Genomic DNA, 48,210 nt, shown 5'->3' with positions numbered 1-48,210 from the left:
CAATTCTCTAATGGTATCTGTAATCTTTACAACAAGTCTGCAGCCAATACATTAAGAACAGCAATAGAAAAACTACCTACCCCATGAAATCAAATCTACTTTTTAACTCTAAAATGAGTCACTCAGGCGAAGTCAATCTTCGCCTTTTTTTATGCTACAGTGCCATCTAGTACTCATACTTTTCAGACATCAATATCTCACATGCTTGAATTTTGGTTTAACCCACAGATTACCGTCACAAAGAAAATTACCCTGCTAATGCTGATCGCGTTGGTCACTGCAGCGTTATATTTCTTAGAACCCTTAAAGCTCGATGCGATTTTAATGTTTCTGGCTGCAGGTCTTGTTTTTTTAATTTGTCGTTACTGCAAAATTCATTTTACCGCCCAACATCCAACAGGTTGGTTAGCACGACTATTGACTTGGATTCCACTGGCGTTGTTACTCGCACTCATTTTTCTGCAGATTCAACACGGTGAAATTTTACTATCGGGTGCACAAGGCATCGGCTTTACCGCTTTGGCCATTTGTTTGTTTTCACCGTTGTCTTTGCTGCATCATCATCAAGCTTCCGACACACAATAAAGTCACAACTTTAAAAACTCTGCTATTATTCTTTCTGATTTATTGAGCCTAGAATGGCCCAGCCCACAAAATATTCACTTTTGCTTGACCAGAGAACGCTATGCGCCAGTATTTAGACCTACTCCAACATATTCTTGACCATGGTGGCGATAAAGGCGACCGTACTGGAACTGGCACGCGTTCAGTGTTTGGGCATCAAATGCGATTTGACCTAGCGCAAGGCTTTCCCCTGCTCACCACCAAAAAAGTGCATTTCCGTTCTATCGTGATTGAACTGTTGTGGTTTTTAAAAGGCGATACTAACGTCAAATACCTACAAGAACATAAAGTCAGTATTTGGGATGAATGGTCTACCGCAGAACAAACCGCGCGCTTTGGTCGTCCTGAAGGTGAACTTGGCCCAGTGTACGGACATCAATGGCGTAATTTTGGTGCAACACAAAAAGCCGATGGTCTGTATGAGCAAGATGGTTTTGACCAAATTGCATGGTTAATCAATGAAATTAAAACCAATCCAAATTCACGTCGTTTAATCGTGTCAGGCTGGAACCCGAAAGAAGCAGGTCAAGTTGCTTTACCGCCTTGCCATACTTTATTCCAGTTTTTTGTGCACAACGGCAAACTCTCATGCCAGCTATATCAACGCAGTGCCGATGTGTTTTTAGGCGTGCCTTTTAATATTGCCAGCTATGCTTTACTAACCCACATGATCGCGCAAGTCTGTGATTTAGAAGTCGGAGATTTTGTCTGGACAGGTGGCGATACGCATTTATATGCCAACCACTTTGAACAGGCACAGTTACAGCTAAGCCGTGAACCACTGGCGTTATGTCAGTTAAAACTCAATCCTGAAATCAAAGATATTTTCGATTTTAAATTTGAAGATATTGAAATTGTAGGCTATGAGTCACATCCTGCAATTAAAGCACCTGTCGCTGTTTAATTGCCTGTTGCTAGATTTATCATCTCAACATTTAAATTGCCCCAACGTCCCCAAAAGATGCTTGGCAGACTAAGAAAATACGAGCCTAATTATGTCATTTCAAAATTTAGAAGTTGTACACGTAGTCGCTATGGATCAACAACGCTGCATTGGTCAGGGTAACCAATTGCCGTGGCATATTTCGGCAGACTTAAAACACTTCAAAGAAATCACCCAAGGTGGCGTGGTGATTATGGGACGCAAAACCTTGGAGTCGATGGGACGCACCCTGCCTAAACGTGTCAATTGGGTGATTACCCGCGACCCAAACTGGGCATTTGAAGGCACAAAAGTGGCGCATAGCATTGAAGATGCCTTGCAACAAGCCGTTGCCGATGTTCAAGCCTCAGAAAAACCAAACACTTTATTTATTATTGGTGGTGGTGAAATTTTTAGCCAAACTATGCCGATTGCTGACCGTTTGGAACTGACACATATTGAACTAGATGTTCAGGGAGATGCGCATTATCCTGCCATTCCTGCCGAGTTTAAAAAAGTGGCCTCAGAACAGCATGTCGATGAAAAATCAGGGATTGCCTTTGAGTTTGCCCGCTATCAAAAATAATGCTGACAGCCTTGGCAATATTTGATTATGATGACTTAAACGGAATTTAACTTTGCCTCAGGAATGGCGGATGCTGCATTTCATCTTCAGTTTAGGTGTCGTTCTTTCTTCTATTTGGCTCAGTATGGCCTTGTGGATTCATCAGCCTTTGGGTTGGTTAATGAGCCGTGTGCTGATTGGGACTTGGCTAGCCTTCACCCTCAGCATTTTGGGCATTTATATCACTCAGCATTTGCTCAGTCGCAATCAGGATATTTTGGTTTATCTTTTGGGTTTTACCTTGGGGCTGTTTTGGTATTTTGGGATGGATGCCAAGCAAGACCGTGACTGGAACCCTGAAGTAGCCCGTATGCTGCATTATGAACAAGTACAAGATCAGGTCACGCTGCACAATGTCCGCAATTTTGACTGGCATGCCGATGGTCGCTATACCGAACGTTGGGAAACCCGCCAATTTAACCTGAAACAGATTACGGGGGTGAATATCATCACCTCTTACTGGATGGGGCCAAAAATTGCGCATACCTTAGTCAGTTTTGACTTTGCCGATCAAGCGCCACTCACCTTTTCCATTGAAATTCGCAAAGAAAAACACGAAGAGTTTTCTGCGATTGGTGGCTTCTTTCGGCAATATGAACTCAGCCTTGTCGCTGCCGATGAAAAAGATATCATCTACACCCGCAGCAATATTCGGGGTGAGCAAGTTTATTTTTTCCCGATCCAGCTCAATCCACAAGAAGCACAAGCACTGTTTCAGGAATATCTGCATAAAGCCGATGCTTTAGCCGCCAAAGCGCGTTGGTATAATACGTTGACCAGTAATTGCACCACGCTGCTGTTTGACATGATTCAGGCAGTATCTCAAAAACGTTTCCCTGCCGACTATCGTCTGTTTGCTTCGGGTTATTTACCCAATTATTTATATGATTTGCATGCGCTGGATCATCGTTGGGATATGCAAACTTGGTATCAACGTGCCCACATTAACCCACGTGTGGAAAACTTAAAAGATATCCACAGCCAAGACTTTTCCGCGCTCATTCGACAAGGCGTGCAGCTCGATTCTTCAGCAAACATCAGCACGCCTTATTCGCATCCGACTTATCAGAACAAAGTGCTGCCCTGACCTATTTTGGTCATTTTGCGCAGATACAATCAATTCAGAGAAAAAACCACACCATATCTTGGAAAAAGTTGCAGCAAACATACAAATTCAACTAGAGCCACGGCGCATAATTTGTTTAGATAGCAACAATTTCAAAAAATTAGAGATCATTCCATGCTAAAAAAATACTTCGGGATCACCTTATTGGGTGCAATGATTGCTTTATCAGGATGTGAAACTATGCCAACTCAAACGAGTGCAAGCCAAATTAGCGCAATCAATCAAGCCAACTTAGTACAACGTATATGGACTGCTACGCAATTGGGCAACAGCATGTTAAAAACAGAAGCAAACCGCCAAAACTTGCCATATTTAAACTTTGATGCCGCCACACAAACAGTCACAGGTTCAGATAGTTGTAACCGACTCAGCGGTAGTTATGTCGCAGGACGTGACACCCTACAATTGGGGCAATTGGCAACCACGCGAATGGCTTGCTTAAATAACAACAACTTAGATCAGAAATTTCATGAAGCCCTAAATAAAGTGACGCATTATCAGGTCTATGGTAAAACCCTGAAATTGCTAGATCGCCATGGAAATTTACTGATTCAATTTGAAACACCAACGGCTGCACGTTAACGGCTAAGCCTAATAATAGACAGGCTTAAAATGGTTTATTCATAAAATATAAGGACAAAATCATGCAACAAGCATTGTTTGGTGGCGGATGTTTCTGGTGTGTCGAAGCCGTATTTTTACAACTGCAAGGCGTAGAAAAAGTCACCAGCGGTTATGCAGGTGGACATACCTTAAACCCAAGCTATGAAGATATTTGCCGTGGCGACAGCGGACATGCAGAAGTCATTTTGATTGATTTTGATGAGCAGCAGATCAGCTATTCACAATTACTTGAGGTGTTTTTTGCCACACACGACCCAACCACATTAAACCGTCAGGGCAATGATGTCGGCACACAATACCGCTCTGTGATTTATTATTTAGATGCTACACAGCAACAAGCTGCCGCCGAGATGATTGCAGCCTTACAAGCTGAAGGTGTGAATGTTGTGACTGAACTCAGTGCAGCACCTGAATTTTACCCTGCAGAAGACTATCATCAGAATTTCTTTGCCAAAAATCCAAATCAGGGCTACTGCAATTTTTCCATTCCACCGAAACTGAATAAATTACGCAGTAAATTTCAGCATTTACTGAAAGTATAACCATTGGATTTAAAAGCAAGTACAAAACGGTGATACTCATCTTTTGATGACATCACCGTTTACACCACTATTTATTTTACAAAAGTCGTCCAGACAAATGCCTGAGTACGTCCTTGTAAGGTCATCTTCAACTGATCGCCCGACTGTAATGCTGCCACCCCTGCAGGTGTACCAGTCATTACCACATCACCAGGTTCTAAACTAAATACTTGGCTAATATCTGCCAACAATGCCGCAATATCAAAAATCAATAAACTGGTATCACCTTGCTGACGTAATTCGTCATTAATGTCCAAACGATATTGCACGTTTTTCCAGTCCTGAATTTCCGATACATCTACCCAGTCTGCCAACACACAAGAGCCATCAAACGCTTTGGCTCGTTCCCACGGCTGTCCTTTTTTCTTGAGTTCATCCTGCAACTCACGCAAAGTTAAATCCAAGCCCAAAGTTACTGCACCTACAGCATCCAATACTTTGGCAGGATCTGTGTCTGCATTTAAAGGTTGGTCAATGCGTAAACTCAATTCACATTCATAGTGACAATTGCCCCAGACCTTATTCCACGTAATCCCATCACTTAAACTGCGTAAACTGCTTGGCGGTTTAATAAATAACACAGGACGATCAGGTACAGCATTACCTAATTCTTTGGCATGGTCTGCATAACTGCGACCGACACAGACAATTTTAGATGGACGTGTACTCATGATCATCCTCAAATAATTCGTAAATTGGGAAAATTAGAACTTACTTTTTAAAAGTATTTTCAAAAACCGTTTGTTCTGCAGGCTGATTAAATGCACGTTTCGGTACAATCACCACTGTACGATTTTTTAATTCCAGCATATAGGTCAGTTTACCTACAGCGAAATTTTGCACCTCGTTATAATGAAATACCTGTTTACGACCACTGGCATACAGCTCGGCATAGTCCTGAAATAAATCAATACCTTGCTCGCTTTTACCAAATTGGTATTTTACAAACTGGCGTTTAAACATCATTGGCAAAAACCAATAACGCATTAAAGTTTGCAAGATTAAAAAGAAAGCACCGAGCGCAACATAATAGCGACCTACCCCATCGAAGCCCAAATAAAAGCCCCAAGCAATAATCGCCACACTAATCAGCGGTGTAATAAAACGGGTAAATTGTTTTTTACCAAAAGTCGCAAGGGCAAAGCCGTCTTGAGATTCTTCTAAATTTAAAAAATAGCGCAAAGACAATGCTGGCTGCGTGTCAGACATAAGCTCATCATCAAGTCATTCAAATTGAGCTAAATCTTACACTAGATTGAGCACTTTCCTTATTTTTTTCGTGTTTATTCGCTCAAAGCCAGACGTAAAACAATGGTCATGCTTTTGACACAGAAATTTCATCATTTTTAGATAGTGTAGATGCAAAAAAACCGCATCAAAAGTGCGGTTTTTTATTTCAAGTTGGTGCGCTCAGAGAGATTCGAACTCCCGACCCCTTAGTTCGTAGCCAAGTGCTCTATCCAGCTGAGCTATGAGCGCGACGACTTGATGGGGTGCATTATACGTGTTTTTTTCTGGCTGTTAAGTATTAATTCATCATTTTGCAATCAAATGCACAGATATTGGACGATTCAAAAGAATTTTACCGTAAAACCATGAGTGCACTATTCTTTAACGAACCGAATGTTGTGTGAGTTTACTAAATTTCAGGCACAAAAAAACCGCATTTAAGCGGTTGATTGTTCAAGTTGGTGCGCTCAGAGAGATTCGAACTCCCGACCCCTTAGTTCGTAGCCAAGTGCTCTATCCAGCTGAGCTATGAGCGCATTACTTGTGTGCCAATTTAGGCGATACGTTACTGTTCGGTTTACTTATTGGTGCGCTCAGAGAGATTCGAACTCCCGACCCCTTAGTTCGTAGCCAAGTGCTCTATCCAGCTGAGCTATGAGCGCGACATAAGTAAAGCGTGGCGGTGAGAGAGGGATTCGAACCCTCGATACAGTTACCCGTATGCGTCCTTAGCAGGGACGTGGTTTCAGCCACTCACCCATCTCACCGTAACGTGCCGCCATAATACAAATTAAGTGCTAGCACTGCAAGCTTCGATACCACAATTTTTGCATATTTTTGCTCAATTAAATATTTTTTAAACAATTTTCAGGATTCATCGCCAGAATTGCGCCTGAACTTTTGGCAATCGCTGCACAAAAACCAGAAACATTGTAAAATAACGACAGAAAACACATTATTGCAATCATTTACGTGCAGTCTTTCCGTACATGACTTATGCTAAACCTATCTTCTGACATGAAGTTTATTCCATGATGAAAAATTGGGTCGATCCTGAAGCAAAAGCTGAAGCCGAACGCTACGAAAATCCTATTCCAAGCCGTACCTTAATCTTAGAAACCATTGAAACCTTGCAAGCGGCACAGTCACATGCAGACTTGGTAGAGCATTTTGCGATTGCCGATCAAAAAAGTATTGATGCCCTGAGCCATCGTTTAATTGCCATGGTACGTGATGGTCAGCTCATGAAAGATGGATTCAAGTTCCAGCTGGCTGCAGAACAACCGACTCATGACGCCACGGTTTACATCAACAGTAAAGGTTTAGGCACAGCCAATATTGCAGGTCATGAAGATATTTTATTGCCTGAACGCGAACTACGTTTGGTGTTTAATGGCGATCAAGTCAAAGTCCGCCAGACATCGGTAGATCGTAAAGGCAAGGCATGGGGCTTTATTACCGAAGTCACCCAACGTCGTGTCAAACAAATCATTGGTAAATTGTCAGAATACGATGGTGAATATTTTATTCAGCCTGCCCAGCCAAATAGCCATCAGCCCATTACCCTTGAAAAAGAATTGATTGAACATGCCCAAGTTAAATTGGGCGATTCTGTGCGCATTGCGATTGACGACTATCCAACCCGCGAAGAATTTGCCACAGGACATATTATTCAGTCGATGGCAGACAAAGCCGATACTGAAATTATTATTCCGCAAACCATTTTAGAATTTGGTCTGCCGTATGAGTTTCCTGAAGAGGTCATTCAAGAAGCCGAAAGCTTTCAAGAACCGACTGCCCAAGACCGTGAAGGACGTGTTGATTTACGCGATTTAGCCTTAGTGACCATTGATGGTGAAGATGCCCGCGACTTTGACGATGCGGTGTACGCAGAAAAACGTCCAGGCGGTGGCTACCGTGTCGTGGTCGCGATTGCCGATGTCAGCCATTATGTCCGCACAGGCAAACCATTGGATGATGAAGCACAGGAACGTGGGACTTCAGTCTATTTCCCGCATTTTGTATTACCGATGTTGCCTGAAGCTTTATCGAATGGTTTATGTTCACTCAATCCGCAGGTTGACCGTTTGTGTATGGTCTGCGATTTAAAACTGTCACGCGCAGGTCGGGTCACAGGTTTTGAGTTTTATCCTTCGGTCATGCATTCCAAAGCGCGTTTAACCTATACCCAAGTGGCACAATATTTTGAGGGTGACAGTGCGGCAATTCCTGAAGATCGGGAAATGCGCAAATCATTAAATACCCTGTTCCAACTGTATCAAGTGCTTAAAGGCTTACGTGCCGAACGTCATGCCATGGAATTTGAAACCATTGAAACCTACATGACCTTTGATGAGTTAGGTGGAATTAAAGAAATTTTGCCGCGCAGCCGTAACGATGCGCATAAACTGATTGAAGAATGTATGTTACTCGCCAACGTCGCAGCAGCAGAATATGCACTCAAACATGATGTGCCGATGCTGTACCGTGTGCATGAACCGCCAGAGTTTTCACGTATTCAAAAAGTCCGTGATTTTGTCAAATTACTTGGGCTACATTTTCCAGAACAACCCACTCAGGCCGACTATCAAGCGGTGATTGAAGCCACTAAAGATCGTATTGATGCACCAAGTATTCACGCGGTGTTATTACGCTCAATGATGCAAGCCTATTATGGCGCCAATAATTCAGGTCACTATGGTTTAGCTTACGATGCCTACACGCATTTCACTTCACCAATCCGTCGCTACCCTGACCTATTGTTGCATCGTGCCATTAAAGCGCATTTAAAACAAAAACCATCACCACTTTCGGGCGCAGCTTTAGATGATGCAGGCGAACATTATTCTGCAACTGAACGTCGTGCCGATGAAGCCTCACGCTCTGTCACCACATGGCTAAAATGCCACTATATGCAGCAGCATTTGGGTGAAGAATTTGTGGGCGTAATTTCTGCAGTAGCCGAATTTGGTTTATTTGTTACTCTCAAAGACCTTTATGTCGATGGCATGATTCATGTCAGCCAGTTGGGCGATGACTTCTTTGTATTTGACCAAGCCAGCCAAAGTCTAATTGGACAAGCACGTGGTCAAAGCTTTAGCTTGGGCGATGAAGTTAAAATTAAAGTCGCGGCTGTCAATTTAGAAGATCGCAAAATTGATTTTGAGCTCATGCAGCAACTCACCCATGCAGGTCGTGCTATTCGTATGCGCGCACCGCGCGTGGCAAAACCGTTCAGCCGTGAAGCCACTGAAGAAGTTTTTTCTGAGCGTCCAAGCAAGGCGACTTTAAGTGAAAACGGTGAGCAACCTGTGCCGAAGAAAAAGCCAAAAAGCAAACCGAGCTCTTACGGTAAAAAAACCTCAGCGAAGTCGGAAGCTAAACCGAAAGACAAAGCCAAAAAAAAGACCAAGGTGAAAAAGAAAAAAGCCAATGCCAAGTCTAAATTGGACTAGCATCAACTATTTTCAACTTCTTTCTAACAACTTCAAAAAGAGCTACGGCTCTTTTTGTTTTTGGGGATCGCGTCAAACAGCCGTATTGTGCTGAATTTATCACCTTGATTAGCTAAATCTGCCCTTATGCCTTGATTTCAGCCCTCAAAAGCCCTACATCTATAAATCATGAAAGAAATTTAGATGGCACTCAAAAAATGAAATTACAGCAAGCAACTTTACCTGTTCCACAGTTTGATCAAATTACACTGGCAGATTTAAAAGAAAAAATTGAGCATGCTATTCAGCAGGGAAAAAGCTTTTTAAATAAGCTGACTGCAGTACCTGAAAGTATTACAGCACAATTAAATGTTTTAGAACAGATTGATCAGCTCGAAAATAATATGAGCGAAGCATGGGGCGTGCTGTCACATTTAAATGCGGTCATGAATAATACTGAAACCCGCGAAGTGTATCAGGCGTTATTACCCAGTTTAAGTGACTACTATACTCAGCTTGGTCAGCACACAGTGTTATATCAAACTTATCAACATATTCACGATGCCAACACCTTTAAAGATTTGCCTGCTGCACAACAAAGCGCAATTCAACTGGCCTTGCGTGACTTTAAACTGTCAGGCGTGGCCTTAGAAGGCGAAGCCAAAAAACGCTATGCTGAAATTTCAGCGCGTTTATCGCAACTGTCATCAGACTTTTCCAATCATGTTTTGGATGCTACTCAAGCCTATTACAAAGTATTATCAGAAGATCAGCTCAAAGGCTTACCGCCTAGCAGCGTTGAATTGCTCAAACAATATGGTCAGCAACGCGAGCTAGAACAACCTGTGGCAACACTGGATATTCCTGCCTATTTAGCCATTATGACCTATGCCGATGATCGTGCTTTGCGCGAAACCTTGTATCAGGCATACACTACTCGCGCGTCCGATCAATCAGCCCAGTCTGAATTTGACAACACCCCGATCATGGAAGAAATCTTGCGTTTACGTCAAGAAATGGCGCAATTGCTCGGTTTTAACAACTATGCAGAATTATCCCTTGCCAGCAAAATGGCACCAAGTGTCGAGGCGGTCGATCAATTCCTGCGTGAACTGGCAGAACATGCGCGAGCACCTGCAGAACAAGAAATTGCCGAACTCAAAGCCATTGCTGCCCAAGATGGGATTGATACCTTACAACCGTGGGATACAGGCTACTATTCTGAAAAATTAAAATTACAGCAATTTAACCTTTCACAAGAAATGTTAAAACCATATTTCCCTGCACCGAAAGTGGTTGAAGGTCTATTTAGCATCGTCAAGCGTTTATACGATGTCGATATTATTGAGCGCGCTGCCCCTGTTTGGCATCCTGATGCACGTTATTTTGAACTTGAAGATCAAGGTCAAGTGATTGGTGGTTTTTACTTTGATCTATATGCCCGTACAGGCAAACGCGGCGGCGCATGGATGAGTGGTTTCCGTTCACGCATGCAATTGGCACAAGGTTTACAAAAACCAATTTGCTATATGGTGTGTAACTTTACCCCACCTGTTGCAGACCAACCCGCGCTTTTAACGCATGATGAAGTCATCACCCTATTCCATGAATTTGGACATGGCTTACATCACATGCTAACTGAAGTAGATAATATTGCTGTGGCAGGTACACATGGTGTCGCTTGGGATGCGGTGGAATTACCAAGCCAATTCATGGAATTTTGGACTTGGGATCAAGATAGTTTAGATATGCTGAGTGCGCATATTGAAACCCAAGACACCCTGCCAGAACACCTGCTTAAAGCACTGTTAGATGCACGTTTCTTCCAGTCGGGAATGCAGAGCCTGCGCCAAATTGAATTTGCCCTGTTCGATTTAAGTATTCATCGCAGCAACCCTGCTTTAAATGCGGAACAGATTCAAGCCATGCTAGATGATATTCGTCAAAACTATGCCGTTGCGCCAACTACAGCTTACAACCGCTTCCAGCACAGCTTCAGCCATATTTTCGCAGGCGGCTATGCTGCAGGATATTATTCATACAAATGGGCAGAGGTTTTGGCCAGCGATGCCTTTGATCGCTTTGAAAATGAAGGGCTATTTAACACCGAAACTGGCAAGCAGTTTAGACAGTTTATTCTAGCAGTTGGCGGAAAAGATTCAGCGCTTGACGCATTTATCAATTTCCGCGGACGCGAGCCAAAAATAGACGCACTATTACGTCATCAAGGTTGGACGAACATAGTCAAAAACGCTTAAACTAAGAACTTTAGATGAAGTTAGGGGAGTCGTGATGACCATTAAACGTCGTTTCATTGCAGGCGCAAAATGTCCAAAATGTCAGGCGATGGATCGGGTTGTCATGCTCACCGCTGGCGAAGCTGAATGGATCGAATGTATCGAGTGTGATTATACGGAAAACCGTCCGACACATATTGATGAACCTGAAATCCCAGAGGTTTCAGATGAAATTGGGGTGATCCAGTTTAAGCCGCGTCAGTCAAAGTAAAACAATAAGGTTCAACAACGCATGACTGAAGATCAACGACATAACCCTAAGCTCTTATGGGCCATTACGGGCGGGTTAATTATTGTCATTATTGCCGTATTTATCTTTCAATGGATGGGCGATAGCAACAATACTGCGCCTATAGAAACTGCCCCAACTACGGCGTCTGTAGCGAAAGCTGTACCTGCTGAAGCAACGCCATTGCAAGAAGATGAAGCAGCACCAAAACAGTTGGTCACAGAAGATTTACTCAAAGCACCTATATCTGAGAATGCAGCGCTTGCCAAAGAAGAAGTGGCTAAATTAGATGACATTCAAAATCAGCTGAATGATCAACGTGCCTTATTAAAACAGCAACATAGCGATGCCGATGAGCTGATTAAACTGAAAGAAGAACAAATCAAAATACTGGAAGCCCAACTGGCACAGTAAGCCTCCTCTGCTTCACATCAGTCATTTTAAAATACGATAAAGGGTCAGTGTTGTAGCCAATTTAAGCTAGAATAGCCTGAGGTTATTCTGGCTTTATTTGTATGACATCTTCTGGTTCTGCTCAACAAAATTTGCTCAAAGCAATTATGCTGCTAACCTGTTCTGCCTTTCTGTTTTCGCTCATGGGGGTGTGCGTTCGTTACGCCTCAGAAACGGTTGATAATGCCACGGTGGTATTTTTCCGTAATTTTATTGGTTTGTTTATTTTTATCCCTCTCATTTTCAATAAAGGCTTGGGCTTTTTTAAAACCGAAAAATTATGGATGCACACTTGGCGTTCGGTGGTCGGATTAACCGCCATGTATGGCTTTTTCTACGCAATTGCCAATCTGAAACTATCCAATGCAATGGTCTTCACCTATTCATCGCCTATTTTTATTCCCCTAATTGCATGGCTATTCCTTAAAGAAAAAATCACCAAACCAATGTTATGGGCTGCGTTCATTGGTTTATTTGGCGTGTTATTTGTCGCCAAACCCGATGCGGGTATGTTTAATAGTATGTCCGCGATTGGACTCAGTGCCAGTTTTTTAGCAGCGATGGCTTTTGTCACAGTACGCGCCCTGACTCAAACAGAACCGCCTGAACGCATTGTGTTTTATTTTTGCATGATTGGTACACTCATTTCTGTTGTACCGATGTTTTGGTCATGGCGCCCCTACAACTTAAAAGAGTTGAGTTTTTTAATTGGCGCAGGATTACTGGCCAATATCAGTCAGATCTTTATGTCCAATGCCTACCGCCTTGCCCCTGCAGGGCAAATTGGCCCTGTAAATTACATTGCGATTATTTTTGCAGGGATTTGGGGCTTTAGCTTTTGGCATGAAACGCCAGACTTATTTAGTTTGATTGGCTTTGCCCTCATTTTGCTTGCCATTATTTTATGCAGTCCACTGTTACAAAAACACCTGAATCATCACTCCCCGCATTCATAATGCTGCTTTGTATTCCCTGCATATCAACCTATTAAAAAAACACCCCATAGCGAACTACAGGGTGCTGTTAAATAATAAGATGACAGTGATTAAGTATCCATGTGCTTATTCATACCAGCCGAATAGCTTAAACGCATACGGTGCATAAGCAATAATCAACATCGCAGGAAGCATCACAATCATAGGCAAAATCCAACGCTCATAACGATAATAGAACGATTTATGACGAACTTCTGCATCGGCTGCAGCGACTTCTTCATCACCAATCGACTGCCTTGCCAATAAGTGATTCAGCGCTACAGGTGGCGTCACATAGCCTAGTTCAAAACCAATTAAGGTAATCATCCAGAAATGCACAGGATGAATCCCATATTGATAAGCCACAGGTGCAACCGTTGCAGAAATTAGAATCACCGCACCAAATGGATCCATAATCATGCCCACAAAAATCATCAGGGCAACAATCAGGCTAATCACAATAAAGATGCTGCTAATGTCTGTTGGAAACGCTTCCATAATTTCAATGCGTTCTAAATAGCCGCCCACACTGACTGAAAGCGCCATCAAAATCACCAATGCCCCAATATGTCCCACCGTTTCACTGGTAGATAAATGCAGTGCTTTGAAAAAACCATATTGACGCAATGGTGAATCAGGTGCGGTCAATAATGAACGCTCAGATGAAGCTGTTGTCTGTTGTGCTGTAGGCTTATGATCAAAACTCTGATCCCACTGCCCCATGGCTGGAATAGGTGCAGGTTCATGGCGCAATTTATCAAATAGCACCATCATCAATAAAATAACCGGCATCATGACAGGAGCAGTAAATTCATTCATATTGGTGTCTAAAGCATATTTATAGAACAGCCAAATCAACACAAAAATAAGGATATAGGGCATTATAGGGCCAATAGCACGTAGGGACAATGGCGCAGCTATTCTTGGTGCAGCAATGCGGAATTTATTTTCAGCAAAGAACAATGAAATCACTAAAAACAGGGTTGAAGTCAAAAGAAACACATACAAACCATAGTGATATAGCATGTCCGTTGTGACTTCTTTATTCAGCGATGCCACCACAACAATCAATAGGCAAGGGCGAAGCACCACCCCCATTGAACCCGACATGGCAGTTGCCGCTAATGCAAACTGACGTCGTCCACCCGCATTCCAAACTTCTTTATAAATGATCGCACCTGCAGCAATGACAAAAATCCCCGATGCACCGGTATAAGCCGTTGGTAATGCAGCAGCAATCAGAATCAGCCAGGTTAAGGTTTCAGGTGCCAAATTCCACGGACGCAGAATATTCAGGAACAAATCCACAATTCGGGTTTGTTTGAGCAACATCCCCGCCCAAATAAACAATGCCAAGTTCAGGAAAATACTGGAGAATTCGACCAGTTGCCCCAAGTAAATCCCTTGCCCCATTGGATAATCCATCAGGATGGTAAAGGAGAAACCTGTACTAATTGCCATATAGGCATACAAAGGCACACTCAGGAAAGCAAGACCTAAACTACCGCCTTCACGGGTTGGTGCAGGTGGCTTAATAAGCTGGAATAAACTAATTAAAGTCAGAGTTGCAAACAGAATCATCCACATCCAGTAAATGATTTGCGTTTCACCACTCATCGGTACGCCTGAATTGAGTACTGAACGATATTGACTGATACTTGACGAGGTTAAGAAACCATTCGCCACCACCATTAAGGTCGAATACACCTTGAAGTCAATTTTGGTCGCAGGGCCACGTAAACCAATGTGATGGGTCTTTAAAGTGGCACTAATTGCAGCAAAGACCACCATCAACACCAATAAAATGGCACGGTTTTCAGTACCAAATTTAAAAATGCCAAAGAAAGAGGTTTCAATGGTTCGATACATTTTCAAGCTTGGATGAGCTTGAATATGCTGAATCGCCTGATCATGAAATTGAAATTTTTCTTCACAAATTTGTTTGGCTGCCAAAATTGAAGCACGGACATCTGACTCAGAGGCGGTGCCAAAAATATCGGCAAACTCATCAGCAGCATTGGCTTGCATTTGGGCATGTACTTGCGCATCGACATCGGGGTTGCGTTCACAGTCAGGTGCAGTGGGTTCGGCACGTAAAAATGAATATTGCATACCTGTTGCAGGGTCACCATATAGGCGTTCACCCATGCGCAACAACTGACCATGTACCATTTCACCTGTACCAATAATGAGGGTCAGTAACAACAAGATCAAAATAACGAATGTAGAAATCCATTCTGTCCATATATGTCTGAGCAAAGCCAAGCCAGACCTGCGTTGTCCGTTATTGTGCATATATTTTCCTGTTTTTATTCTGCGCAGAAACCGAGACTCTCGAATTTCTGTCTATCCTTATTCAACGGAATGTCCATCTTCCATTGAGCATTTTTGTATTCAGTTTAAATGTGCATGAGCGTCGTTATTTTTAAAATGACAATATAGATTTTCTTTTAAGTAAAAATGGTCAATTGTGAGATTTTTTGTGAGCCCTTTTTGCCATCATTTTGATGTAATTTTAATGCGGATCAATGCAATAGGCCCAAATAATATAAGCCAGTGCAAAAATTACTCCCCAAATCACCCCCAATAAATGTGCCTCAACTAATACAGGACTGCCGATTAATTCTGCTGTACCCAAACTGCCCACTGTATTTTCCCAAATCAGTTTAGATAAAATAAGCAGCAAGACCAATGTGGCAAAGCCACGTTCTTTTTTATAAAGCAAATGCACACATGCCACCGCCACATAAGCACCATGCAACACCCCAGAAAGTCCTGCATAGGCATTAATATCGGCAAGGAAGTAATAGAAACTCAGACTAATCGCTGGCGGTAGTACCAACAAAAGCGCCACAAAGTGCCATACTTTGGCATGCGGAAAAATAAAAGGTAAACAGGCAAACGCGATCATATTGAGTAAATAATGAATCCAGCCCACATGCACCCAATGCCCTGTCCATAAGCGCCAAAATTCATCCAATAAATGTGTAGACCAATAAATAAAATGCTCTGCAAAAATCTGCAAACATGCCGAAACCGACATACATGCCGCAATAAACACAATTTTTCGACTGAGAAATTGAGATGAATATTGCATAGGCGCTTGCATCCTCCAAATTATTCTTGTTATGTGCTTCGGCAAACGGATTGCCCAATCCTAAAACTTCTTGTCTATATTGAATTGGGCAATCTTGATATTTTTACAATTGAGCTGCCGTATCCTCATTAAATAAATCATCTAATTCAGATGAATCATCTTGTTCATCCCAGAAACGTTGCTGATCACCAGTACGCACACCTGTATGTTCAGTCCAGTAACGGTCTGAAATTCCTTGTACCATGCTTCCTGCCATGGCATCAATCAATTTAAATTGTGGATTTACAGGTTTTTCGTCACTGCGTGCATTAGAAAAGGCTTTGAGTGCATCGCGGATTTTGGCATCTTCACCACTGGCTTGGGCAGCAACCGCATATAAAGCGTGTGATAAACGCACGCCTTTATTTTCACCAATTTGCATCGACTGCTTTAAGGTTTGATACGGATCAGGTTTGCCATCTCCCGCACCTGGAAGCAAAGTCCAAATTACGGCACGTGTTGCCTCTGGTGCACCCCAGAATTTTTCATTATTTAAACAGGTCATGCCACGTTCAACAATCGCAGCAATGTCTTTAGGCACATGCACTGCCCCGCCTGAATTAATATCATTGGTCATGGCTTGCAAGCCGCTCAACATCCCCAACATATACACGGTTTGGTCAATATCACTGTTCATTTTTGGACAACCTTCGCCCAAAGGTTTCCGATATTTCTTTTCCCAACGATGCTGAAACAGTTGATAGCCTGTGTATTGACGCTGTGCAGCCAAAGCCGCCCAACGCTTTTGTTGAATCCGCGCATCTTGCGCTTCGCCTACTTGCCCTGCTTTTGCTGCACGTAAATAACGCAATTCAGCATCCAAAGCTTTTTCTTCGGCACAAATGCCCGCCGCCGAGTACATCAGTACCGCAACACGGGTTGGGTCTGCGCCCATATCTTTAGTCGCCATAATGGCAGGGGTTAAGGAATTACCAGAATTACACACCATTTCAGCATCTTCCATCGCTAAAATTGGTGGCACAATATGTTTTTCAGTAAATCCAAGTGCGACATTGGCACCTGTTTTGATCACTTGTGAACAACCTGATAATAATAAACTTGTGATTGCAAATACGGCCACACCCTGGCCTATTTTTTGGACTTGCGACATTTTCCTGTCCTCTATAATTGTGTTTATGTCCATTGCAACAAACATAGCAGAAGCAATATCTGAATAAAAGCGTCTACTTGCTGCTTCAGATGGATAACTTTGCCATGTTTTAAAGTGACTAAAATTGACTGAAATCTGTCATCCGACAAAATTTAGGCAAAAAAAAGTAGCATTGCGACGGTTCAGCACATGCTACTTATTAACTGATGCCCAATTCGGGCTTATCTTAAAAAATCTTTCGACTAAATTTAAATCTGCACATTTCAGGAATCTGATTTGTATTGATCTACACTTGTCTGGAATGAATATAACTAAAAATAGGGATATGTGTAATCTTTTATGCCAATATAAAATGACTGATCAGGACACGAAAAATAGATGATAATTTTATCTTTATGATACTTATAGTTTTTTATTATTATAAAAATATACAGCTGTCTGTAAATTAGAGCATTTTCGCCAATATTTTTAGAGCCTTCCATTCCGCCTTGGAAACCTGATCACACCAAATCACCAGAGGTTTAAAGGCTTGCTGAAATTCCATGACGATATAAATTTGATGATCTATCACTTGACGCAGTTGCACATGCTGAATTTCAGTTTGGCGAGCTGTGCTTTTAATCTGTTGTGATACTACACGAGGCGCGAGATAGGAAATTGACCATTCACGGTCATCTAATTGATCTAAACCAACAATTCGGTTTGCACGAACAAATTTAAAATATGTCCAGCCCATAATGACAATACATACAACGCTAAGCCATGGCTTTAACACTTGTAGTAAAAGCCAAACGATGAGTAGAGCGATCATCAGCTGAAACACTATTGCGATGACACTAGGTTTCAGCTGAAACTGCTGCTTAGCCATGCACATAATGCTTTAGTTTACGGATAAAATCTTTCAACTCAGGACGTGGTGGCTCAGACACTTCCATAAACCAATCCAATAAATCTGGGTCTTCCTGCTCAACCAAATCGGCAAACATTTGTTTTTCTTCCGCACTGGCAGTCAAATAATGATTTTTCACATACGGGTCAAAATAGACATCAATTTCCTTTAAACCACGACGGGCACGGTAAATCACTTTGCGTTCTTCTAAGCTGATGTCATCACTCATGCGGTTTCCCCATTAAAATTAAACTCAGGCTAGTTTAACCGACCCCTTTTAAAGTTTCGATGACTTTTATGCAGCATTGACCAAAAGCATCATCTTTCATTTGCAATTGAAACTTTTGCACCTTGTTGCCCCCTATAAATTCTTCTAAGGTGAATTCAAAATAACAACATCAGGAAGATAAAACCATGCAATCTGCCGCAATTCGCCCCATTGCCAATATGTTACCGCGCACCTTATTCAGCGCTGAACACGATAGTTTTCGTGATTTGGTACGAAAATTCTATTTGCAGGAAGTCATCCCCCATACTGAAAAATTTGAAGCGCAGCAGCATGTAGATCGTGAGCTATGGCGTAAAGCAGGTGCTTTGGGTTTGCTGTGTAGCACCATGCCTGAAGAATATGCAGGTTCAGGGGTAGACCGCTTATACAGCATGATTTTGATTGAAGAACAAGCCTATGCAGGTGACAGTGCTACCGGTTTTTCACTGCATTCAGATATTGTCGCCAATTACATTAATAACTTTGGCACAACTGAACAAAAACAACACTGGTTACCCCGCATGGCCACAGGCGAAGTCATCACCGCGATTGCCATGACCGAACCCGGTACAGGTTCAGACTTACAAGCTGTGCGTACCTCTGCGGTATTGGATGGCGATGAATACGTGATTAATGGTTCTAAAATTTTTATTACCAACGGCTATTTGTGCGACATGGCGATTGTGGTATGTAAAACAGCGAACACAGACAAAGGTTCAGCCAATCTGTCTTTAATATTGGTAGAAGCAGACCGTGCGGGATTTAGCAAAGGCAAACCACTGAATAAAATTGGTATGAAAGGTCAGGACACTTGCGAATTATTTTTTGATAATGTCCGCGTGCCTCGCAGCAATTTATTGGGTGCAGAAGGCATGGGCTTTATCATGCTGATGAAAGAACTGGCTTGGGAACGCTTAATTGTCGCGATTATTTGCCAAGCAGGTGCAGAAGCTGCTTTTGCACATACACTGCAATATACTCAGCAACGTCAAGCCTTTGGCAAAAGTATTCATAGCTTTCAAAATACGCGCTTTAAACTGGCAGAATTACGCACCGAAATTGATTTCTGTCGTGCTTTTTTAGATCAATGTATGCAGTTACAACTTCAAGATCAGCTCAGTATTGAAGCTGCAGCGGCCGCCAAATATAAAATTTCAGAGATGTACTCCAAAGTGGTGGATGAATGTCTACAACTGCATGGTGGTTATGGCTATATGCTTGAGTATCCAATTGCACGTGCTTACTTAGACAATCGGGCCAATCGTATTTATGCAGGCACCAATGAAATTATGAAAGAGCTGATTTCACGTTCTTTATAAAATTTCCACCTCAACATAAAAATGGCGCAAGCAATTTTAAATTTCTTGTGCCATATTATTTTTGCACCCAACGATTTAAGACACTAATTTAGGTTTACGCTGCTGTGCAGGCACAGCTTGTTTGAATTTTAAAATACCATCTTCAAAACTTGCTTGTTTTAAAGTTTTGCGATCTTCTAAGTAATTGTTGGTCACTCGCCATGGCGCATGTTTGCCTTGCTTTGGCATCACATTAGCAGCACGCGCGATATAGCCCGAACTCAAACTGCCCATCACCGTATCTTCCAATAACTCTGTTTGGTCACCTTGAGGAATTACCTCGTCATAACCTTGTCGATCCATATAATTGAGCAAACGACAAATATAATCCGCAGCCACATCCACTTTAAGCGTCCAAGAGGCATTAATATAGCCAATAATCATCGCCATATTCGGCACATCGCTGATCATCACACCTTGATATAGCATGTGCTTCGAAGTGTCTAAAGGCACACCATCAATTGTGGCTTGAATACCACCTAGAATCTGAATATTCAAACCTGTCGCAGACACAATAATATCGGCATCCAAATGTTTACCCGATTTTAATTGCACACCTGTTTCAGTAAAACTTGCAATTTGATTGGTTTCAATCGAGGCATGCCCTTCGCGTAAAATCTTAAATAAATCACCATCAGGCACAACACATAAACGCTGATCCCACGGATTATAATGTGGCGTGAAATGCTTCATATCTACCTTACCCTTGAGCTGCATTTGGATAGATTTCAGCAACAAAGTCCGCAGTAATTTCGGCTGTTTTTGTGCTAAAGCATAAATGGCGCGTTGCATGCCAATATTACGTGCGCGCGTGATTTTGTAAGCAACATCTTCAGGCAAAACTTTACGCATTTGCTGATAAACAAAATCCATTGCAGGCACTGAAGCAATATAAGTCGGCGAGCGCTGCAACATCGTTACATGCGCTGCACCGCCTTTAGACATCGCAGGTACCAAAGTTATTGCAGTTGCACCACTGCCAATAATGAGAACTTTTTTACCACGATAATCAAAATTCTCAGGCCAATGTTGCGGATGAATAAAAGTGCCTTTAAACGCTGCTTGATTTGGAAACTCAGGTTGAAAGCCCTGATCATAATTATAATAACCAGTACAACCGAGCACAAAATTAGCCACCCAAGTTTCAATCTGCTGGGCTGCATTTTCAATTTTTAACGTCCATTTACGTGCTTGGCTGTCATAGTTAGCAGATAACACACGATGCTGAAAATGAATTTTACTATTTAATGATTTTTCTTGAATAACTTCAGCCAAATAACCTTTGATTGATGCGCCATCCGCCAGTACATTGGTTTTTTTCCAAGGTTTAAAATTATAGCCAAAAGTGGACATATCTGAATCTGAACGAATACCAGGATATTGAAATAAGTCCCACGTTCCTCCAAAACTTTGGCGACGCTCAATAATCTCAAAAGAACGTTGCGAGCAATGTTGCTTGAGGTGTGCAGCCAAACCAATACCTGAAATACCTGCCCCAATAATTAAAATATCAACCTGCTTATCCATGTTTTATTGTCCAGCTTGAATGATGATTTTATTAAAACACATATTTGACAATACACAATGTCAAGTTTAAAAAAAGAAGCTTAAATTCTTATCATTTCGGGACAATTTTAAATTATAAGCATGCTTGAAAAATTTACAGGCATAAAAAAAGACCGGTAAAACCGGTCTTTTTCGAACAACGTGCGTTATTCTTGGCGAAATTATTTAACTTCGCGATCTACTAGCTCAACGTAAGCCATCGGTGCAGCATCACCCGCACGGAAGCCCGCTTTAAGAACACGTAGATAACCGCCGTTACGTTCTTTGTAACGAGGGCCAAGAACGGTAAATAATTTACCAACAGTTGCTGCTGAACGAGTACGAGCAAACGCCAAACGACGGTTTGCTACTGTATCGTTTTTAGCTAAAGTGATTAAAGGCTCAGCAACACGACGTAATTCTTTTGCCTTAGGAACAGTCGTTTTGATTAACTCGTGTTCGAACAAAGAATTAGCCAAGTTTTGGAACATCGCTTTGCGATGGCTGCTTGTACGGCCTAATTTCACACCACTATTACGATGACGCATGGTGATAGTCCTACTTAATTAACGGCTACGATAGGCGAAACGATCGTCCATACGGAGACTAGCCGGTGGCCAGTTCTCTAAACGCATGCCGAGCTGTAAGCCTTTTGAAGCCAGAACATCTTTGATCTCTGTAAGCGATTTTTTACCCAAGTTAGGCGTTTTAAGTAGCTCAACTTCAGTGCGCTGTACAAGATCACCAATGTAGTAAATATTTTCTGCTTTCAAACAGTTAGCAGAACGAACAGTAAGCTCTAGATCATCTACTGGACGAAGCAAGATTGGATCAACTTCTTCACGAGGCTCTTGAGCAACAGGAGCTTGATCTTTCTGAAGATCAACAAAAATTGCAATTTGTTGTTGCAAGATTGTTGCCGCTTTGCGGATTGCTTCTTCTGGATCAACTGTACCATTGGTTTCAAGATCAATGACCAACTTGTCAAGGTCAGTACGTTGTTCTACACGCGCATTTTCTACGATGTAAGACACACGTTTGATTGGGCTATAAGAAGCATCTAACTGCAAACGACCTACAGGGCGAGTTTCGCCTTCTGGGAAACGTGAGTCAGATGTTTCATAACCACGGCCTTGAGCAACTTTCAGGCGCATTTTTAAATTGCCTGTAGCACTTAACGTGCCGATCAAGTGTTCAGGGTTAACCACTTCAACATTATGTGGTAAACGAAGGTCTGCAGCAGTTACATCGCCTGGACCTTGTTTTTCCAATGTCAAATAAGCTTCATTTTGATCGAACAGCTTAATAGACAATCCTTTCAGGTTCAGCAAGAGCTCGACGATGTCCTGCTGCAAGCCTTCCAAAGTACTGTACTCGTGCTCGACACCTTCAATTTCAACTTCTACCACAGCTGCGCCAGGTAAAGAAGAAAGAAGGATGCGACGTAAAGCATTACCAAGAGTATGACCAAAGCCACGCTCTAATGGTTCTAGAATAACTTTTGCCGAGGTCCCGCTTGCCGCTTCGACCTTGATCGCTTGCGGAGTAAGAAACTCATTTGCAGTACGCGTCATTATTGCTACCTCAAGGATTATTTAGAATACAATTCTACAATCAAGCTTTCGTTGATTTCAGCAGGTAAATCAGAACGATCTGGTGCAGCTTTAAACGTACCTTCTAATTTAGAATGGTCAACTTCCATCCAAGAAGGGATACCACGTTGAGCAGCCAATTCAATTGCGTTTTTAATACGTAATTGTTGTTTAGCACCTTCGTGAACTGCAATTACATCACCAGCTTTAACTTGGATAGACGCAATGTTAACACGACGACCATTTAAAGTAATGCTACGGTGAGATACAAGCTGACGAGCTTCTGCACGTGTAGAACCAAAACCCATGCGATAAACAACGTTATCAAGACGGCTTTCGAGCAATTTCAACAAGTTTTCACCTGTTGCGCCTTTCACACGAGCAGCTTCTTTATAGTAGTTACTAAATTGACGCTCTAAAACACCGTACATACGACGTACTTTTTGTTTTTCACGTAATTGTAGTGAGTACTCAGATTGCTTACCACCACGAGCCCCGCCATGTTGGCCAGGTGCTTTAGCGTGTTTTTTAGTTTTGACGTCAAAAGGTTTAACGCCAGATTTAAGTTGCAGGTCTGTCCCTTCGCGGCGAGAGAGTTTGCATTTTGGACCAATATAACGAGCCATGAATGTTTCTCCTTACACGCGACGTTTTTTAGGTGGACGGCAACCGTTGTGAGGGATTGGAGTCACATCGGTAATGCTGTTAATTTTATAACCCACTGCACCTAATGCACGAACCGCAGACTCACGACCTGGACCAGGACCTTTAACAAGGACGTCCAAGTTTTTCAAACCGTAATCTAAAGCAGCTTTACCAGCAACTTCAGCAGCTACCTGAGCAGCGAACGGAGTTGATTTACGTGATCCACGGAAGCCTTGTCCACCTGAGGTAGCCCAAGCCAGTGCATTACCTTGACGATCGGTAATGGTCACAATGGTGTTATTAAAAGAAGCGTGAATGTGTGCAACACCTTCAGAGACGGTACGAGTGACCTTCTTGCGTGTGCGAGTATCTTTAGCCATCTTTTAGCTTCCAGAAATCTTATTTCTTAATCGGTTTGCGCGGACCTTTACGGGTACGTGCGTTAGTTTTGGTGCGTTGACCACGGACAGGCAAGCTGCGACGATGACGAAGACCGCGGTAGCAGCCTAAATCCATTAAACGTTTAATGTTCATGGAAATTTCGCGACGTAAGTCACCTTCGGTCGGAACCTTAGCAACTTCTGCACGAATCGCATCAAGCTGAGCGTCATCTAGTTCACGGATCTTTGTTGTTGGAGCGATGCCCGCAGCAGCCAAGATAGTCTTAGCAGTGTGGCGACCAATACCAAAGATATAAGTGAGAGAGATAACAGCGTGCTTGTTATCCGGAATGTTTACACCGGCAATACGAGCCATTCAATTTTCTCCAAAAAGGCAGTTAAGACAATCAACCGCCCCACAAAAATCTTGAGGGGCGGATAATAACCTAATTAGCCTACTGAAATCAACAGGTCTTAATCAAATTAACCTTGACGCTGCTTATGACGAGGTTCTGCGCTGCAAATTACGCGGATAACCCCATTACGACGGATAACTTTACAGCTACCACAAATTTTCTTTACAGAAGCTTGTACTTTCATGATGAAACCTCTAAGTGCGCTTATCCCTTAGGATGAGCAGTCGTTTTTCTCATTAACGTTTGATTATCGTACTGGTGCGAGGTGAGATGTGCTTGAAGCTGAGCCATAAAGTCCATCACGACCACCACAACAATCAGCAATGAGGTACCACCCAAATAGAATGGAATACCAAAAGAGCTCTGTAATACCATTGGCATTAAACAAATCACTGTGATGTAAATCGCGCCAATAAAGGTCAAACGACTGAGAATATGATCTAAGTAACGAGCAGTTTGCTCACCTGGGCGAATACCAGGCACATAAGCTCCGCTGCGTTTCAAGTTCTCTGAAACCTCTTTAGGGCTGAAAACCAGCGCAGTGTAGAAGTAACAGAAAAAGATAATTAACGCACCAAAGAGCACCAAATACAACGGTTGTCCAGGCGACAATACCAATGCCAAGTCTTGAAGACTACGCTTGATTAATCCTGCATTAGGATCTGCACTGCCTACCCACTGACCTAAGCTCGCAGGGAACAAAAGCAATGAACTGGCAAAAATTGCAGGAATAACACCTGCCATATTAATTTTTAATGGCAAATGCGTTTGCTGTGCAGTAAATATACGACGACCTTGTTGTTTTTGAGCATAGTTTACTGGAATACGACGCTGCGCTTTCTCAATAAACACAATTGCTGCAAGTACACCCAATGATAAAAGGCCAAAAATTGCCAAGCCAATCAGACTAGACTGACCACTATCAATAGATGAGAAAGACTGCATAATTAAATTAGGCAAGCCTGCAACAATACCTGCGAAAATGATCATGGAAATACCATTACCCACTCCGCGTTCGGTAATTTGTTCACCCAACCACATTAGGAACATAGTTCCTGCTACCAAAGAGGTAACAGCTGGAACGTAAAAAGCCAGACCTGAAGTAAGGGTAATCCCTTGACTAATCAGACCTGCACACATACCAATTGCTTGCACAAGTGCAAGAAAAAGTGTTCCTTGGCGCGTATATTGATTAATTTTACGCTTGCCTTGTTCGCCTTCTTTTTTCAAAGCTTCCAGCGAAGGAACCACGGTTGACATTAACTGCACAATAATCGATGCAGAAATGTATGGCATGATCCCTAAAGCAAGAATCGACATCCGCTCTAATGCACCACCCGAAAACATGTTAAACAAACCAAGGATTGTACCTTGGTTTGCATTAAACAAATGTTCAAGTGCAGCATTATTAATGCCTGGTACTGGAATATGCGCTCCTAGTCGAAACACCAACAACGCACCAATGAGAAACATCATTCGGCGTATAATTTCACGATATTTCACATGAAATGGTTGGCCTTTCATCATATGAACATGACCTGAAGAACTAGGAGTCATAGACACTGGGGATTACTCCTCGACTTTACCGCCAGCAGCTTCAACAGCAGCTTTAGCGCCTTTAGTCACAGCAACACCTTGAACAGTGAATGCGCGAGTAATTTCACCAGAAAGTACGATACGAGCACGAATCATATCTTTACGTACAACGTTCGCTGCTTTTAAAGTTTCTAGGCTAACGATGTCGCCTTCAACTTTAGCAAGCTCAGATAAACGTACTTCAGCAGTTTTCAAAGCGATTTGGCTAGTGAAACCGAATTTAGGTAAACGACGATATAACGCAGTTTGACCACCTTCGAATCCAGGACGTGTACCACCGCTCTTACGTGAGTTTTGACCTTTGATACCACGACCACCAGTCTTACCAACGCCAGAACCGATACCACGGCCTAGACGACGGGCTTCACGCTTAGCACCTTCTGCAGGTGCAAGTTCATTTAAACGCAGAGTCATGGCTTATTCCTCTACACTAACCATATAGTAGACTTGGTTGATCATACCACGGTTAGAAGGCGTATCTTGCACTTCTACAGTATGACCAATACGACGCAGACCTAAACCTTTAAGGCTAAGCTTGTGATTTTTCAAGCGGTGCGATGCAGATTTAGTCTGGGTAACTTTAATCGTTTTCATGATTGATTACCCTTGAATTTGTTCTACTGAAAGACCACGTTTCGCAGCAACCTTTTCAGGAGTTGTCATGTCACGCAAACCGTTAAAAGTTGCGTTCACTACGTTTGCAGCGTTAGTAGAACCACGGCATTTAGTCAATACGTTACGTACACCTGCAGCTTCTAAAACTGCACGCATAGAACCACCCGCAATTACACCAGTACCTTCAGATGCTGGTTGCATGTAAACACGGCTTGCACCATGACGCGCATGAATCGGGTGTTGTAAAGTACCATCTGCCAATTCGATAGTGATCATGTTACGACGTGCAGCTTCAAGTGCTTTAGAAATAGCAGCTGGAACTTCACGTGCTTTACCACGACCAAAACCCACGCGACCATTACCATCACCCACAACAGTTAATGCTGTGAAAGAGAAGATACGACCACCTTTAACAACTTTGGCTACGCGATCAACGGCAACCAGCTTTTCAACAAGACCTTCGTTTTGTTCAACTTTAGCCATGATTAGAACTCCAAGCCGTTTTCACGAGCAGCATCAGCCAAGGCTTTGATACGACCATGATATTTAAAACCAGAACGGTCAAACGCAACTTTAGTTACGCCAGCTGCTTTCGCGCGTTCTGCAATTAAAGCACCTACTTTTTGAGCTGCTTCAACGTTACCAGTTGTACCAGCACGTAAAGTAGCATCTAAAGTTGAAGCTTGCGCTAAAACTTTGCCACCATCTGCTGAAATAACTTGAGCATAGATGTGACGCGGCGTGCGGTTTACACACAAACGAGTCGCACCCAATGCACGGATGTGCAAGCGTGTGCTTTTCGCACGACGCAAACGGGATTGTTTCTTTTCGTTCATAAGAACCTCGCGCCTTATTTCTTCTTAGCTTCTTTACGAAGAACAACTTCATCCGAATAACGAACACCTTTACCTTTATATGGCTCTGGTGGACGGTATCCACGGATATCCGCAGCAACTTGACCTAAAGCTGCTTTATCAGCAGATTTAAGGATAATTTCAGTTGCAGTTGGAGTTTCTGCAGTCACACCTTCAGGAAGGGTGTAATCGATTGGGTGTGAAAAACCAAGGTTAAGGTTAACAACGTTACCTTTTACCGCAGCTTTATAACCAACACCAATCAATTGCAACTTACGTTCGAAGCCTTCGCTCACACCTTTTACAAGGTTGTTAAGCACAGCGCGAGCAGTACCAGCTTGCATCCAAGCGTCTTTCGACTCAGCTTTAGGAGCAATAGCTAAAATACCGTCTTCCTGTTTTAGCTCGACCAGCGCATGCAGGTTGAAAGACAATGTACCTTTGCTGCCTTTCACTTCGACCTGCCGGCCGTTCTGAGTAACTGTAACACCGTTAGGTACAGTTACTGGGGCTTTAGCCACACGAGACATGAGGAATCACCTATTATTAAGAAACAAAAGCAATAACTTCACCACCGATACCTGCAGCACGTGCAGCGCGATCAGTCATGATGCCTTTGCTTGTAGAAACGATTGCAATACCTAAACCTTGCTTAACGCTTGGAAGTGCATCTTTACCGCGATACTGACGTAGACCTGGACGGCTTACGCGTTTCACAGTTTCGATAACTGGTTTGCCTTCATAGTATTTTAAAGTAATCGTTAATGTAGGTTTGCCTTCGTTGTCAGCCACTTCTACATTTGCGATATAACCTTCTTGTTGAAGTACGTTTGCAATAGCAACCTTCAACTTAGAATTAGGCATAGAAACAGTTTGTTTCTTTGCCATTTGAGCGTTACGAACACGCGTTAGCATGTCGGCAACGGTATCTTGCATACTCATTTATAGTGCTCCTTACCAGCTTGCCTTAACAACGCCCGGTACATCACCTTGCATTACTGTGTCACGTAATTTGTTACGGCTTAAACCGAACTTACGGAAGTAACCATGAGGACGACCAGTTAAACCACAACGGTTACGAAGACGTACTGGAGACGCATTACGTGGTAATGCTTGTAATTTCATCATCGCTTCGAAACGCTCTTCGTCGCTTGCATTTACGTTTGCAATCGTTGCTTTTAATTCAGCACGTTTTGCAGCGTATTTAGCAACAGTAGCTTCGCGTTTCAATTCGCGATTAATCATACCTTTCTTAGCCATATCGACCTCTTATTTGAACGGGAAGCCGAATGCACGCATAAGCGCACGGCCTTCGTCATCGGTGCGAGCAGTCGTAGTAATGGTGATGTCCATACCACGAATTTGATCAATCTTATCGAAATCGATTTCAGGGAACATGATTTGTTCCTTGAGACCCATAGAGTAGTTACCACGACCATCAAATGATTTCGAAGAGAAACCACGGAAGTCACGGATACGAGGGATCGCGATAGAGATCAAACGGTCTAAGAATTCGTACATACGTTCGCCGCGTAAAGTAACTTTACAACCAATCGGCCAACCATCACGGATTTTAAAACCAGCGATTGATTTACGAGCTAATGTTAAAACTGGTTTTTGACCAGCAATAGCTTGCATATCAGAAAGAGCGCCATCTAACAATTTCTTGTCAGCAGCTGCAGCACCAACACCCATGTTGATGGTAATTTTAGTGATGCGAGGGATCTCCATCACATTCTTAACGCCCAATTGTTCTTGTAATTGAGCCTTAAGTTCGTCGTTGTAACGTGTTTTAAGTCTGGCCATTGCCTATTTCAACCTATTACTTCGCCACCGCCACTGATTCACCATTCGATTTATAAACGCGAGTTTTCACGCCATCAATCGTTTGGTAACCAACACGGTCAGCCTTTTGGGTTGTAGCATTAAAAATTGCCACGTTTGAGATATGAAGCGAAGCTTCCTGCGTTACGATACCGCCTTCAGCGCCCGTAGCACGGTTTGGCTTCTGGTGCTTCTTAACCAAGTTAAGACCTTCGACCTTAACACGGTCATTAGAAACTGACAGAACAGTACCCTGTTTGCCTTTTTCTTTACCTGCGATCACAATTACTTGATCGCCTTTTTTAATCTTAGCCATGATTGCCTCTTATAGAACTTCAGGAGCCAATGAAATGATTTTCATGAACTGTTCAGTACGAAGTTCACGAGTCACTGGTCCGAAAATACGAGTTGCAATCGGTGCTTTGTTGTTATTCAAAATAACAGCAGCGTTATCATCAAAACGGATCACAGAACCGTCTGGACGACGAATACCGAACTTTGTACGTACAACAACAGCATTCATCACGTCACCTTTTTTAACACGTGCGCGTGGAATAGCTTCTTTTACAGTAACTTTAATAATGTCGCCAACAGAAGCATAACGACGATGTGAACCACCTAGTACTTTAATACATTGTACGCGGCGAGCACCACTGTTGTCAGCTACGTCAAGCATCGTTTCGGTTTGAATCATTGCCCTACTCCAAAACCGAGCATCACCGGTCACAATTTCGAAAGGCTCAAAGAGTACTCGAAATTGACCGATGATGCAACAAGAACGTTAATTACTCAGCAGCAGCTTCAACAACTTCAACTAAAGTCCATGACTTAGTTTTAGACATTGGGCGGCTTTCTTTGATGGTTACAACATCACCAATCTTGGCGGTATTGTTCTCATCATGAGCGTGTAATTTGGTTGAACGGCGAATCAATTTGCCATACAACGGGTGTTGAACTTGGCGTTCAATAAGGACAACAATAGATTTTTCCATTTTGTCGCTTACAACTTTGCCAGTTAACGTGCGGACTGTATTTTGACTCATTGCCCGTTCCCCTGTTTTTCGGTAAGGAGGGTCTTGATGCGTGCAATAGTTTTACGAGTAAGCGCAACTTCATGCGATTTACCCAATTGACCAGTTGCTTTCGCCATACGAAGACGGAATTGGTTAAGCTGTTGCTCATCAAGCAAAGCTGTCAACTCTTCTACCGACTTTTCACGTAGATCTTTAGTTTTCATTACATTACCGTCCGAGTCACGATAGTGGTTTTAAACGGAAGTTTAGCAGCAGCAAGCGTAAATGCTTCACGCGCCAATTCTTCGTTCACACCATCAATTTCGTACAAGACTTTACCTGGTTTGATTTGACAAACCCAATATTCCACAGAACCTTTACCTTTACCCATACGCACTTCAAGAGGCTTAGAAGTAATTGGTTTGTCTGGGAATACACGGATAAAGATCTTACCACCACGCTTAATACGACGGCTGATTGTACGACGTGCCGCTTCAATTTGACGCGCAGTCATTTGACCACGTTCAACTGATTTAAGAGCGATAGTACCGAAAGATACTGAGCTACCACGGTGCGCTAAGCCAGTGTTACGGCCTTTTTGCACCTTACGGAATTTAGTACGTTTAGGTTGCAACATGGATTATTCTCCTTTTTCAGCAGAACGATCATTGCGACGACCACGACGCTCTTGACCTTCACCACGACCGCGACCGCGTTTAGCTGGACGTTCTTCAGCAGGTGCTGGGTTCATGACTTGCTTCATGCCACCCAAGATTTCACCACGGAATACCCAAACTTTAACACCAATCGTACCGTAAGTAGTTTCAGCACGCATAGTTGCATAGTCGATGTCCGCACGAAGTGTATGCAAAGGTACACGACCTTCACGATACCATTCAGTACGTGCAATCTCTGCACCACCTAAACGACCAGAAACTTCAACTTTGATACCTTTAGCACCAGCACGCATAGAGTTCTGTACCGCACGCTTCATAGCACGACGGAACATTACACGCTTTTCTAATTGAGAAGCGATTGCTTCAGCAACTAAACGTGCATCTAAGTCTGGACGGTCAATTTCGTTGATGCTTACTTGCGCAGGAACACCCATAATAGATGTTAATTCGCGTTGTAATTTCTCAATGTCTTCGCCTTTTTTACCGATTACGATACCAGGACGCGCAGTGCTAATTGTTACTTTAGCAGCACCCGTTGGACGTTCGATAAGAATATTGCTTACCATTGCGTTCTTAAGTTTTTTAGTTAAAAACTCACGAACTTGAAGGTCTTTAAGCAAGTATTCAGCGTATTGTTTCGGATTCGCATACCAGTTAGCGTTATGACGTTTCACAACACCTAGGCGGATACCGATTGGATGAACCTTCTGACCCATATCAAACCCCTACCTTAACGGTGATGTGACAAGTACGCTTAGTAATACGATCTGCACGGCCTTTAGCACGTGGCATAATACGTTTAAGGCTCATGCCTTCGTCAACGTAAATCGTAGATACTTTAAGGTCGTCTACATCTAAACTGTTATTGTGTTCAGCATTTGCAATTGCAGATTCCAATGCTTTCTTAACTAAAACAGCAGCTTTTTTGTTGCTGAAGTTTAAAATGTTAAGTGCATGCGCAACAGATTTGCCGCGGATAAGATCTGCAACCAAACGTGCTTTTTGTGCCGAGATAGCGGCACCGCGTAATTTAGCAGTTACTTCCATCATAGCACCTATTAACGTTTAGACTTCTTGTCAACACCGTGACCACGATAGGTACGAGTTGGCGCGAATTCACCGAGTTTATGACCAACCATGTGTTCAGAGATAATCACTGGAACATGGTTACGACCATTGTGAACAGAAATTGTTAAACCAACAAAATCTGGGAGGATCATCGAACGACGCGACCAAGTTTTGATCGGCTTACGGTTATTAGCCGCGATTGCCGCTTCAACCTTAGCGAACAAGTGCGCATCGACGAATGGGCCTTTTTTCAGAGAACGAGGCATTGTCAGATTCCTTTACTTGTTACTTAACGCGACGGTCGCGAATAATCATCTTAGTCGTACGCTTGTTGGTACGTGTCTTGTACCCTTTAGCTTTTTGACCCCATGGGCTCACAGGTTGGATACCTTTAGTACGCCCTTCACCACCACCGTGCGGGTGATCAACCGGGTTCATTGCCATACCACGAACGGTAGGACGAACACCACGCCAGCGCGAAGCACCTGCTTTACCAAGTGAACGAAGGTTGCTTTCTGAGTTAGATACTTCACCTAACACAGCGCGACACTCAACGTGCACTTTACGCATTTCGCCTGAACGTAGACGAACGATAGCGTATGAACCGTCACGACCCAACAATTGAACCGAAGTACCAGCAGAACGCGCTAATTGAGCACCTTTACCGATTTTAAGTTCGATGTTGTGAAGAGTAGCACCGATTGGCATATTACGAAGTGGTAAGCAGTTACCTGGACGAATTGGAGCATCGTTACCAGATTGAACTTGATCACCAGCACGTAAACCTTTAGGCGCAATAATATAACGACGTTCACCGTCAGCATACTTCAACAATGCGATGTGTGCAGTACGGTTTGGATCGTATTCAATACGCTCTACAACAGCAGGAATGCCATCTTTGTTACGTTTGAAGTCTACGATACGGTAGTGTTGCTTATGACCACCACCAACGTGACGTGTAGTAATGTGACCGTTGTTGTTACGACCACCAGTACGTTTTTTAGCTTCTACCAACGGCGCATAAGGCGCACCTTTGTGAAGATGGTCGTGAACGACTTTCTCTACAAAGCGACGTCCTGGAGACGTTGGCTTACATTTTTGAATCGGCATAAATTTCGTCCTTATTCCGCTGCGCTTTCAGCGGTATCGCCCAAGTCAGCCATTTCAACATCTTGGCCAGCTTTCAGGGTGACGTATGCTTTTTTAACATCAGAACGGCGTCCCAATGTACGACCAAAGCGCTTAGTCTTACCTTTAGTGATAGTCGTGTTAACTTTAACAACTTCCACACCAAATAATTGCTCAACTGCTTTTTTGATTTCAAGTTTGTTTGCATTTAATGCAACTTTGAATACTTGAACACCAGCAGTTTCGCCTAAAACTTGTGCTTTTTCTGAAAATACAGGTCCTTGTAGGACTTGATATAAACGTTCGTTGTTCATCCGAGTTCTACCTCAATTTTCTTAGCAGCAGCAACAGACATTACAACTTTGTCGAACGCGATCAAGCTAACAGGATCGATTGCAGTAGCATCAACCACATCAACGTGTGGAAGGTTACGCGCTGCAAGATATAGATTCTCATCTACAGCTTCAGTTACGATCAATGCGCGAGTTGCATTCAAGTCGTTAAGTTTTGCAAGCAACTCTTTAGTTTTAGGAGCTTCAACAGCAAACTCTTCAACCAATACAAGACGATCTTGGCGAACAAGTTCAGCTAAGATACATTGCATTGCACCGCGGTACATTTTGCGGTTAACTTTTTGAGACCAATCTTGTGGACGAGCAGCAAAAGTTTTACCACCACCAACCCAGATTGGGCTACGAATAGAACCAGCACGAGCGCGGCCAGTACCTTTTTGACGGAATGGTTTTTTACCACCGCCAGCAACGTCTGCACGTGATTTCTGAGCTTTAGAGCCTTGACGACCACCAGCTAAGTAAGCCGTAACAACTTGGTGTACAAGTGCTTCATTGAATTCACGACCGAACGCAACTTCAGATAACTCAACAGCAGAGCCGGAAACAGTATTTAAATTCACGTTATTTCCCCTCAAGCCTTGATCGTAGGACGTACAGTTACGTCACCACCAGTCGCACCAGGAATCGCACCTTTAACAACAAGAACTGAACGCTCTGTGTCGATAGATACAATTTCAAGACCCTGTACAGTTACGCGTTCAGCACCTAAATGGCCAGCCATTTTTTTGCCTTTGAATACGCGACCAGGAGTCTGGTTTTGACCTGTAGAACCTAGAACACGGTGAGAAACAGAGTTACCGTGAGTAGCGTCTTGAGTACGGAAGTTCCAACGCTTAACACCACCCTGGAAACCCTTACCTTTAGACTGACCAGTTACGTCAACGATCTGACCTACTGTGAACAAATCTACACCGATAGTTCCGCCAACTTCACGACCTTCAAGATCAGCTTCTGTAGCACGGAATTCTTGAACTAAACGACCAGCAGCAACACCCGCTTTAGCGAAGTGACCTTTCTGAGCGTTAGTTACGCGAGATTCGCGACGTTCACCAGTAGTAACCTGAATTGCTTGATAACCATCTGTTTCAAGCGTTTTGATTTGAGTGATGCGGTTAGGATCAACCTCAATCACTGTAACAGGTACAGAAACACCAGCATCTGTAAAGATACGGGTCATACCGCACTTGCGACCGACTAAACCAATAGCCATGTGCATAAACCTCTAAAAAAGCGGCCTAATTAACTTAGAGTGTTAATTAACCGAAAGCCTTAACCCAATGCAATCTGAACATCAACACCAGCTGCTAGATCTAATTTCATCAACGCATCAACAGTTTTATCTGTAGGTTGAACGATGTCGATCAAACGCTTGTAAGTACGGATTTCATACTGGTCGCGCGCATCTTTGTTTACGTGTGGTGATGTTAAAACGTTGAAGCGTTCGATGCGAGTTGGCATCGGGATTGGACCACAAACTTGTGCGCCAGTACGCTTAGCGGTTTCTACGATTTCTTGAGCAGATTGATCGATCAGACGATGATCAAAAGACTTCAAACGGATACGAATTCTCTGGTTAGACATACCAGTTAACTCCAAGCCAAATATATAAAGAATCACCCTTGACGCATCTCACCCCACTAATTTAAGGCAAGTGTCAAAGGCAGTGAATTATCACTAAGGTCATGATCGATGCCACGACTGTCACGATGTTAACTACTTTCTTCGCAGTTAACCCCCTTGCATAAAGGGTCGCCCATTATAACGATTGTTTAATGCATAAGCAAATCTCTTTTTGGCTTTATTGCTTTATTTTTCACGCTCTGCCGATTTCTCTTTTTAAAATATACGATTAGCACTTTATATATGAGTTAAGCAGCATTCCTATCCAATTATTGAGTGTAAATGTAGGTAATCTGCTTTTTGACCATTTCCTCTACCTTGACAGCGCAAATCATCCTCACCATGACTAACTTTCATTTCTGTGTTAGCAGCACAATCCATGACTTTATTCCCTAAGTTTGCTTTGTACTAAAACATAATCTATTGCACGATTCATTAATTGGTTGCCTGCCTGAAATTGTGCTGCAGACATCTGTTTTAATTCATGCGCGGGTTGTACATACATGCCTGAAAATGCAGGTTTCATTTCAGCATTGTCCAAAAACAACTGCAAAGCCCGTGGGGTAATTTCTGGATGGAACTGAAATCCTAGTACGTTTTTCCCAATTTGATACAGTTGATTGGTGCAAGCGGCATTACTGGCAAGTCTTACCGCGCCCTTAGGTAATTCAAAAGTTTCGCCATGCCACTGCATCACTGAGATTTGATCAGGCATTTGGAAACAGCTTTCTGGTATATTTTCGACTTTATAGACAGGATGCCAACCGCGCTCCTGTTCAGGATTAGGACTCACTGCTGCACCCAACGCATTGGCAATCATCTGCCCACCTAAACACAAACCGATTGCAGGTTTACCCATCGCCAAATAACGCCTAATCCAGCGTTTTTCTGTTTTTAACCATGGATAATGTACTTCATCATTTACACTCATGGCACCGCCCATCACAATTAACAGGTCAATCTCTTCAACTTTGGGCAGAGCTTCAATTTCAATATTTTGCTCAGGCGGTAAAGCAAAAAATTCGGTTGCAGTGATATGCGCCCCCATCTGCTTTAAATAGTCATAGCAACTTCCAAAACCTTCACCTGCACTATGCTGAAAATAATGCACGCTTAGTGGTGCTTTCATCTGGATCATCCTTTGTATTTTCTATACTTCAGCTTCTGCAAAAATAGCGCCAAGTTCAAGGCATGTCTTGTAGTGCAGCTTTTTATAGCCTAAAGCCAGTATTTCTCTTAAGCTAAACTCAATATTTGCTTATTTTCTGAGTGAACCTGTGAAGAATAATGCTCAAACTGCTTTAATTCATGCACCAAGACGTGCCCCACAATATATTCAAACGGTACAGCCTCCCCTATTTCGTGCATCGACCATTATCTTTGAAAACACAGATGCACTGTTTAATCGACACTGGACTGATGCTTATGATTATAGCTATGGCACACATGGCACACCGACTACATTCACACTCGCTGATCAGATTGCGCAATTAGAAGGTGGTGAATACTGCTTACTCGCACCAAGCGGACTATCAGCAATTAATTTGGTGAATTCCTGCTTTTTAAGTCAAGGCGATGAAGTTTGGGTGGCTGACAATATTTACGGCCCAAACATGGAGCATTTACGCAATTTAGAGCAGCGTTACGGCATCACCGTTCAAGTCTACAATCCAATTGATGTCGATAGCTTTCAACCTTCTGCCCAAGCCAAACTGATTTGGCTAGAAGCGGCAGGTTCGGTCACACTAGAGTTTCCAAACCTAACTGCATTAGTCAAAAAAGCCAAATCACATCACATGCTCACAGCCTTAGATAATACTTGGGGTGCAGGACTTGCGTTTAATGCTTTCGATTTTGGTGATGAACATTTAAGTGTCGATATAAGCGTCCATGCCCTGACCAAATACCCAAGTGGTGGTGGTGACATTTTAATGGGGTCTGTCGTGACCCGTGATCAACACTTACATCATCAACTGTTTCGTATGCATGCCATTCAAGGTATTTGCGTATCGGGGGATGATGTCGCGCAAGTACAACGCAGTTTGGCTTCGATGCAACTACGTTATGAGCACCAAGCAAAAAGCACAATTGAATTACTCAACTGGCTGAAACTACAACCACAATTTGCTCAGGTGTTGCACCCTGCCGATGCCACATCTGCGGGGCATGCGTATTGGAAAGAAATTTGCCGCGATGGACACAGCGCAGGTTTGGTCAGTGTGATTTTTAAGCCTGAATATGATTTAGCCTCTGTACGCCAATTCTGTGATGCACTATCTTTATTTAAACTCGGCTTTAGCTGGGGCGGCCCCGTAAGTTTAGTGATGCTTTACGTTCTCAAGTCCATGCGTACCCTAGAGCACTCTCACTTGGCTGAAGGATTATTGGTGCGTTTTTGTATTGGGCTAGAACATCCTGCAGATTTAATTCAAGATATTCAAAATGCCTTACAACGCTTCAGCGACTAATGCAGCACAGATCATCATTTTAACAATAGCTATATAAATCAGGATAAAAATATGAGTACAGCAATCGTTATTGGTAAAAAAACTGCCGACGTTCAACAAGACGTGGTTTTACATTCACAGTTTGCCAACCGCCACGGTTTAATTGCAGGTGCAACAGGTACAGGTAAAACCGTCACCTTAAAAGTCTTGGCAGAAAGCTTTTCACGAATTGGTGTATCCGTATTTTTAGCCGATGCCAAAGGCGATGTTTCAAGTCTAGCCAAAGCAGGCAGCAGCAGCCCAAAGTTTGATGCACGTATTCAGAGCTTAGGTATCGAAAGCATTCCGTTTGCAGCATCTCCTGTGGTGTTTTGGGATTTATTTGCCGAACAAGGTCATCCGATTCGTACCACCATTTCTGAAATTGGCCCGTTATTATTGGCGCAAATGCTGAACCTGAATGACACCCAAGAGGGCGTGTTGTCTGCGGTATTCCGTATTGCCGATGATCAGGGTTTATTACTGATTGATTTTAAAGATTTAAAAGCCATGCTGACCTATGTCAGCGAACACGCCAGTGAATTTAAAGCTGAGTATGGCAATCTTTCTCCAGCCAGTTTGGGTGCGATTCAGCGCAATTTACTGGCTTTAGCTGATCAGGGCGGTGATAAATTCTTTGGTGAGCCGAGTTTGGATATTTTGGATTTTATTCAAACTGACAGTCAGGGACGCGGCAATATTAATGTTTTGGCTGCAGACAAACTCATGAACACGCCAAAACTGTACGCCACCTTTTTATTATGGATGTTATCAGAACTGTTTGAACAATTGCCTGAAGTGGGCGATATGGACAAGCCAAAACTGGTGTTCTTTTTTGATGAAGCACACTTGTTATTTGACAATGCCAGCAGCACGCTACAAGAAAAAATTGAACAAGTGGTACGCTTAATTCGCTCTAAAGGCGTGGGGATTTATTTTGTGACCCAAAACCCGCTGGACTTGCCTGAAAGCGTATTGGGACAATTGGGTAACCGTGTTCAGCATGCCTTACGTGCTTTTACACCCAAAGACCAAAAAGCAGTAAAAACTGCCGCAGATACATTCCGTGCCAACCCAGACTTTAAAGTTGAACAAGCCATTACCGAACTTGCGGTAGGTGAAGCCTTAATTAGTTGCTTAGATGAACAAGGCACACCGCAAATTGCAGAACGCGCTTGGGTAATGCCGCCCTACTCATCGTTTAGCCCAATTAGCACAGAAGAACGTCAAGCCTGTATCAGCCAGAGTGTTATTGCAGGTGTGTATGAGCAGCAATTAGATCGTGAAAGTGCTTATGAAATGCTGCAACAAAAAGTTGAACAACGTCAGCAACTAGCCGCAGCAGCAGAACAAGCTAAAATTGAAGCCAAAGAAGCTGAAGCTCGCGCCAAGCAAGAGGCAAAAGAAGCCGAAGCACTCGCCAAACAACAAGCGCGCGAGCAAGAACGTCTAGCCCGCGAACAGCAAAAAGAAGCAGAACGCGCTGCCAAACAGCGTGAAAAACTGACTCAAGATATTGTGGGTACCTTTGCCAAAAGCGCAGCACGCAGCTTAGGCGGTTCTACTGGGCAGAAAATTGTACGAGGTTTGTTAGGGTCATTATTTGGTAAGAAATAGCATGTTATAAACGATGAGGTTTGTATAGATTTCATTCATGGATGCACCATCCAAAACCTAAATGAACACTTACAAACCTCTCGCTGTCACATCTACAAACCCCATAAAAACTTTAAAAATAATGGGATATTTTTATAATCCATATTTTTTTTAAGGTTTCACAAAAAAATGTTTGCAATCCTTATTTATAAGATGTATTTTGAATACATCTTATAAATAACAGCCATGAGAGATCGAACATGACTCCACAGCAAATTGACCTTGTAAAAGCAACTGTTCCTGTACTCCGTGAAAATGGTGTCGCACTGACTGGTTATTTCTATAACCGCATGTTGGGGAATAATCCTGATCTAAAAGAAACCTTTAACATGGGTCACCAACGTAGTGGTGCGCAGGCTCAAGCGCTTGCAGGTGCTGTATTGGCTTATGCTGAAAACATTGAAGATCCTTCTGTGCTTGCGCCTGTGATTGAATTGATTGCCCACAAACACGTGAGCTTAAACATTCAAGCACCTGACTATAATATTGTGGGCGAAAACCTACTTCACTCTATTAGCGAAGTATTAAATATTTCAATGGAAGATCCTCTAATTGATGCATGGGCAGCTGCTTATGGTCAGTTAGCAGAAGTGTTTATTAATGCTGAACGTGCAATCTACGAACAACACGAACAAACTAAAGGCAGCTGGTTAGGCTGGCGTAATTTCAAAATTGCCAAGAAAGTTGTAGAAAGTGACGAAATCACTTCAATCTACTTCGAGCCAGTAGATGGTGGCGATTTACCAAAATACGAAGCAGGTCAATATATTTCAGTACGCGTATTTGTACCTGAACTTGGCTTGAAGCAACCACGTCAATACACGCTATCGACTAGCCCACAACAAGATTACTTACGTATTTCTGTAAAACGTGAGCCAGGCAATGGTGCAGATAAAGTTGCAGGTTGGGTATCGAACGTATTGCACCAATTACCAGAAGGTTCTGAAGTTGAAGTATCTGCACCAACAGGTAACTTCTTCCTCATCGACAGCAACAAACGCAATGTCTTCATTAGTGGCGGCGTTGGCTTAACACCAATGATTGCAATGTTGAATCAATTGGTGACTTTAGATGTGCCACAACCTGTGACATTTATTCACGCATGTCGTAGCAAACAAGTACATGCCATGAAACAGCATCTCCAAGACTTAACTGCAAAATGTCCACGTATTCATACGTTGACTGCGTATGAGTTCCCGAACGAAGGTGATGTACTGGGTCAAGATTACGATGTTGCAGGTCGTTTAGACCTCAGCACTGTAGATGCAGCGCTGTTACCAGCCGATGCAGATTACTACTTATGTGGTCCAATGCCATTCATGGCAGAACAGCGTAAAGCTTTACTTGCGCGTGGCATCAAAGATGAGCAAATCCATAGCGAAGCGTTTGGTACAGGTGGTGTTCGCCACTAATCTAAAGCATTAAAAGCTAATAGGTAAGGCTAGTCTAGTTATGCTAGACTAGCCTTAATTTATTTGTATTTAAAAAAAACATCTGTGCGATCATGCAATTAAATAAATTCACCGACTATGCGCTGCGTATTTTAATGTATATCTCGCGTCCTCGAGATGTACCCTATACCATTGCGGAAATTGCACAGGATTTGCATGTTTCCCAGAACCATCTGGTAAAAATCGTTCACTTTATGGGTAAGCAAGGATGGCTAATTACCACTCGTGGTAAAGGTGGCGGGATTCGTTTGCATCCTGAAGCATTGCCTTTGCGTTTAGGTCATGTGGTGAGAATCCTGCAAGGTGAAAATCAAATTGTAGAGTGTAATACCCCGCCCTGCGTGCTGCGTGCGCAATGTGGACTAAAAGGCATTCTCAATCAGGCAATGGAACAGTTTTATCAAAGCTTAGATCAATACAGCTTGGGTGAAGTGCTACAGCCTGTACCCAATTTACAGTTCAGTACACAATCTCCAATCCCGCTGATTCATCTTTAAAGTAACTTAAACGGTCAAAGCAATATCATCCTAGATGTTGCTTTTTTCGGGCATTCAGGGCGCAAAGGTCGCTTGCCTGTATGACTTGCTTTATAATGCCTGTTTGTAGACCATGAATTGAAGTTAAGTTATGCACCATAGCAGAGGAAAATCGAAAAACAGTAAGGCAGCAGCACAGCCACGGCAGAAAATTAGCTACGAGAAAAAAGTAGACCCTGCCATTACTGAATACTCTGTTCGCGCCTTAAACTGGCTGCGTAAAGCCGAGTTTTTAATGAGTGCGCCTAAACTGAATTTATGTGTAGAAGATACTGGCTACGAAGTGGCTTTTGCAGGACGCTCCAACGCAGGTAAGTCCAGTGCAATTAATGCTTTAACCAATCAAAAACAATTGGCACGTGCTTCTAAAAAACCGGGTCGTACTCAAATGATCAACTTCTTTAGTTTGGGCAACCCCGAACAGCGTTTGGTCGATTTACCCGGTTATGGTTATGCAGCCGTACCTGAAGCCATGAAAATTGTGTGGCAAAAAGAACTCGAAAATTATTTGATTCATCGTAAAAGTTTACAAGGCTTGGTGTTACTGATGGATATTCGCCATCCCTTACAGCACTTTGATGTGATGATGCTGGAATGGGCGTATTCGCGTAAATTGTTCGTGCATGTATTGCTCACCAAATCGGACAAACTCAACCGCGGCCCTGCCAATAAAGTATTGCTTGAAGTCAAACAGCAGTTGAAAAAGATGAAACTAGATTTCTCGATTCAATTGTTTTCATCACTCAATAAGCAAGGTTTGGAAGAACTTGCGAGTGTGATGGGCGGACGCTTGAACTTTACCTTAGAACAAGCGCATCAATTTGATTTAGACAGCATTCCAGAAGCGACTGGCGATGATGTTGATGTTGATGTTGATGTTGATGTTGATGTTGATGTTGATGTTGATCAGCCTGAATTTTTAGAAACTGACGATTTAACCGCATCTGATACCGAAACCAAATAGTCCGTTAAATTACTGACTATTGGTCTATAACATAAAGTCCTATTCGCTCAATCTCGAATAGGACTTTTTATTTGTATGTCCACTTTCAGTTTTACGCCGTAATCACAATCTCCCTCTCCACCAAAGTTGCACTTTACAACGCAGCCAGAAATGCCCTACTGTCAAGATCATAACAATTAAACGCTTAAACAATTACATAAGATAAGGAGATCAAACATGCAGGCACACATTTCAGTGATTACCTTAGCGGTAGAAGATTTACAACGTGCACTCGATTTTTACCGCGACGGCTTAGGACTTGTAACTGAAGGCATTATTGGACAGGAATTTGAACAAGGTGCGGTGGTCTTTTTTGAACTGCAAGCAGGCTTAAAACTGGCTTTATGGTCTAAACAAAGTTTACAACAAGATACAGGCTTAACAGGTACAGCCAGCAGTGCTGCACAAATCACTTTAGGACATAATGTACATAGCCCACTCGAGGTCGATCAGGTATTGAAACAAGCAAAAAATGCAGGTGCGAAAATTTTAAAACCTGCACAGAGCACCTTTTACGGCGGTTATGCAGGTTATTTTCAGGACTTAGATGGTCATATTTGGGAAGTGGCCTACAGCCCATGTTGGGATTAATCTGCTTTGGCTCATGTCTTTACATAGCACAATAAAACAGGATGATGCTGAAAACTTGATTCGATTTTAAACCCATTATCAGGAATGCAGTGCAGGGTCATCACGAGTATGCCGATCGACCACCACACTAATCATCATATCGCCCTGCACATTGACCACAGTACGCACAGTATCCAACAAACGGTCGATCGGCAATAAAATCGCAATCGCTTCTGCAGGCAAGCCCACCGATTGTAATACCATAATCATCGTCACCATACCTGCGCTTGGAATACCAGGCGCGCCCAAAGAAGCGATCATGGCTGTGGCACAGACAATTAATTGCTGTCCTAAACTTAAATCCAGCCCCATTAAATTGGCAACAAACAAAGCCGCTGCAGCTTCATACAATGCCGTTCCATCCATATTCAGTTGTGTACCTAACGGGATCACAAAGCCTGCAGTTTGCGGACGCACACCTAAATTTTCCTGCGCACATTTCATCGAAAGTGGCATAGTGGCAGAACTGGAACTGGTGGCAAAAGCCGTAATTAAGGCAGCACGTGTGCCTTTAAAAAAGGTGATCGGATCCATTTTGCCAAATATCCACAACAGCAAAGGCAAGACCACCACACCATGAAAAATCGTGGTGCCCGTGACCACTGCAGCAAACTCTGCCAAACGACTCAGGACTGAAATATCTTCGGTTGCAACCAACTTAGCCAATAAAGCAAAAATCCCCAAAGGTGCCAGTTTCATTACCCAGCCAATCATCAACATCATAATTTCAAAAAATTGCTGACTGAGTTTACGTACCGTTTTAAAGTGCTCCCCGCCTTTGACCAGCGCCACACCCACCAATAAGGCAAATATCACCACTGCCAAAACATTACCCTCGGCAAAAGCTTTAAACGGATTGATTAAGGTGTTTTGAATGAAATTGGTAAAAAACGAAGACGGCGTAAGCGTGTCTGGGCTTTGATGCTGCGCCATAGCATCTTGAAACATCACAATATCTACGCCTTTACCCACTGCAAATAAATGCGCACACGCCAAACCTAAAATTAAAGCCAAAGTCGTGGTGGTGACACAACACGCCAACGTAATTTTCCAGACTCGACTCAATTGCCCTACAGCCTGTAAGTTCGACACACCGACCACAATTGAGCTAAAAATTAGTGGGATCAGCAGCATTTTCAGTAAACCAATAAAAATACTGCTCATTAAACCAATGCCATACAAACTGGCGCTAAAAAATGTGCTGTCTGGAAATAGATTCAGAATAAAACCAAACACCACACCCAAAATTGCGGCAATTAGAATTTGTGTATTGAGGCTCATACGCAATTGAGTTTTTTAATGTGATGTGTGGACTATGCCATGTGGCTGAAATTGAATCGAGTATTATTTTTCTAGCGCACTTTGATTAGGTTCAGATCGTGCTTCAGGATGTAAAAAAGCCGACATGAATGTCGGCTGATGAATGTAGATTTTAAAGGCTATATTTTATTGCGTTTCGATTTCACGTAAACGAATCAAGCCTTCCTGACTGGTGCTACACACCAATTCACCATTTTGCCACATGCGCCCAAAGTTCAAACCACGCGAACTAGTGCTAATGGTGGCTTCCATGTCGTACAACATCCAGTCATCCACACGGAACGGTTTATGGAAATACATGGCATGGTCAATACTGGCACACTGCAAACTTGGTGATAAATAGCTCAAACCATGCGGACGCAGTGCTGTGGTCATTAACGTGAAGTCTGAATAAAATGCCGCAATTGCCTGATGCAAAGACACTTCATCCACCTCTGGTGAAATGCTGTCATGGGTACGAATGTAGTGTGCATAAGCAGGTGCTTCAGGCTGCGGTAAAAATGGATTGCTCGGATTAATCGGGCGAATCTCCACCAAGCGATCACGCATAAAACTGGCACGCACATTTTCAGGTACAAACTCGACAATATGCTGTTTGAGTTCCGCTTCGTTTTTTAAAGCTTCTGCTGCAGGATAGTTTGGCTCTGAAATTTGATAATTCAGACCGTCTTCCAACGGCGCAAAGGACACCATCGCAGTAAAAATGGTACGCCCATGCTGAATGGCACGTACTTGACGGCTAGAAAAACTTTTACCATCACGCAAACGGTCAACTTCATAAATAATAGGTGCGTTGACATCGCCACCAAACAAGAAATAGGCATGCAATGAGTGCGCAGGACGATCAGTGGTATAAGATGCAGCACGTAAAGCCTGTCCCAAAACCTGTCCACCAAAAACACGTTTACCCACCAAGTTACGACTGATACCTCGGTAGATATTTTCTTCTAACTTTTCTAAACAAAGAAGTTCAACCAGCTCTTGTGTGAGTGCGTTCATAACTAACCTATGTATGGCGGAAATTGGGGATGCGGGATCGAAGTCGATGAAAAAATAAATCGTCAAAATAAACTGACTATTTTAAGCCTGCTATTTTGCCATAGATTCTGCATCTTTTACCCATCAAAGACTGACCGCTGTGTCACAACTTAGCCGATCAATTTTGCTAAAAATACGATTTTTAACGATAAAATCTAACAATATTCATGCAAATTATCTAAAAATGCAGCGCGATTATTAGATACAATGACGCAAAATAAATTCCCTACTGGCTAGGGACTTAGGTGATGAAGTAGGAGTGAGTATGTCCAAGCGTGGTTTTGGTCAAATGTATCGTCAGCTTTCTGGTAAGCTGCTTGACCTTGTGGTGACACCGCATGTTTTGGGTGAAGTCCCTGTCAAGGATGCGCAAAGTGTAGACTCAAATGCCACTCGCACCAAGATAACTTGCTACGTATTGCAAAATCACTCACGCAGCAATGCCTTGGTGGTCGATGGCGAAACACGTCGCTTAAAACTCACGCCTGCGCTTGATCCATTGGTGATGGGTTCACATAAAGAAAAAGCCTCGATTCTGTTTTTACAGCATCACGATGAGAACAACCTACTCAATCCACCACCTTATGCTTTTCCGCCACGCTTGTTACGTTTAATTGAACAATTAGAACAACACCCAGAACTTGATATTGAATTGGTACCTGTGACCGTGTTGTGGGGACGTTCTCCAGACAAAGAGGATTCGTGGTTTAAACTACTGTTTACCGATACGTGGGCAACGCCTGGCACAGTCAAGCAGTTAATGAATATTGGGGTGCATGGTCGTCAGTCTTATTTGGAATTTCACGAACCACAATCATTACGCGCTTTAATTGAACATGCCAAAACTGAGCATCCAAACCTGTCGCCTGCGACCTTTATTGTCAACACGCTAAATAATTACTTAGATGGGCAGCGTGAAGTCGTGCTTGGCCCAGACTTGTCTGACCGTCGCAATGTCATGCTCAGTCTGATTAAATCTCCCGATGTGCAAGATGCTATTCGTCGTGAAAGTTTACGCAGTAAAATTAGCGTGATTGAAGCCGAGCGTCGTGCGATTGGTTATTTAAATGAAATTGTGTCGGACTATTCTCATGCTGCGGTACGCTTTGCCGATATGGCACTGACCCGCTTATGGACACAATTGTACGATGGCGTGGAAGTGCATAATTTTAGTACCGTGCGCGAACTGGCCAAAGACTATGAAATTATCTACACCCCATGTCACCGCAGTCATATCGACTATTTATTGCTGTCTTATGTGATTTACAAACGCGGCATGATGGTGCCGTACATTGCTGCGGGCGATAACCTGAACATGCCATTTGTAGGGCAATTGCTTCGTGGTGGCGGTGCGTTTTTTATCCGTCGTACTTTCCGTGGCAATGGCTTATACACGACGGTCTTTAAAGAATATTTATTCAGTATTTTGTCGCGTAACACGCCGCTTGAATACTTTATTGAAGGTGGGCGTTCACGTACAGGTCGCTTGTTGCCACCGAAAACAGGCATGCTCGCCATGACCATTCACAGTCATTTGCGTGGTCGCGCCAAACCCATTGCTTTTGTGCCAACCTATATTGGTTATGAACGCCTGATGGAAGGTTCAACCTATGTGGGTGAAATGCAAGGCAAGCCAAAAGAATCTGAATCGCTGATGGGTATTTTAAAAACCATGCGCAAGATTGAACGGATTTTTGGCAAGGTGCATGTCAATTTTGGCGAACCTGTGTTTTTAGATGATGTGCTAAAACAACACGATGCCGAACACATCAGCATTGAAAAAAATGATGATCCTATTCCACCTCAAGTGTCAGATGCAGTGAACACTTCAGCGCATGCGATTTTGGAAAACATCAACCGTGCTGCGGTGATTAACCCAGTATCCTTGTTATCGCTGATTTTATTGGCTACGCCAAAACATACCTTGGATGAAGAAATTTGCGTGAAGCAGTTAGACACCTATCGTAATCTACTCACTGCCCTGCCTTATGATGAACGGACTCAAGTCACCCCATTGTCAGGCAAAGAAATTATTGCCTATGGCTTAAAACTCAAACTGATTAAACGAGTACAGCACGTTTTGGGCGATATTATCGCGATTGAAGACAATCAGGCGGTGTTACTCACCTACTTCCGCAACAATATTTTGCATGCCTTTGTCTTGCCATCTTTAATTGCCGCGTTGGTGGAACACAATGGTTCGATTCGTCGTGGCGATTTAATTAACGTCATTCGTACTTTATATCCGTTCCTGAAAGCTGAGCTGTTCTTGAAATGGCAAGATCAGGAACTCAAAGAACGGATTTGTGCCTATGTAGAAGCGTTAATTCAGGCCAAATTGATTTCTGAAGATGCGGAAGGCAACTTAATTTCACCTGCACCAAATAGTGAAGACCATAACCAGTTGGTAGTATTGGCTGCACCTGTAATGCAGAGTTTAGAGCGTTATTACATGACACTGGCGCTGATTACACAACGCGGCTCAGGCAATATTTCGGCACGTCAGGTCGAAGAACTCAGCCATTTGGTCGGTCAGCGTTTGTCGGTGCTGTATGAATTCAACTCACCTGAATTCTTTGACAAAGCCTTGTTCCAAAGCTTTATTAAAGTCTTAACTCAGCAAGGTTATATCAGCACCAACAGTGACAATGCGATTGTGTTTGATGATAACTTTAAAAACGTCGCACAATACGCCAATTTGGTGTTGGATGATGTGACTTTACAGATGCTGCAACACATCACCACCTTTAGCGATGAAGAATTGCGTGAGGCGTTAGAGGCTCTTGCTGCACAACAGGCGAAGAAACGCTTAAAACGTAAGAAGAAGTAATTTTCACACAAAAAAACATAGCGATCTGTATAGCAATAGGTCGCTATGCTTTA

57 protein-coding genes, 4 tRNA genes and 1 pseudogene are annotated in these 48,210 nt (G+C 42.9%); 19 read left to right on the top strand and 43 right to left on the bottom strand.

Features of this window, described 5'->3' with window-relative positions; genetic code table 11:
• The first annotated feature begins 201 nt into the window (after positions 1-201).
• From VF675_RS07210 to msrA, 6 genes are all read left to right on the top strand, one after another.
• Complete coding sequence (locus VF675_RS07210; protein ID WP_440204998.1) at positions 202-585, top strand: hypothetical protein; 384 nt, start codon at positions 202-204, stop codon at positions 583-585.
• A gap of 100 nt (positions 586-685) precedes the next feature.
• On the top strand, positions 686-1,528 hold the full coding sequence (gene thyA, locus VF675_RS07205; RefSeq protein WP_440204997.1) for a thymidylate synthase: 843 nt from the start codon (positions 686-688) through the stop codon (positions 1,526-1,528).
• 91 nt (positions 1,529-1,619) lie between these two features.
• The gene (locus tag VF675_RS07200; RefSeq protein ID WP_004974792.1) at positions 1,620-2,132 is read left to right on the top strand and encodes a dihydrofolate reductase; all 513 of its coding nucleotides are present in this window, start codon (positions 1,620-1,622) and stop codon (positions 2,130-2,132) included.
• 70 nt (positions 2,133-2,202) lie between these two features.
• Entirely contained in the window at positions 2,203-3,258 is a 1,056-nt protein-coding gene (locus tag VF675_RS07195; protein WP_004974789.1) for an Lnb N-terminal periplasmic domain-containing protein, read from the top strand.
• A gap of 153 nt (positions 3,259-3,411) precedes the next feature.
• Positions 3,412-3,879, top strand: coding sequence for an META domain-containing protein (locus tag VF675_RS07190; RefSeq protein WP_440204996.1), 468 nt, complete (start codon positions 3,412-3,414; stop codon positions 3,877-3,879).
• Positions 3,880-3,941: 62 nt separating this feature from the next.
• On the top strand, positions 3,942-4,463 hold the full coding sequence (gene msrA / locus VF675_RS07185) for a peptide-methionine (S)-S-oxide reductase MsrA (RefSeq protein ID WP_004974785.1): 522 nt from the start codon (positions 3,942-3,944) through the stop codon (positions 4,461-4,463).
• 71 nt (positions 4,464-4,534) lie between these two features.
• On the opposite strand, the gene VF675_RS07180 is transcribed toward msrA, so the two are convergent.
• The 6 genes from VF675_RS07180 to VF675_RS07155 all read right to left on the bottom strand — a co-directional run bounded on the left by VF675_RS07180 (position 4,535) and on the right by VF675_RS07155 (position 6,499).
• Entirely contained in the window at positions 4,535-5,179 is a 645-nt protein-coding gene (locus tag VF675_RS07180; RefSeq protein WP_286428345.1) for a fumarylacetoacetate hydrolase family protein, read from the bottom strand.
• Positions 5,180-5,213: 34 nt separating this feature from the next.
• Positions 5,214-5,711 (bottom strand): YcxB family protein, encoded by a 498-nt coding sequence (locus tag VF675_RS07175; protein ID WP_303364364.1) that lies wholly within the window; start codon positions 5,709-5,711, stop codon positions 5,214-5,216.
• Positions 5,712-5,904: 193 nt separating this feature from the next.
• Positions 5,905-5,981: transfer RNA gene (locus VF675_RS07170), tRNA-Arg, on the bottom strand.
• A gap of 210 nt (positions 5,982-6,191) precedes the next feature.
• Positions 6,192-6,268: transfer RNA gene (locus tag VF675_RS07165), tRNA-Arg, on the bottom strand.
• 49 nt (positions 6,269-6,317) lie between these two features.
• Positions 6,318-6,394, bottom strand: a tRNA-Arg gene (locus tag VF675_RS07160).
• Positions 6,395-6,409: 15 nt separating this feature from the next.
• Positions 6,410-6,499: transfer RNA gene (locus VF675_RS07155), tRNA-Ser, on the bottom strand.
• 264 nt (positions 6,500-6,763) lie between these two features.
• Between VF675_RS07155 and rnr the strand changes: the two genes are divergently transcribed.
• The 5 genes from rnr (at position 6,764) to VF675_RS07130 (ending at position 13,101) form a co-directional block, all read left to right on the top strand.
• Positions 6,764-9,187, top strand: a complete 2,424-nt coding sequence (gene rnr, locus VF675_RS07150) for a ribonuclease R (RefSeq protein WP_353675436.1) — start codon at positions 6,764-6,766, stop codon at positions 9,185-9,187.
• Between the two features lie 197 nt (positions 9,188-9,384).
• The gene (locus VF675_RS07145) at positions 9,385-11,424 is read left to right on the top strand and encodes a M3 family metallopeptidase (protein ID WP_440204995.1); all 2,040 of its coding nucleotides are present in this window, start codon (positions 9,385-9,387) and stop codon (positions 11,422-11,424) included.
• Positions 11,425-11,464: 40 nt separating this feature from the next.
• Entirely contained in the window at positions 11,465-11,674 is a 210-nt protein-coding gene (locus VF675_RS07140; RefSeq protein ID WP_171062592.1) for a YheV family putative zinc ribbon protein, read from the top strand.
• 21 nt (positions 11,675-11,695) lie between these two features.
• A complete protein-coding gene (locus VF675_RS07135; RefSeq protein ID WP_253106454.1) occupies positions 11,696-12,106 on the top strand; it encodes a hypothetical protein in 411 nt (136 codons plus the stop codon).
• 101 nt (positions 12,107-12,207) lie between these two features.
• The gene (locus VF675_RS07130; RefSeq protein WP_004974770.1) at positions 12,208-13,101 is read left to right on the top strand and encodes a DMT family transporter; all 894 of its coding nucleotides are present in this window, start codon (positions 12,208-12,210) and stop codon (positions 13,099-13,101) included.
• Between the two features lie 105 nt (positions 13,102-13,206).
• Here the strand turns inward: VF675_RS07130 and VF675_RS07125 are convergent, their stop codons facing one another.
• The 5 genes from VF675_RS07125 to VF675_RS07105 all read right to left on the bottom strand — a co-directional run bounded on the left by VF675_RS07125 (position 13,207) and on the right by VF675_RS07105 (position 18,484).
• Positions 13,207-14,580, bottom strand: a complete 1,374-nt coding sequence (locus VF675_RS07125) for a TRAP transporter large permease subunit (protein WP_440205000.1) — start codon at positions 14,578-14,580, stop codon at positions 13,207-13,209.
• A gap of 1,054 nt (positions 14,581-15,634) precedes the next feature.
• Positions 15,635-16,216 (bottom strand): rhombosortase, encoded by a 582-nt coding sequence (gene rrtA, locus VF675_RS07120; protein ID WP_004974760.1) that lies wholly within the window; start codon positions 16,214-16,216, stop codon positions 15,635-15,637.
• Between the two features lie 103 nt (positions 16,217-16,319).
• Positions 16,320-17,366 carry a hypothetical protein gene (locus tag VF675_RS07115; RefSeq protein WP_004974758.1) on the bottom strand — a complete coding sequence of 349 codons (1,047 nt, stop codon included), beginning with the start codon at positions 17,364-17,366 and terminating at the stop codon, positions 16,320-16,322.
• A gap of 445 nt (positions 17,367-17,811) precedes the next feature.
• Positions 17,812-18,234 carry a hypothetical protein gene (locus VF675_RS07110; protein ID WP_440204994.1) on the bottom strand — a complete coding sequence of 141 codons (423 nt, stop codon included), beginning with the start codon at positions 18,232-18,234 and terminating at the stop codon, positions 17,812-17,814.
• On the bottom strand, positions 18,227-18,484 hold the full coding sequence (locus tag VF675_RS07105; RefSeq protein ID WP_004974752.1) for an FAD assembly factor SdhE: 258 nt from the start codon (positions 18,482-18,484) through the stop codon (positions 18,227-18,229). Before VF675_RS07105 ends, VF675_RS07110 begins: the two co-directional genes overlap by 8 nt.
• 185 nt (positions 18,485-18,669) lie before the next feature.
• Between VF675_RS07105 and VF675_RS07100 the strand changes: the two genes are divergently transcribed.
• Positions 18,670-19,842 carry an acyl-CoA dehydrogenase family protein gene (locus tag VF675_RS07100; protein WP_440204993.1) on the top strand — a complete coding sequence of 391 codons (1,173 nt, stop codon included), beginning with the start codon at positions 18,670-18,672 and terminating at the stop codon, positions 19,840-19,842.
• 75 nt (positions 19,843-19,917) lie between these two features.
• On the opposite strand, the gene VF675_RS07095 is transcribed toward VF675_RS07100, so the two are convergent.
• From VF675_RS07095 to VF675_RS06950, 30 genes and pseudogenes are all read right to left on the bottom strand, one after another.
• Positions 19,918-21,408 (bottom strand): flavin-containing monooxygenase, encoded by a 1,491-nt coding sequence (locus VF675_RS07095; RefSeq protein ID WP_440204992.1) that lies wholly within the window; start codon positions 21,406-21,408, stop codon positions 19,918-19,920.
• A gap of 200 nt (positions 21,409-21,608) precedes the next feature.
• On the bottom strand, positions 21,609-21,974 hold the full coding sequence (gene rplQ / locus VF675_RS07090) for a 50S ribosomal protein L17 (RefSeq protein WP_004974746.1): 366 nt from the start codon (positions 21,972-21,974) through the stop codon (positions 21,609-21,611).
• An 18-nt stretch (positions 21,975-21,992) separates the two neighbouring features.
• Positions 21,993-23,000 carry a DNA-directed RNA polymerase subunit alpha gene (locus tag VF675_RS07085; protein ID WP_096901364.1) on the bottom strand — a complete coding sequence of 336 codons (1,008 nt, stop codon included), beginning with the start codon at positions 22,998-23,000 and terminating at the stop codon, positions 21,993-21,995.
• Between the two features lie 17 nt (positions 23,001-23,017).
• Positions 23,018-23,644: a 30S ribosomal protein S4 gene (rpsD, locus tag VF675_RS07080; RefSeq protein ID WP_004786890.1), complete on the bottom strand. Its 627-nt coding sequence runs from the start codon at positions 23,642-23,644 to the stop codon at positions 23,018-23,020.
• A gap of 12 nt (positions 23,645-23,656) precedes the next feature.
• Positions 23,657-24,043 (bottom strand): 30S ribosomal protein S11, encoded by a 387-nt coding sequence (gene rpsK / locus VF675_RS07075; protein WP_001040166.1) that lies wholly within the window; start codon positions 24,041-24,043, stop codon positions 23,657-23,659.
• Between the two features lie 19 nt (positions 24,044-24,062).
• Positions 24,063-24,419, bottom strand: a complete 357-nt coding sequence (rpsM, locus tag VF675_RS07070) for a 30S ribosomal protein S13 (RefSeq protein WP_004974734.1) — start codon at positions 24,417-24,419, stop codon at positions 24,063-24,065.
• Positions 24,420-24,526: 107 nt separating this feature from the next.
• Positions 24,527-24,643, bottom strand: coding sequence for a 50S ribosomal protein L36 (gene rpmJ, locus VF675_RS07065; protein WP_000867907.1), 117 nt, complete (start codon positions 24,641-24,643; stop codon positions 24,527-24,529).
• 20 nt (positions 24,644-24,663) lie between these two features.
• Positions 24,664-25,983, bottom strand: a complete 1,320-nt coding sequence (gene secY / locus VF675_RS07060; protein WP_440204999.1) for a preprotein translocase subunit SecY — start codon at positions 25,981-25,983, stop codon at positions 24,664-24,666.
• Between the two features lie 45 nt (positions 25,984-26,028).
• Complete coding sequence (rplO, locus tag VF675_RS07055) at positions 26,029-26,469, bottom strand: 50S ribosomal protein L15 (RefSeq protein ID WP_168418774.1); 441 nt, start codon at positions 26,467-26,469, stop codon at positions 26,029-26,031.
• A gap of 3 nt (positions 26,470-26,472) precedes the next feature.
• A complete protein-coding gene (rpmD, locus tag VF675_RS07050; RefSeq protein WP_004786899.1) occupies positions 26,473-26,649 on the bottom strand; it encodes a 50S ribosomal protein L30 in 177 nt (58 codons plus the stop codon).
• Between the two features lie 6 nt (positions 26,650-26,655).
• On the bottom strand, positions 26,656-27,153 hold the full coding sequence (gene rpsE / locus VF675_RS07045) for a 30S ribosomal protein S5 (protein WP_004974725.1): 498 nt from the start codon (positions 27,151-27,153) through the stop codon (positions 26,656-26,658).
• 2 nt (positions 27,154-27,155) lie between these two features.
• Positions 27,156-27,506: a 50S ribosomal protein L18 gene (gene rplR / locus VF675_RS07040; protein WP_004281497.1), complete on the bottom strand. Its 351-nt coding sequence runs from the start codon at positions 27,504-27,506 to the stop codon at positions 27,156-27,158.
• A 14-nt stretch (positions 27,507-27,520) separates the two neighbouring features.
• The gene (rplF, locus tag VF675_RS07035) at positions 27,521-28,054 is read right to left on the bottom strand and encodes a 50S ribosomal protein L6 (RefSeq protein WP_004974722.1); all 534 of its coding nucleotides are present in this window, start codon (positions 28,052-28,054) and stop codon (positions 27,521-27,523) included.
• Positions 28,055-28,070: 16 nt separating this feature from the next.
• Positions 28,071-28,466 (bottom strand): 30S ribosomal protein S8, encoded by a 396-nt coding sequence (rpsH, locus tag VF675_RS07030; protein ID WP_004974720.1) that lies wholly within the window; start codon positions 28,464-28,466, stop codon positions 28,071-28,073.
• Positions 28,467-28,478: 12 nt separating this feature from the next.
• Positions 28,479-28,784 carry a 30S ribosomal protein S14 gene (rpsN, locus tag VF675_RS07025; protein WP_004825185.1) on the bottom strand — a complete coding sequence of 102 codons (306 nt, stop codon included), beginning with the start codon at positions 28,782-28,784 and terminating at the stop codon, positions 28,479-28,481.
• Positions 28,785-28,793: 9 nt separating this feature from the next.
• A complete protein-coding gene (rplE, locus tag VF675_RS07020; RefSeq protein ID WP_004974719.1) occupies positions 28,794-29,330 on the bottom strand; it encodes a 50S ribosomal protein L5 in 537 nt (178 codons plus the stop codon).
• A gap of 16 nt (positions 29,331-29,346) precedes the next feature.
• Positions 29,347-29,664 (bottom strand): 50S ribosomal protein L24, encoded by a 318-nt coding sequence (gene rplX, locus VF675_RS07015; protein WP_004974717.1) that lies wholly within the window; start codon positions 29,662-29,664, stop codon positions 29,347-29,349.
• Between the two features lie 9 nt (positions 29,665-29,673).
• Entirely contained in the window at positions 29,674-30,042 is a 369-nt protein-coding gene (gene rplN / locus VF675_RS07010) for a 50S ribosomal protein L14 (RefSeq protein WP_001982634.1), read from the bottom strand.
• A 91-nt stretch (positions 30,043-30,133) separates the two neighbouring features.
• Positions 30,134-30,391 (bottom strand): 30S ribosomal protein S17, encoded by a 258-nt coding sequence (gene rpsQ / locus VF675_RS07005; protein WP_004974714.1) that lies wholly within the window; start codon positions 30,389-30,391, stop codon positions 30,134-30,136.
• A complete protein-coding gene (rpmC, locus tag VF675_RS07000) occupies positions 30,388-30,585 on the bottom strand; it encodes a 50S ribosomal protein L29 (protein WP_004650482.1) in 198 nt (65 codons plus the stop codon). The genes rpsQ and rpmC overlap by 4 nt, the downstream gene beginning before the upstream one ends.
• Positions 30,585-30,998 carry a 50S ribosomal protein L16 gene (gene rplP / locus VF675_RS06995; RefSeq protein ID WP_004691317.1) on the bottom strand — a complete coding sequence of 138 codons (414 nt, stop codon included), beginning with the start codon at positions 30,996-30,998 and terminating at the stop codon, positions 30,585-30,587. The genes rpmC and rplP overlap by 1 nt, the downstream gene beginning before the upstream one ends.
• Positions 30,938-31,754 (bottom strand): annotated as a pseudogene (rpsC, locus tag VF675_RS06990) (30S ribosomal protein S3). Before rpsC ends, rplP begins: the two are co-directional and overlap by 61 nt.
• A gap of 1 nt (position 31,755) precedes the next feature.
• Positions 31,756-32,085: a 50S ribosomal protein L22 gene (gene rplV / locus VF675_RS06985; protein WP_001982638.1), complete on the bottom strand. Its 330-nt coding sequence runs from the start codon at positions 32,083-32,085 to the stop codon at positions 31,756-31,758.
• Between the two features lie 11 nt (positions 32,086-32,096).
• A complete protein-coding gene (rpsS, locus tag VF675_RS06980) occupies positions 32,097-32,372 on the bottom strand; it encodes a 30S ribosomal protein S19 (protein WP_004673001.1) in 276 nt (91 codons plus the stop codon).
• A 19-nt stretch (positions 32,373-32,391) separates the two neighbouring features.
• Positions 32,392-33,216 carry a 50S ribosomal protein L2 gene (rplB, locus tag VF675_RS06975; RefSeq protein WP_004974706.1) on the bottom strand — a complete coding sequence of 275 codons (825 nt, stop codon included), beginning with the start codon at positions 33,214-33,216 and terminating at the stop codon, positions 32,392-32,394.
• Between the two features lie 11 nt (positions 33,217-33,227).
• A complete protein-coding gene (gene rplW, locus VF675_RS06970) occupies positions 33,228-33,548 on the bottom strand; it encodes a 50S ribosomal protein L23 (protein ID WP_004974703.1) in 321 nt (106 codons plus the stop codon).
• Positions 33,545-34,147, bottom strand: a complete 603-nt coding sequence (gene rplD / locus VF675_RS06965) for a 50S ribosomal protein L4 (RefSeq protein WP_004974702.1) — start codon at positions 34,145-34,147, stop codon at positions 33,545-33,547. The genes rplW and rplD overlap by 4 nt, the downstream gene beginning before the upstream one ends.
• An 11-nt stretch (positions 34,148-34,158) precedes the next feature.
• The gene (gene rplC, locus VF675_RS06960) at positions 34,159-34,797 is read right to left on the bottom strand and encodes a 50S ribosomal protein L3 (RefSeq protein ID WP_026438075.1); all 639 of its coding nucleotides are present in this window, start codon (positions 34,795-34,797) and stop codon (positions 34,159-34,161) included.
• Positions 34,798-34,856: 59 nt separating this feature from the next.
• Entirely contained in the window at positions 34,857-35,168 is a 312-nt protein-coding gene (rpsJ, locus tag VF675_RS06955) for a 30S ribosomal protein S10 (RefSeq protein ID WP_000070912.1), read from the bottom strand.
• A 424-nt stretch (positions 35,169-35,592) separates the two neighbouring features.
• Complete coding sequence (locus tag VF675_RS06950) at positions 35,593-36,336, bottom strand: type 1 glutamine amidotransferase (RefSeq protein WP_440204991.1); 744 nt, start codon at positions 36,334-36,336, stop codon at positions 35,593-35,595.
• A gap of 148 nt (positions 36,337-36,484) precedes the next feature.
• On the opposite strand from VF675_RS06950, the gene VF675_RS06945 reads away from it, so the two are divergent.
• The 6 genes from VF675_RS06945 to VF675_RS06920 all read left to right on the top strand — a co-directional run bounded on the left by VF675_RS06945 (position 36,485) and on the right by VF675_RS06920 (position 42,930).
• Complete coding sequence (locus VF675_RS06945; RefSeq protein ID WP_440204990.1) at positions 36,485-37,675, top strand: PLP-dependent transferase; 1,191 nt, start codon at positions 36,485-36,487, stop codon at positions 37,673-37,675.
• A gap of 51 nt (positions 37,676-37,726) precedes the next feature.
• Positions 37,727-39,310: a helicase HerA-like domain-containing protein gene (locus VF675_RS06940; protein ID WP_440204989.1), complete on the top strand. Its 1,584-nt coding sequence runs from the start codon at positions 37,727-37,729 to the stop codon at positions 39,308-39,310.
• A 239-nt stretch (positions 39,311-39,549) separates the two neighbouring features.
• Positions 39,550-40,761, top strand: coding sequence for an NO-inducible flavohemoprotein (hmpA, locus tag VF675_RS06935; protein ID WP_004974691.1), 1,212 nt, complete (start codon positions 39,550-39,552; stop codon positions 40,759-40,761).
• 92 nt (positions 40,762-40,853) lie between these two features.
• Positions 40,854-41,297: an RrF2 family transcriptional regulator gene (locus VF675_RS06930; RefSeq protein WP_004974689.1), complete on the top strand. Its 444-nt coding sequence runs from the start codon at positions 40,854-40,856 to the stop codon at positions 41,295-41,297.
• A 130-nt stretch (positions 41,298-41,427) separates the two neighbouring features.
• Positions 41,428-42,300, top strand: a complete 873-nt coding sequence (yihA, locus tag VF675_RS06925) for a ribosome biogenesis GTP-binding protein YihA/YsxC (RefSeq protein WP_346792499.1) — start codon at positions 41,428-41,430, stop codon at positions 42,298-42,300.
• A gap of 216 nt (positions 42,301-42,516) precedes the next feature.
• Positions 42,517-42,930 carry a VOC family protein gene (locus VF675_RS06920; protein WP_019836869.1) on the top strand — a complete coding sequence of 138 codons (414 nt, stop codon included), beginning with the start codon at positions 42,517-42,519 and terminating at the stop codon, positions 42,928-42,930.
• Between the two features lie 78 nt (positions 42,931-43,008).
• Here VF675_RS06920 and VF675_RS06915 read toward each other — a convergent pair whose 3' ends face one another.
• Both VF675_RS06915 and VF675_RS06910 read right to left on the bottom strand, forming a co-directional pair.
• Positions 43,009-44,250, bottom strand: coding sequence for a dicarboxylate/amino acid:cation symporter (locus VF675_RS06915; RefSeq protein ID WP_004974680.1), 1,242 nt, complete (start codon positions 44,248-44,250; stop codon positions 43,009-43,011).
• Between the two features lie 165 nt (positions 44,251-44,415).
• Positions 44,416-45,288 (bottom strand): acyl-CoA thioesterase, encoded by an 873-nt coding sequence (locus VF675_RS06910; RefSeq protein ID WP_004974677.1) that lies wholly within the window; start codon positions 45,286-45,288, stop codon positions 44,416-44,418.
• Positions 45,289-45,592: 304 nt separating this feature from the next.
• Here VF675_RS06910 and plsB point away from each other — a divergent pair, with 304 nt between their 5' ends.
• Entirely contained in the window at positions 45,593-48,157 is a 2,565-nt protein-coding gene (plsB, locus tag VF675_RS06905) for a glycerol-3-phosphate 1-O-acyltransferase PlsB (RefSeq protein ID WP_440204988.1), read from the top strand.
• Positions 48,158-48,210: the final 53 nt, after the last annotated feature.

Source organism: Acinetobacter sp. Lyrl_1 (assembly GCF_051948795.1).
Classification (GTDB): Bacteria; Pseudomonadota; Gammaproteobacteria; order Pseudomonadales; family Moraxellaceae; genus Acinetobacter; species Acinetobacter towneri.
The sequence above is the reverse complement of the archived record's forward strand: the minus strand, read 5'-3'. Positions and strand labels throughout refer to the sequence as shown.

Excerpts from the sequence above, each read along its gene's own strand:
- secY (WP_440204999.1), bottom strand. The coding sequence starts at position 25,983 with ATGAAAGGCCAACCATTTCATGTGAAATATCGTGAAATTATACGCCGA.
- VF675_RS07105 (WP_004974752.1), bottom strand. The coding sequence starts at position 18,484 with ATGAGTGATGACATCAGCTTAGAAGAACGCAAAGTGATTTACCGTGCC.
- rpsE (WP_004974725.1), bottom strand. The coding sequence starts at position 27,153 with ATGGCTAAAGTTGAACAAAACGAAGGTCTTGTTGAAAAGCTGGTTGCC.
- VF675_RS07180 (WP_286428345.1), bottom strand. The coding sequence starts at position 5,179 with ATGATCATGAGTACACGTCCATCTAAAATTGTCTGTGTCGGTCGCAGT.
- rplF (WP_004974722.1), bottom strand. The coding sequence starts at position 28,054 with ATGTCTCGTGTGGCTAAAGCCCCAGTAACTGTACCTAACGGTGTTACA.
- rpsK (WP_001040166.1), bottom strand. The coding sequence starts at position 24,043 with ATGGCTAAAGATACTCGCACACGCAAGAAGGTCACTCGTACCGTCTCT.
- rplO (WP_168418774.1), bottom strand. The coding sequence starts at position 26,469 with ATGACTCTGCGTTTAAATGAACTTGCACCTGCAGAAGGTGCTAAGCGT.
- VF675_RS06910 (WP_004974677.1), bottom strand. The coding sequence starts at position 45,288 with ATGAACGCACTCACACAAGAGCTGGTTGAACTTCTTTGTTTAGAAAAG.
- rpsJ (WP_000070912.1), bottom strand. The coding sequence starts at position 35,168 with ATGTCTAACCAGAGAATTCGTATCCGTTTGAAGTCTTTTGATCATCGT.
- VF675_RS07115 (WP_004974758.1), bottom strand. The coding sequence starts at position 17,366 with ATGTCGCAAGTCCAAAAAATAGGCCAGGGTGTGGCCGTATTTGCAATC.
- VF675_RS07125 (WP_440205000.1), bottom strand. The coding sequence starts at position 14,580 with ATGGCAATTAGTACAGGTTTCTCCTTTACCATCCTGATGGATTATCCA.
- VF675_RS07195 (WP_004974789.1), top strand. The coding sequence starts at position 2,203 with ATGCTGCATTTCATCTTCAGTTTAGGTGTCGTTCTTTCTTCTATTTGG.
- hmpA (WP_004974691.1), top strand. The coding sequence starts at position 39,550 with ATGACTCCACAGCAAATTGACCTTGTAAAAGCAACTGTTCCTGTACTC.
- thyA (WP_440204997.1), top strand. The coding sequence starts at position 686 with ATGCGCCAGTATTTAGACCTACTCCAACATATTCTTGACCATGGTGGC.
- rpsM (WP_004974734.1), bottom strand. The coding sequence starts at position 24,419 with ATGGCTCGTATTGCCGGTGTAAACATTCCGGATAACAAGCACGCTGTT.
- rpsQ (WP_004974714.1), bottom strand. The coding sequence starts at position 30,391 with ATGAGTCAAAATACAGTCCGCACGTTAACTGGCAAAGTTGTAAGCGAC.
- rplP (WP_004691317.1), bottom strand. The coding sequence starts at position 30,998 with ATGTTGCAACCTAAACGTACTAAATTCCGTAAGGTGCAAAAAGGCCGT.
- msrA (WP_004974785.1), top strand. The coding sequence starts at position 3,942 with ATGCAACAAGCATTGTTTGGTGGCGGATGTTTCTGGTGTGTCGAAGCC.
- VF675_RS06930 (WP_004974689.1), top strand. The coding sequence starts at position 40,854 with ATGCAATTAAATAAATTCACCGACTATGCGCTGCGTATTTTAATGTAT.
- rrtA (WP_004974760.1), bottom strand. The coding sequence starts at position 16,216 with ATGCAATATTCATCTCAATTTCTCAGTCGAAAAATTGTGTTTATTGCG.
- VF675_RS07190 (WP_440204996.1), top strand. The coding sequence starts at position 3,412 with ATGCTAAAAAAATACTTCGGGATCACCTTATTGGGTGCAATGATTGCT.
- VF675_RS06940 (WP_440204989.1), top strand. The coding sequence starts at position 37,727 with ATGAGTACAGCAATCGTTATTGGTAAAAAAACTGCCGACGTTCAACAA.
- rplX (WP_004974717.1), bottom strand. The coding sequence starts at position 29,664 with ATGGCTAAGATTAAAAAAGGCGATCAAGTAATTGTGATCGCAGGTAAA.
- rplR (WP_004281497.1), bottom strand. The coding sequence starts at position 27,506 with ATGAACGAAAAGAAACAATCCCGTTTGCGTCGTGCGAAAAGCACACGC.
- rplW (WP_004974703.1), bottom strand. The coding sequence starts at position 33,548 with ATGAACAACGAACGTTTATATCAAGTCCTACAAGGACCTGTATTTTCA.
- VF675_RS07085 (WP_096901364.1), bottom strand. The coding sequence starts at position 23,000 with ATGACGCGTACTGCAAATGAGTTTCTTACTCCGCAAGCGATCAAGGTC.
- rplQ (WP_004974746.1), bottom strand. The coding sequence starts at position 21,974 with ATGCGTCATCGTAATAGTGGTGTGAAATTAGGCCGTACAAGCAGCCAT.
- rpsS (WP_004673001.1), bottom strand. The coding sequence starts at position 32,372 with ATGCCTCGTTCTCTGAAAAAAGGCCCATTCGTCGATGCGCACTTGTTC.
- rplN (WP_001982634.1), bottom strand. The coding sequence starts at position 30,042 with ATGATTCAAACCGAAACGATGCTTGACGTAGCTGACAACAGTGGTGCT.
- rpmJ (WP_000867907.1), bottom strand. The coding sequence starts at position 24,643 with ATGAAAGTACAAGCTTCTGTAAAGAAAATTTGTGGTAGCTGTAAAGTT.
- plsB (WP_440204988.1), top strand. The coding sequence starts at position 45,593 with ATGTCCAAGCGTGGTTTTGGTCAAATGTATCGTCAGCTTTCTGGTAAG.
- VF675_RS07100 (WP_440204993.1), top strand. The coding sequence starts at position 18,670 with ATGCAATCTGCCGCAATTCGCCCCATTGCCAATATGTTACCGCGCACC.
- rplC (WP_026438075.1), bottom strand. The coding sequence starts at position 34,797 with ATGGCTATTGGTTTAGTCGGTCGCAAGTGCGGTATGACCCGTATCTTT.
- VF675_RS07200 (WP_004974792.1), top strand. The coding sequence starts at position 1,620 with ATGTCATTTCAAAATTTAGAAGTTGTACACGTAGTCGCTATGGATCAA.
- rpmC (WP_004650482.1), bottom strand. The coding sequence starts at position 30,585 with ATGAAAACTAAAGATCTACGTGAAAAGTCGGTAGAAGAGTTGACAGCT.
- VF675_RS06920 (WP_019836869.1), top strand. The coding sequence starts at position 42,517 with ATGCAGGCACACATTTCAGTGATTACCTTAGCGGTAGAAGATTTACAA.
- yihA (WP_346792499.1), top strand. The coding sequence starts at position 41,428 with ATGCACCATAGCAGAGGAAAATCGAAAAACAGTAAGGCAGCAGCACAG.
- rnr (WP_353675436.1), top strand. The coding sequence starts at position 6,764 with ATGATGAAAAATTGGGTCGATCCTGAAGCAAAAGCTGAAGCCGAACGC.
- VF675_RS07210 (WP_440204998.1), top strand. The coding sequence starts at position 202 with ATGCTTGAATTTTGGTTTAACCCACAGATTACCGTCACAAAGAAAATT.
- VF675_RS07145 (WP_440204995.1), top strand. The coding sequence starts at position 9,385 with ATGAAATTACAGCAAGCAACTTTACCTGTTCCACAGTTTGATCAAATT.
- VF675_RS07095 (WP_440204992.1), bottom strand. The coding sequence starts at position 21,408 with ATGGATAAGCAGGTTGATATTTTAATTATTGGGGCAGGTATTTCAGGT.
- VF675_RS06915 (WP_004974680.1), bottom strand. The coding sequence starts at position 44,250 with ATGAGCCTCAATACACAAATTCTAATTGCCGCAATTTTGGGTGTGGTG.
- rpsN (WP_004825185.1), bottom strand. The coding sequence starts at position 28,784 with ATGGCTAAGAAAGGTATGATTAATCGCGAATTGAAACGCGAAGCTACT.
- rpmD (WP_004786899.1), bottom strand. The coding sequence starts at position 26,649 with ATGAAAACGATTAAAGTTACCCAGACTAAATCTGCATCGCACCGCTTG.
- rplE (WP_004974719.1), bottom strand. The coding sequence starts at position 29,330 with ATGGCCAGACTTAAAACACGTTACAACGACGAACTTAAGGCTCAATTA.
- VF675_RS06950 (WP_440204991.1), bottom strand. The coding sequence starts at position 36,336 with ATGAAAGCACCACTAAGCGTGCATTATTTTCAGCATAGTGCAGGTGAA.
- VF675_RS07175 (WP_303364364.1), bottom strand. The coding sequence starts at position 5,711 with ATGTCTGACACGCAGCCAGCATTGTCTTTGCGCTATTTTTTAAATTTA.
- rplB (WP_004974706.1), bottom strand. The coding sequence starts at position 33,216 with ATGCCGATTCAAAAATGTAAGCCAACGTCTCCAGGACGTCGCTTTGTA.
- VF675_RS07135 (WP_253106454.1), top strand. The coding sequence starts at position 11,696 with ATGACTGAAGATCAACGACATAACCCTAAGCTCTTATGGGCCATTACG.
- rpsD (WP_004786890.1), bottom strand. The coding sequence starts at position 23,644 with ATGGCTCGTTATATTGGTCCAAAATGCAAACTCTCTCGCCGCGAAGGG.
- VF675_RS07110 (WP_440204994.1), bottom strand. The coding sequence starts at position 18,234 with ATGGCTAAGCAGCAGTTTCAGCTGAAACCTAGTGTCATCGCAATAGTG.
- rpsH (WP_004974720.1), bottom strand. The coding sequence starts at position 28,466 with ATGAGTATGCAAGATACCGTTGCCGACATGCTAACGCGTGTTCGTAAC.
- rplV (WP_001982638.1), bottom strand. The coding sequence starts at position 32,085 with ATGGAAGTAACTGCTAAATTACGCGGTGCCGCTATCTCGGCACAAAAA.
- VF675_RS07130 (WP_004974770.1), top strand. The coding sequence starts at position 12,208 with ATGACATCTTCTGGTTCTGCTCAACAAAATTTGCTCAAAGCAATTATG.